General features: G+C 32.0%; 54 protein-coding genes (1 of these 54 running past the window's edge). 49 read left to right on the top strand and 5 right to left on the bottom strand.

The annotated features are described in order from the left end of the window. Positions 1-778 carry the 3' portion of a ribonuclease HII gene (locus tag N4T77_RS09515; RefSeq protein WP_261671549.1) on the top strand. It extends 86 nt beyond the left edge of the window, so the window shows 778 of its 864 coding nt (coding positions 87-864); its start codon lies off the left edge, out of view; the stop codon is at positions 776-778. Positions 779-857: 79 nt separating this feature from the next. On the opposite strand, the gene N4T77_RS09510 is transcribed toward N4T77_RS09515, so the two are convergent. Further along, positions 858-1,226 carry a YraN family protein gene (locus tag N4T77_RS09510; protein ID WP_261671548.1) on the bottom strand — a complete coding sequence of 123 codons (369 nt, stop codon included), beginning with the start codon at positions 1,224-1,226 and terminating at the stop codon, positions 858-860. Between the two features lie 270 nt (positions 1,227-1,496). Between N4T77_RS09510 and N4T77_RS09505 the strand changes: the two genes are divergently transcribed. Then, a complete protein-coding gene (locus tag N4T77_RS09505; RefSeq protein ID WP_261671547.1) occupies positions 1,497-3,014 on the top strand; it encodes a YifB family Mg chelatase-like AAA ATPase in 1,518 nt (505 codons plus the stop codon). Between the two features lie 67 nt (positions 3,015-3,081). Here the strand turns inward: N4T77_RS09505 and N4T77_RS09500 are convergent, their stop codons facing one another. Then, entirely contained in the window at positions 3,082-3,900 is an 819-nt protein-coding gene (locus N4T77_RS09500; RefSeq protein WP_261671546.1) for a TIM barrel protein, read from the bottom strand. A gap of 46 nt (positions 3,901-3,946) precedes the next feature. Then, complete coding sequence (locus tag N4T77_RS09495; protein WP_261671545.1) at positions 3,947-4,750, bottom strand: MBL fold metallo-hydrolase; 804 nt, start codon at positions 4,748-4,750, stop codon at positions 3,947-3,949. 159 nt (positions 4,751-4,909) lie between these two features. Between N4T77_RS09495 and dprA the strand changes: the two genes are divergently transcribed. The 40 genes from dprA to N4T77_RS09295 all read left to right on the top strand — a co-directional run bounded on the left by dprA (position 4,910) and on the right by N4T77_RS09295 (position 47,338). Further along, complete coding sequence (dprA, locus tag N4T77_RS09490) at positions 4,910-5,998, top strand: DNA-processing protein DprA (protein WP_261671544.1); 1,089 nt, start codon at positions 4,910-4,912, stop codon at positions 5,996-5,998. 147 nt (positions 5,999-6,145) lie between these two features. After that, positions 6,146-8,302 (top strand): type I DNA topoisomerase, encoded by a 2,157-nt coding sequence (gene topA / locus N4T77_RS09485; protein WP_261671543.1) that lies wholly within the window; start codon positions 6,146-6,148, stop codon positions 8,300-8,302. A gap of 263 nt (positions 8,303-8,565) precedes the next feature. Then, entirely contained in the window at positions 8,566-9,342 is a 777-nt protein-coding gene (codY, locus tag N4T77_RS09480; RefSeq protein WP_261671542.1) for a GTP-sensing pleiotropic transcriptional regulator CodY, read from the top strand. 362 nt (positions 9,343-9,704) lie between these two features. Beyond that, positions 9,705-10,406 carry a 30S ribosomal protein S2 gene (gene rpsB / locus N4T77_RS09475; protein WP_261671541.1) on the top strand — a complete coding sequence of 234 codons (702 nt, stop codon included), beginning with the start codon at positions 9,705-9,707 and terminating at the stop codon, positions 10,404-10,406. Between the two features lie 74 nt (positions 10,407-10,480). Further along, positions 10,481-11,401, top strand: coding sequence for a translation elongation factor Ts (tsf, locus tag N4T77_RS09470; RefSeq protein WP_261671539.1), 921 nt, complete (start codon positions 10,481-10,483; stop codon positions 11,399-11,401). Between the two features lie 89 nt (positions 11,402-11,490). Then, positions 11,491-12,204 (top strand): UMP kinase, encoded by a 714-nt coding sequence (pyrH, locus tag N4T77_RS09465; RefSeq protein ID WP_261671537.1) that lies wholly within the window; start codon positions 11,491-11,493, stop codon positions 12,202-12,204. A gap of 20 nt (positions 12,205-12,224) precedes the next feature. Further along, positions 12,225-12,782: a ribosome recycling factor gene (gene frr, locus N4T77_RS09460; protein WP_261671536.1), complete on the top strand. Its 558-nt coding sequence runs from the start codon at positions 12,225-12,227 to the stop codon at positions 12,780-12,782. A gap of 89 nt (positions 12,783-12,871) precedes the next feature. Continuing rightward, the gene (locus N4T77_RS09455) at positions 12,872-13,636 is read left to right on the top strand and encodes an isoprenyl transferase (protein ID WP_261671535.1); all 765 of its coding nucleotides are present in this window, start codon (positions 12,872-12,874) and stop codon (positions 13,634-13,636) included. Between the two features lie 130 nt (positions 13,637-13,766). Further along, positions 13,767-14,564: a phosphatidate cytidylyltransferase gene (locus N4T77_RS09450; RefSeq protein WP_261671534.1), complete on the top strand. Its 798-nt coding sequence runs from the start codon at positions 13,767-13,769 to the stop codon at positions 14,562-14,564. A 202-nt stretch (positions 14,565-14,766) separates the two neighbouring features. Beyond that, positions 14,767-15,762: an AI-2E family transporter gene (locus tag N4T77_RS09445; RefSeq protein ID WP_261671533.1), complete on the top strand. Its 996-nt coding sequence runs from the start codon at positions 14,767-14,769 to the stop codon at positions 15,760-15,762. A gap of 28 nt (positions 15,763-15,790) precedes the next feature. Further along, entirely contained in the window at positions 15,791-16,954 is a 1,164-nt protein-coding gene (dxr, locus tag N4T77_RS09440) for a 1-deoxy-D-xylulose-5-phosphate reductoisomerase (protein ID WP_261671532.1), read from the top strand. Positions 16,955-16,999: 45 nt separating this feature from the next. Further along, a complete protein-coding gene (rseP, locus tag N4T77_RS09435) occupies positions 17,000-18,010 on the top strand; it encodes an RIP metalloprotease RseP (protein ID WP_261671531.1) in 1,011 nt (336 codons plus the stop codon). Between the two features lie 157 nt (positions 18,011-18,167). Then, entirely contained in the window at positions 18,168-19,217 is a 1,050-nt protein-coding gene (ispG, locus tag N4T77_RS09430) for a flavodoxin-dependent (E)-4-hydroxy-3-methylbut-2-enyl-diphosphate synthase (protein WP_261671530.1), read from the top strand. Positions 19,218-19,632: 415 nt separating this feature from the next. Further along, on the top strand, positions 19,633-20,097 hold the full coding sequence (gene rimP, locus N4T77_RS09425; protein WP_261671529.1) for a ribosome maturation factor RimP: 465 nt from the start codon (positions 19,633-19,635) through the stop codon (positions 20,095-20,097). A gap of 18 nt (positions 20,098-20,115) precedes the next feature. Next, positions 20,116-21,264: a transcription termination factor NusA gene (gene nusA / locus N4T77_RS09420; protein ID WP_261671528.1), complete on the top strand. Its 1,149-nt coding sequence runs from the start codon at positions 20,116-20,118 to the stop codon at positions 21,262-21,264. A 23-nt stretch (positions 21,265-21,287) separates the two neighbouring features. Further along, on the top strand, positions 21,288-21,557 hold the full coding sequence (gene rnpM / locus N4T77_RS09415; protein ID WP_261671527.1) for an RNase P modulator RnpM: 270 nt from the start codon (positions 21,288-21,290) through the stop codon (positions 21,555-21,557). After that, positions 21,547-21,861, top strand: a complete 315-nt coding sequence (locus tag N4T77_RS09410) for a ribosomal L7Ae/L30e/S12e/Gadd45 family protein (protein WP_261671526.1) — start codon at positions 21,547-21,549, stop codon at positions 21,859-21,861. The genes rnpM and N4T77_RS09410 overlap by 11 nt, the downstream gene beginning before the upstream one ends. Positions 21,862-21,878: 17 nt before the next feature. Continuing rightward, entirely contained in the window at positions 21,879-23,966 is a 2,088-nt protein-coding gene (gene infB, locus N4T77_RS09405) for a translation initiation factor IF-2 (protein WP_261671525.1), read from the top strand. Between the two features lie 46 nt (positions 23,967-24,012). Further along, on the top strand, positions 24,013-24,378 hold the full coding sequence (rbfA, locus tag N4T77_RS09400) for a 30S ribosome-binding factor RbfA (protein WP_261671524.1): 366 nt from the start codon (positions 24,013-24,015) through the stop codon (positions 24,376-24,378). Then, complete coding sequence (locus N4T77_RS09395) at positions 24,365-25,327, top strand: bifunctional oligoribonuclease/PAP phosphatase NrnA (RefSeq protein WP_261671523.1); 963 nt, start codon at positions 24,365-24,367, stop codon at positions 25,325-25,327. Before rbfA ends, N4T77_RS09395 begins: the two co-directional genes overlap by 14 nt. Before the next feature lie 135 nt (positions 25,328-25,462). Beyond that, positions 25,463-26,338, top strand: coding sequence for a tRNA pseudouridine(55) synthase TruB (truB, locus tag N4T77_RS09390; RefSeq protein WP_261671694.1), 876 nt, complete (start codon positions 25,463-25,465; stop codon positions 26,336-26,338). A gap of 6 nt (positions 26,339-26,344) precedes the next feature. After that, positions 26,345-27,283, top strand: a complete 939-nt coding sequence (locus N4T77_RS09385; RefSeq protein WP_261671522.1) for a bifunctional riboflavin kinase/FAD synthetase — start codon at positions 26,345-26,347, stop codon at positions 27,281-27,283. Positions 27,284-27,399: 116 nt separating this feature from the next. Next, complete coding sequence (gene rpsO / locus N4T77_RS09380; protein ID WP_261671521.1) at positions 27,400-27,663, top strand: 30S ribosomal protein S15; 264 nt, start codon at positions 27,400-27,402, stop codon at positions 27,661-27,663. A 171-nt stretch (positions 27,664-27,834) separates the two neighbouring features. Continuing rightward, positions 27,835-29,946, top strand: coding sequence for a polyribonucleotide nucleotidyltransferase (locus tag N4T77_RS09375; RefSeq protein WP_261671520.1), 2,112 nt, complete (start codon positions 27,835-27,837; stop codon positions 29,944-29,946). A gap of 155 nt (positions 29,947-30,101) precedes the next feature. Beyond that, positions 30,102-31,400, top strand: a complete 1,299-nt coding sequence (locus N4T77_RS09370; protein WP_261671519.1) for a pitrilysin family protein — start codon at positions 30,102-30,104, stop codon at positions 31,398-31,400. 75 nt (positions 31,401-31,475) lie between these two features. After that, positions 31,476-31,748 carry a YlmC/YmxH family sporulation protein gene (locus tag N4T77_RS09365; protein ID WP_261671517.1) on the top strand — a complete coding sequence of 91 codons (273 nt, stop codon included), beginning with the start codon at positions 31,476-31,478 and terminating at the stop codon, positions 31,746-31,748. Positions 31,749-31,804: 56 nt separating this feature from the next. Then, complete coding sequence (gene dapG / locus N4T77_RS09360; protein ID WP_261671516.1) at positions 31,805-33,016, top strand: aspartate kinase; 1,212 nt, start codon at positions 31,805-31,807, stop codon at positions 33,014-33,016. Between the two features lie 123 nt (positions 33,017-33,139). Then, on the top strand, positions 33,140-33,841 hold the full coding sequence (locus tag N4T77_RS09355) for an ATP-dependent Clp protease proteolytic subunit (protein ID WP_315903164.1): 702 nt from the start codon (positions 33,140-33,142) through the stop codon (positions 33,839-33,841). 173 nt (positions 33,842-34,014) lie between these two features. Then, the gene (locus tag N4T77_RS09350) at positions 34,015-36,273 is read left to right on the top strand and encodes a DNA translocase FtsK (RefSeq protein ID WP_261671515.1); all 2,259 of its coding nucleotides are present in this window, start codon (positions 34,015-34,017) and stop codon (positions 36,271-36,273) included. A 92-nt stretch (positions 36,274-36,365) separates the two neighbouring features. Next, the gene (gene rimO / locus N4T77_RS09345) at positions 36,366-37,706 is read left to right on the top strand and encodes a 30S ribosomal protein S12 methylthiotransferase RimO (protein WP_261671514.1); all 1,341 of its coding nucleotides are present in this window, start codon (positions 36,366-36,368) and stop codon (positions 37,704-37,706) included. After that, entirely contained in the window at positions 37,690-38,277 is a 588-nt protein-coding gene (gene pgsA, locus N4T77_RS09340) for a CDP-diacylglycerol--glycerol-3-phosphate 3-phosphatidyltransferase (RefSeq protein ID WP_261671513.1), read from the top strand. Before rimO ends, pgsA begins: the two co-directional genes overlap by 17 nt. Before the next feature lie 397 nt (positions 38,278-38,674). Next, positions 38,675-39,736 carry a recombinase RecA gene (gene recA / locus N4T77_RS09335; protein WP_261671512.1) on the top strand — a complete coding sequence of 354 codons (1,062 nt, stop codon included), beginning with the start codon at positions 38,675-38,677 and terminating at the stop codon, positions 39,734-39,736. A 309-nt stretch (positions 39,737-40,045) separates the two neighbouring features. Beyond that, positions 40,046-41,587 (top strand): ribonuclease Y, encoded by a 1,542-nt coding sequence (gene rny, locus N4T77_RS09330; protein WP_261671511.1) that lies wholly within the window; start codon positions 40,046-40,048, stop codon positions 41,585-41,587. 153 nt (positions 41,588-41,740) lie between these two features. Then, positions 41,741-42,001 (top strand): stage V sporulation protein SpoVS, encoded by a 261-nt coding sequence (gene spoVS / locus N4T77_RS09325; RefSeq protein WP_261671510.1) that lies wholly within the window; start codon positions 41,741-41,743, stop codon positions 41,999-42,001. A 303-nt stretch (positions 42,002-42,304) separates the two neighbouring features. Beyond that, a complete protein-coding gene (locus N4T77_RS09320) occupies positions 42,305-43,171 on the top strand; it encodes a decaprenyl-phosphate phosphoribosyltransferase (RefSeq protein WP_261671508.1) in 867 nt (288 codons plus the stop codon). A gap of 22 nt (positions 43,172-43,193) precedes the next feature. Beyond that, positions 43,194-44,447 (top strand): hypothetical protein, encoded by a 1,254-nt coding sequence (locus N4T77_RS09315; RefSeq protein WP_261671506.1) that lies wholly within the window; start codon positions 43,194-43,196, stop codon positions 44,445-44,447. Further along, on the top strand, positions 44,444-44,800 hold the full coding sequence (locus tag N4T77_RS09310; RefSeq protein ID WP_261671504.1) for an SMR family transporter: 357 nt from the start codon (positions 44,444-44,446) through the stop codon (positions 44,798-44,800). The genes N4T77_RS09315 and N4T77_RS09310 overlap by 4 nt, the downstream gene beginning before the upstream one ends. 16 nt (positions 44,801-44,816) lie before the next feature. Beyond that, complete coding sequence (locus N4T77_RS09305; protein ID WP_261671503.1) at positions 44,817-45,671, top strand: PHP domain-containing protein; 855 nt, start codon at positions 44,817-44,819, stop codon at positions 45,669-45,671. 43 nt (positions 45,672-45,714) lie between these two features. Next, entirely contained in the window at positions 45,715-46,908 is a 1,194-nt protein-coding gene (locus N4T77_RS09300; protein ID WP_261671502.1) for a pyridoxal phosphate-dependent aminotransferase, read from the top strand. A gap of 169 nt (positions 46,909-47,077) precedes the next feature. Further along, entirely contained in the window at positions 47,078-47,338 is a 261-nt protein-coding gene (locus tag N4T77_RS09295; RefSeq protein WP_261671501.1) for an HPr family phosphocarrier protein, read from the top strand. A gap of 46 nt (positions 47,339-47,384) precedes the next feature. On the opposite strand, the gene N4T77_RS09290 is transcribed toward N4T77_RS09295, so the two are convergent. Then, positions 47,385-47,603 carry a DUF378 domain-containing protein gene (locus tag N4T77_RS09290; protein WP_261671500.1) on the bottom strand — a complete coding sequence of 73 codons (219 nt, stop codon included), beginning with the start codon at positions 47,601-47,603 and terminating at the stop codon, positions 47,385-47,387. Between the two features lie 277 nt (positions 47,604-47,880). Here N4T77_RS09290 and purB point away from each other — a divergent pair, with 277 nt between their 5' ends. From purB to N4T77_RS09265, 5 genes are all read left to right on the top strand, one after another. Next, the gene (gene purB, locus N4T77_RS09285) at positions 47,881-49,311 is read left to right on the top strand and encodes an adenylosuccinate lyase (RefSeq protein WP_261671499.1); all 1,431 of its coding nucleotides are present in this window, start codon (positions 47,881-47,883) and stop codon (positions 49,309-49,311) included. Positions 49,312-49,658: 347 nt separating this feature from the next. Then, entirely contained in the window at positions 49,659-51,731 is a 2,073-nt protein-coding gene (gene ptsG, locus N4T77_RS09280) for a glucose-specific PTS transporter subunit IIBC (RefSeq protein WP_261671498.1), read from the top strand. Positions 51,732-51,855: 124 nt separating this feature from the next. After that, a complete protein-coding gene (locus N4T77_RS09275; protein ID WP_261671497.1) occupies positions 51,856-52,110 on the top strand; it encodes a hypothetical protein in 255 nt (84 codons plus the stop codon). Positions 52,111-52,239: 129 nt separating this feature from the next. Beyond that, positions 52,240-53,682, top strand: coding sequence for an NAD(P)/FAD-dependent oxidoreductase (locus tag N4T77_RS09270; protein WP_261671496.1), 1,443 nt, complete (start codon positions 52,240-52,242; stop codon positions 53,680-53,682). Positions 53,683-53,996: 314 nt separating this feature from the next. Beyond that, the gene (locus tag N4T77_RS09265; protein ID WP_261671495.1) at positions 53,997-54,851 is read left to right on the top strand and encodes a 4Fe-4S binding protein; all 855 of its coding nucleotides are present in this window, start codon (positions 53,997-53,999) and stop codon (positions 54,849-54,851) included. A 67-nt stretch (positions 54,852-54,918) separates the two neighbouring features. Here N4T77_RS09265 and N4T77_RS09260 read toward each other — a convergent pair whose 3' ends face one another. Further along, on the bottom strand, positions 54,919-55,854 hold the full coding sequence (locus N4T77_RS09260) for a N(5)-(carboxyethyl)ornithine synthase (protein WP_261671494.1): 936 nt from the start codon (positions 55,852-55,854) through the stop codon (positions 54,919-54,921). A 255-nt stretch (positions 55,855-56,109) separates the two neighbouring features. Between N4T77_RS09260 and N4T77_RS09255 the strand changes: the two genes are divergently transcribed. Together N4T77_RS09255 and N4T77_RS09250 are read left to right on the top strand one after the other, a co-directional pair. Beyond that, positions 56,110-56,646, top strand: coding sequence for a 2'-5' RNA ligase family protein (locus tag N4T77_RS09255; protein ID WP_261671493.1), 537 nt, complete (start codon positions 56,110-56,112; stop codon positions 56,644-56,646). Positions 56,647-56,725: 79 nt separating this feature from the next. Further along, complete coding sequence (locus tag N4T77_RS09250; protein WP_261671492.1) at positions 56,726-57,670, top strand: hypothetical protein; 945 nt, start codon at positions 56,726-56,728, stop codon at positions 57,668-57,670. Position 57,671: the final 1 nt, after the last annotated feature.

The raw sequence follows: 57,671 nt of genomic DNA, 5'->3' as shown, positions 1-57,671 counted from the left end.
CAGCCTTAAAACTTATGTAGCGTATTTGCAACAAAACTACTTTATTACTGATAAAGAAAAATATCAGCAAGTTATGAACTGTTTAAGTATGGATAGTAGAAAAAATGTCCAGAGCTTAGCCTTAAGTCTTGAAAAATTCATATTTAAGAAAGAAAGTGAGATTGATAGGGTTAAGGAGATGTACAGCTTTGATAAGAGCTTTGGCAACTATATATATGTAGCAGGTGTTGATGAGGTTGGAAGAGGTCCTTTAGCTGGACCTATAGCTGCCGGAGCTGTAGTACTAAACTTAAGGCAGAAAGAGGATAGAGAATTAATTCTAGGCATAAAAGATTCTAAAAAACTTTCCGAAAAGAAAAGAGAAGAGTTGTCAAAAATCATAAAGGAAAAGGCAGTAAGTTATAGCATTGCACTTATAAATAATAATGAAATAGATGAAAGAGGAATAGCTTGGTGCAATAATGAAGTCTTAAGACGAGCTGTTAAAGGTTTGAAAGTTGCGCCAGATATTGTTTTATCAGATGGATATGCAGTTAAAAACCTAGATATTTATAATGAATTTATCATAAAAGGTGATATGAAAAGTGCTAGTATAGCATGTGCTTCTATAATTGCTAAGGTATATAGGGATAACCTAATGAAGGAATATAGCAAAGAATTTCCTCACTATGGTTTTGACGGTAACTCTGGATATGGAACTACTGAACATGTGCAGGCTATAAAAAAATATGGTATTTGTAAGATACATAGAAAAAGTTTTTTGAAAAATATAATATAAATTTAAAATGCAGCAAAAGTCGCAACGGAAGAATGACACTTTCTATTTTTAAGTGTCATTCTTTTTGTTTAAATAAAAGTTATACTTGAAAAGCATCTTTAATAAGACGTATAGACGGATTAGCATTACACTTATTAAGGATGATTTCAATAACATCAAACCTAAAATTAAATTTAAATAGTTTTTTTCGGAGTATATAAGTTTCTGCAGTTTTATAAATTTTTAGCCGCTTTGAATAAGTTACAGCTTCACAGGGACTACCATAGATTGAACCATATCTTGTTTTCACCTCTATAAAACAAATATAATCTCCATCCTTGCCTACTATATCAATCTCACCTAGTTTGCATCTAAAGTTTTTATCTAGTACTGTATAGCCTATCTGCCTCAAATAAGTCTCAGCAATATCTTCGCCCAGGGAACCAATATCCTTGTTAAAAGAATGCATAAATTCGCTCCTTTCATAGATTTTCAATTGTTATATAATTATTCTGATAAATAATAACCACTTCTACTGTATAAAATTTAGATACATTGGCATGTTTTAATTTTAGCAATATTACCTCCATTTGTAAATATAATAGATGGATTTCATACAATTTTTTCCATAGGGGTAATTAAGGGATATTTTATAAGGGATATAGACTATTTAGTATAAAGTTTTAAGAAATAGTATATAAAAGCATATATCTGTCAAGAATCTAGTGGAGGTGATATTATGGCTGTTACAATTAATACTGCTGCATTTTCAGGTATTGAAGGAGTTTTAGTTTCCGTAGAGGTAGATCTTGAGAGAGGGCTGCCTTGTTTTAGTATAGTAGGCCTTCCAGATACTTCTGTGAAAGAGTCTAAGGAAAGAGTCAGAGCTGCAATAGTAAACTCTGGTTTTGAGTTTCCTATCAAAAGAATAGTTATAAACTTAGCTCCGGCAGACATAAAGAAGGTAGGAGCTTTATTTGATTTACCTATAGCATTAGGAATTTTAATGGCCACGGAACAGATAACTTTTGAAGATGCTAAAAATTTTTTGATAATGGGAGAATTATCTCTATCAGGAAAGCTAAAAAGAGTTAGGGGAGTATTACCGATTGCTATTGAAAGTATAAATGAAGGAATAAATAATTTCATTTTACCTATGGAAAATGCAGAAGAATGTTCCGTAGTTAAAAATACTAGGGTTTATGCCTTTGAAAGTTTAAAGCAAGTAATAGAATATATTAAATATAGAGATTTGATGCCATATGAGTACATCAATAATCCTGAATCAAGTAGGAGTAGTTTAGATTTTGAAGATATATTAGGACAGGAGAGCTGTAAAAGGGCTATAGAAGTAGCTGCTGCCGGAAACCATAATGTAGCTATGTTTGGACCTCCGGGATCTGGAAAAACCATGATAGCTCAAAGAGTGTCAACTATATTACCAACCTTAAGTTATGAGGAAGGATTAGAAGTTACTAAAATTTATAGTGTATCAGGAAATTTAGAAAAGTATAAGGGATTTATAAATCAGCGGCCCTTTAGAAGTCCACACCATACCATTACAACCATAGGACTGGTAGGTGGAGGCAATAATTTAATGCCAGGAGAAGTTTCTCTTGCTCACAATGGTGTTTTATTTCTAGATGAAATACTAGAGTTCAAAAGGAATGCATTAGAAGTTTTAAGACAGCCCCTTGAAGATAGAAAGGTGACTATTTGCAGAGGAAGTGGAAAGGTAACTTACCCTTGCAATATTATGGCTGTAATTTCTACAAATCCTTGTCCTTGCGGGTATTATGGATCAGCAAAGCAGTGCTCTTGCGGAGAATTTGAAAGAAGGAGATATATGAAAAAGTTATCTGGACCTCTTCTTGACAGAATTGATTTATTCTGCTTTGTTAATCCTTTGTCTTATGATGAGATTAAAGCTAAAGCAAAGGGGGAATCATCTAAAGAAATTAGGGTTAGAGTTGAGAAAGCTAGAGAACTTCAAAAAAATAGATTTAAAGAGGAAAACATATATTGCAACGCACAAATGGATGGAAAACTCATAAGAAAATACTGTAAGTTAAATAGCAAAAGTAATAATATCTTAGAAAAAATCTATAATAGATATACCTTAAGTACTAGAGCCTACAGTAGAATATTAAAAGTAGCTCGTACTATAGCAGATTTATATGAAAGAGAAGATATAGTAGAAAGTGATATTATTGAAGCACTTCAGTATAGAAGGTTTTTAAATCAGGAGATAATTTAGTGTTATAAAATAAATCCGGCGGTAGTTAGATAAATGCCGTCAGATTTATTTTATTTAATCACATATATTATAGCTTGTGATAAGTTTCTTTTAAAAGAAGAGCATCTTTTTCAAGTAAAGGACTTTCGCAGATTATGCAGCCTCTTACATTAAAGTTTTTTAAAGCTCTTAGGCATTCTACATAATTAAAATCACTTTCCAAGAAGGGAAGATGATTTCTCTCGCCCTTTTCACTGTAGTTAATGCCAGATATATGCATGTGTAAATCCTCCAAGGCTTCTTTGCCTAATTCCCCTTTTATATACTGAAGGATTTCAGCAAAATCATTGTATGTTTTAAGTTTACCATTATATCTAGCATGAATATGAGAAAAGTCAATACACAACTTGCAAGTACTAATTTCTTTACATAAGGAAGTTAACTCTTTTAAATCTCCAAATTGACTTCCCTTACCTGTAGTTTCTAATCTATAATCTACCCCGATTTTAGGAAGTCTGAGAAGATTTTCTTTTATTGTATCATAAGTCTCTGACGGAGAATCCTTCAAATAAAATCCTGGATGGAAAATTAGACTCCTTCCCTGCACTTTAAGTAAGCCTTCAGCACCCTTTATTATTCGTTCTATAGACTGAAGCTGTTTTTCAATATCGTCTGCGTTTAGGTTTATATAATAAGATCCATGAGCAGATAAGTAGAAGTTATTCTCTATTTTAGCTTTTAGTATAGTATCTTTATTTTTATCTGTAACATTTACAGAGCGAACAAAAGGAAGTTCCATAGCATGAAGATCTAAGGTTTTTAGATACTTAATAGCAGAAGAATAGTTGAATTTTTGGGCGGCTTCTCCAATTGGAAGACCGGAAATTCCAAATAGCAAATTATCCATAAAAGCACCTCTCTATAAATTTGTTTAAATAAATAACTTAAGCACTTTAAAGCTCCATCACTTCTAAATCATTAGGTACTAATATGTTTCCCTTAAAATATTGGCTTCCTTCCTCAGTGTAGAGTCTTTTTTTATTTTCAAGGTTTTTGTCTTCAGAATGAATTAAAATTATATTTTTAACATAAAGTTTTTCAGCATTTTCACAGGCATCTTTTACAGTAGAGTGAAACTTTTCGTAAGGATGAAAGATATCTCTCTGTGAATATAAACAGAAGGCTTCATGTATAAGATAATCTACATTATTTGAGTATTTAGATAAGTTGCCATTATAAGGCTCGTCACCTAGGAATGTTAGAACCTTATTGTTATTAAGTTTAGTAGTAAATCCGTACTGAAGGTGTTTATTACTTTTTATATCAAAGAAAGTAAAATTCCAATGAAGTATATTAAAACAGCTTTCATCTTCTATGGAAATAAATAATATTCTATCGTCTATAAAATTTGTAAATTTCTTTTGTAAAAGTAAATTACAAATAGTTCTAATTATGTTCTCCACGTCTTTATGACAGTATATATATAAATTTTCTTCATAATTTTCATTTAATATTTGCTGAGCAACAGCTCGTATAATCCAAACTATACCAGTAATATGGTCATTATGACTATGAGATATAAAAACATTATGAATTTTATTGATTGAGATATCTGCTTTTTCTAAGTTGGTGAGAATAGTGTTTCCGCCACCAGTGTCTACAAGAAAATGCTCTTCACCCTTTGAGAGTGTAAAACAGCTATTATAGCATTTTGTAACCATTGCGGACCCTGTGCCTAGTATAGTTAGTTTTTCCAAGTCCAAAAACTCCTTCCGTAATTTTATTTTTTGAACAAGTATTAATATAACATATAACTTACTAAATAAGAAAGAGTTTTAGGTAAAAAAAGATAAAATTGAATAAAAAGAATCAGTTATGACAAGAATTCTTACATAAAATTAAATAAGGAGAAAAATATGAATATATACGATTTATGGTTTAGTTCAGTAAGTTTATCAAGTAAAATTAAGCTGGATTTAATAAAAAAATTCATCAGCACAGAGGAACTGTGGAATGATACTTTCTATAATGCAAATAAAACATTGTTAAATGATAGAGATAAAAAGATTAAATACAATTTAAAAAAGGCTTGGGACAAAGAATTGTTAGAAAGCTTGATAGTGAAGATTAAAAATAAAAACATAGAAGCTACAACATTTAATGAGGATATATATCCTAAAGCATTAAAAAACTATGATGATTCCCCTAGTATATTATTTTACAAAGGTGATATAAATAAGCTTAATATGGGGATTAATGCCGCCATTATTGGTTCTAGGAACTTTACGAGCTACGGAAAAGATGCTGCAAGGTTAATAAGTAAAGAAATTTCTATAAATAACATAAATGTTATAAGCGGAATGGCTAGAGGCATTGACACATTTGCACACGAAAGTTCCATAGAAAATGGAGGCTTTACTTGTGCAGTATTAGGTTCAGGTATTGATGTAGTGTACCCTGGGGAAAATAAAAAATTATACGATATTATATCAGAAAAGGGATGTATTGTTTCGGAGTTTTTACCAGGAACAAGACCTTTCTCTTATAATTTTCCAATAAGAAATAGAATTATAAGTGGTTTAAGTGATATTGTAATTGTTGTTGAAGCTAGTGAAAAGAGTGGTTCTCTTGTAACGGCAGGGATAGCCTTAGAACAGGGCAAGGAAATTGTAGCAGTACCTGGGTCCATGTTTTCTGAACAAAGTAAAGGTACCAATAAGTTAATTAGAGATGGTGCATATCCTTTTACAGATTTTGAAGATTTATTTAGAATTTTAAATATAGACTATATGATAAAGAATAATATTAAAGTTAACAAAATAGAAGGCGTAAAAAAGAAAATATGTGATATTTTAGGCGATAGGCCTACACATATAGACGATATATTTGGAAGAACCAATATTGACATAAAACAATTATATGAGTTATTATTTGAATTGCAGCTTGAAAATGTAGTAATATGTCTTTCAGGTAACTATTATGTAAAAGTGGAAAGTACAGTATAAGTATGCTATTCTGATAAAATAAGGTATATTTATTTGAATAGAGAATAGTATTTAGTAAATATAAAGAAAATAATTATATAATTAGATATATTTCTAAATAAGGGGGTGTAAACACTTTGGTGAGACTTGTGCTTACCAGAGTACGAGATGGGACAAAAATTGGTTATAGTTGAATCACCGGCAAAGGCAAAAACCATAGGAAAATATTTAGGAAAAAATTATGTAGTAGAAGCGTCCATGGGTCATGTTAGGGATCTTCCCAAAAGTCAATTGGGAGTTGATATAGATAATGAGTACAATCCTAAATATATAACAATAAGAGGAAAGGGAGAACTGCTTGATAAACTAAGAAAAGAAGCTAAAAAGAGTGAAAAAATATATTTAGCAACAGACCCTGATAGGGAAGGAGAGGCAATTTCCTGGCATTTAGCTCACATATTGAAGCTAGATGAAAAGGAAAAGTGTAGAATAGAGTTTAATGAAATTACTAAAAATGCCATTAAAAATGCAATAAAAACTCCTAGACAGATAAATTTAAATGTAGTAAATGCTCAACAAACTAGGAGGGTTTTAGACAGATTAGTTGGTTATAAAATAAGTCCAATATTATGGCGTAAGGTAAAGTGGGGTTTAAGTGCAGGAAGAGTTCAATCTGTAGCACTAAGAATGATATGCGATAGAGAAAAAGAGGTAACTAACTTTAAACCAAAGGAATACTGGACTATAGAGTGCTCAGTACATAAGGAAAAGGAAAAAAAATCCTTTATAATAAGGCTTACTACTCTAGATAAAAAGAAACTAGATATAAATAATAAAGAAGAAGTAGATAAGATAATAAAAGATTTGGAAAATGGAGAATTTCTTGTTAAAACTGTTAAAAAAACTGCTAAAAGTAAAAATCCATTGCCACCTTTTACAACAAGTACTCTGCAACAGGATGCTTATAAAAAATTGAATTTTGCAACTAAGAGAACCATGTCTATAGCTCAGCAATTGTATGAAGGAGTAGATATCAAGGGATATGGTGCAGTAGGTCTCATAACTTATATGAGAACAGACTCAGTGAGAATATCTAATGAGGCACAAGCTGCTAGCAGAAGCTTCATTTCAAGTAACTTTGGAGAAGAGTATATACCAGAGGAACCTAGAAAATTTAAAGGCAAGAAGAATGCACAGGATGCTCACGAAGCTATAAGACCTACAAATGTTGAAATAACTCCTGAAATTGCTAAGGAAAGCTTAAAGGATGATCAGTATAAATTATACTCACTTATATGGAAGAGATTTGTAGCTAGTCAAATGGCTACTTGTATAATGGATGTAACTTCTGTTAACATAGTAAACGGGCAATATGGATTAAAGGCAAGTGGGTCTATAGTAAAATTTGATGGATTCATGAAGGTGTATGAATATGCAACAGAAGAAGAAAAAGAGGATATTAATCTGCCAAAGCTAGAAGAAGGAGATATATTAATAAAGAAATCTGTTGATGGAAAACAGCATTTTACACAGCCACCATCTAGATTTTCGGAAGCTACCCTTGTAAAGACTCTTGAGGAAAATGGAATTGGAAGACCTAGTACCTATTCACCTATTATATCTACATTGCTTGAAAGAAAATATGTAGAAAGAGAAAAGAAAACACTAAAGCCAACTGAGTTAGGAGATATAGTTAATAATATACTTAGTGAATTTTTTAAACAAATTGTTGACTTAGAATTTACAGCTGAAATGGAACAAAAGTTGGATGATGTAGAAGAAGGAAAAGAGAATTGGAATAGGGTAGTAGATGAGTTTTTTACACCTTTAAAAGAAGCCATAGACATAGCAGAAAAAGAAGTAGCAAAGATAACTATTGAAGATAAGGTTACAGATATATTATGTGATAAATGTGGAAAGAACATGGTTATAAAGCAGGGACGATTTGGAGATTTTCTTGCATGCCCAGGATATCCAGACTGTAAGAATACAAAGCCTATTGTAGAAGAACTAGATGTCAAATGTCCAAAATGTGGAGGAAAAGTTCTAGTTAAAAAAAGCAAAAAGGGCAGGAAGTTTTTTGGATGTAGCAATTATCCAGACTGTGATTTTGTAAGTTGGTTTGAGCCTGTGGAAGAAAAATGCACTGTTTGTGGCAGTTTTATGGTTAAGAAATATAGTAAATCAAAAGGGGACTATATACAGTGTGCAAATAATGAATGTAAGCATGTAGAAGAGAAGATTTCAAAGGTTAACACTGATCAAGGCAACGAAAATACTATAGACACTAAAAATAAAGCTAAAAGTGATGAAGAAAAGGAATAAAAGAAGCTTAACTAGTAAGAAAAAAAAATTAAAATGTCGAATTTTACAAAAAGGATGTTGAAATATAATAATTAGTATGTTATTATAATTAAAGAATAAGAAATAATTCTAAATATTTTAAAAAGTCAAAATAATCAATTCGATAACTATATTCAGCTTAAACTGATAGAGATATGCAAGATAACTTTTATAATTTTGTTAAAACAAAATTATTAGTCAAGCAAGGTTATTGAAATAGATGGAAATAAGAAGGAGGAATACAAATGACATCATTGTTAACTAAAACAAGAATGTTAAACAAAATACTGCAAAAGTCCGGTACTGAGCCAGTAGTTTTTGATGATATATGTAATTTATTAAGTGAAGTATTATCATGCAATGTTTATATTATAAGCAGAAAAGGAAAAATATTAGGTTATAACTTCTCAGCAGGATTTGAGTGTGACACAGTAAAAGATAAAGTTATAAGCGAAATGAGATTTCCTGAGTCCTATAATAACAAACTATTAAATATCCATGAAACTCTTTCAAATCTAACTAATCATGGTGAGTGTGTTTTTGATGAAGAGAAAGCATGCGGTATAGAAAACAAATTAACTACAATAGTGCCTATAAACGGAAATAGAGAAAGACTTGGTACTTTATTAGTTGCTAGATTTGATGAAGAGTTCGGAGAAGATGACTTAGTTTTAGCAGAATATAGTGCTACTATTATAGGAATCGAAATATTAAGAGCTAAACATGATGAAATAGAAGAAGAGGCTAGAAAGAAGGCAGTTGTACAGCTTGCTATAGGTACTCTATCCTATTCAGAATTAGAAGCAGTAGAGCATATTTTCAATGAACTAGATGGAAGTGAAGGGTTACTAGTAGCATCTAAAATAGCTGACAAAGTTGGAATAACAAGATCAGTAATAGTAAACGCTTTAAGAAAATTTGAAAGTGCAGGAGTTATTGAGTCAAGATCCTTAGGTATGAAGGGAACTCATATAAGAATATTAAATGAAAAATTAATAGATGAGCTTAAGAAGATAAGATAAAAGACTAATTAAGTTATTTGCTAGGTTTTTAGTGCAAATTGAACTAAAAGCAAATCTTCAAATAAGAGTTTAGATTAAAACAATCTAAACTCTTATTTTTTCTAGCATCTAGTATAAAGAGTATAAAACTGTTAATAATAAAATAGTAATCATAGCATACTATTTAAAAACTAAATGCTATAGTATAAATAATTGTAAATATAGCCATATAAATTTAAAAATTTTGTTGAATACCTTAATACCTTGTGATATACTACATAAGGTAAGAAAATACACACATTACCCAATTCGGAAAAGGGTGCTCGAAAGGGTATTTTACGAATATGACGGTAGTGGAGGGAAAACCTAGGAGGGAAAATATTATGTCAGTTATTTCAATGAAACAATTACTAGAAGCAGGTGTTCATTTTGGACATCAAACAAGAAGATGGAACCCTAAGATGGCTCCATACATATTCACAGAAAGAAACGGAATCTACATAATTGATTTACAAAAAACAGTTAAAAAAGTTGAAGAAGCTTATGATTTCGTTAAGAGTGTTGCAACTGAAGGAAAAGATATCCTTTTTGTTGGAACTAAAAAGCAAGCTCAAGAAGCTATTCAAGAAGAATCAGTAAGATCAGGTATGCACTTCGTTAACAATAGATGGCTTGGTGGAATGATGACTAACTTTACAACAATTAAAACAAGAATAGGTAAGTTAGAAGAGTTAGATAGAATGGAAGAGGACGGAACTTTTGAAGTTCTTCCAAAGAAAGAAGTTATAAAGCTTAAGAATGAAAGAGAAAAGTTAGAAAAGAACTTAGGCGGAATTAGAAACATGGATGCTAGCAACATAGGAGCATTATTTGTTGTTGATCCAAGAAAAGAAAAAAATGCTATATCAGAAGCTAAAACACTTGGAATTCCAGTTGTAGCTATCGTAGATACTAACTGTGATCCAGATGAAGTTGATTACGTAATACCTGGAAATGATGATGCAATAAGAGCTGTAAAATTAATAACAGCTAAAATTGCAGATGCTATCATAGAGGGAAGACAAGGTGAACAATTAGCTGAATAATTTATTAGGGTAGATGAAGAATTGTAATTCTTCATTTACCTTTTAAATTAAGTTTAAAATAGGAGGAATTTACAATGATAACTGCACAGATGGTAAAAGAGTTAAGAGAAATGACTGGAGCAGGCATGATGGACTGCAAAAAAGCTTTAAGCGAATCTAACGGAGATATTGAAAAAGCTGTAGAGATATTAAGAGAAAAAGGATTAGCAGCTGCAGCTAAAAAAGCTGGAAGAATAGCAGCTGAAGGTATAGTTAAGACATATGTTTCAGAAGACGGAAAAGTTGCTTCAATAGTAGAAGTTAACTGTGAAACTGACTTCGTTGCAGTAAACGAAGATTTTGTTACATTTGCTGATAACGTTGCAAAACAAGCAGCTCAAACTAATGCTAATACTATAGAAGAGTTAGTTGCGGAAAAATACATAGCTGATGAAAGCAAGACAGTTACAGAAACAGTAACAGGATTAATTGCAAAAATCGGAGAAAATATGGCAGTTAGAAGATTCCAAAAGCTAACTGTTGAGCAAGGAGCTATATCAAGCTATATTCATGGTGGCGGAAGAATAGGTGTTCTTGTAAAGTTAGAGTGTGAAAAAGAAAGCGAACTTTTAAAAGAATTAGCTAAGGATGTAGCTATGCAAGTAGCAGCAACTAATCCTTTATTCTTAAATAGAGAAGCAGTAGATAACGAAGCATTAGAAAAAGAAAAAGAAATCTACAGAGTTCAGGCTTTAAATGAAGGAAAACCTGAGAAAATAGTAGAAAAAATGGTTGTAGGAAGAATTCAAAAATACTATAAAGAAAACTGTTTAGTTGAGCAGGTTTATGTAAAAGACCCTGATACAACTGTTGAAAAATACCTTCAAGCAAAATCAAAAGAAATTGGAGCTCCAATAAAGGTAGCTGCTTTTGTAAGATTTGAAAAAGGTGAAGGAATCGAGAAGAAGGAAGAGAACTTTGCTGAGGAAGTTGCAAAACAAATGCAGAGTAAATAGTAATTGAAAAGAGAACACTGCGTGTTCTCTTTTTTTAAAGTATAAACCTTAATACATATGTAATTTTTGACAATTTGGAGGTATAATATATGTATAATGCTAAATATAGGAGAGTAATGCTAAAACTTTCAGGAGAAGCTTTAGCAGGTAGTAAAGGATTTGGTATAGACTTTGATGTTACTACTCAAATAGCAAAAGAGATTAAAGCACTAGTAGATATGGGTGTAGAAGTAGGAGCTGTAGTAGGTGGAGGCAATATCTGGAGAGGAAGAAGCGGAGAAGGAATGGATAGAACTACTGCGGACTACATGGGTATGCTTGCAACATGTATAAACGCTTTGGCTCTTCAGGATTCCTTAGAAAACTTAGGGGTAAATACTAGAGTTCAAACTGCTATTGAAATGAGAGAGGTTGCAGAGCCTTTTATAAGAAGAAGAGCTATGAGACATTTGGAAAAAAACAGAGTAGTAATTTTTGCTGCAGGCACAGGAAATCCATATTTTTCAACAGATACTACTGCTGCATTAAGAGCTGCTGAAATAGAAGCGGATGTTATACTTCTTGCAAAAAAAGTTGACGGAGTATATGACAAAGATCCATACAAATACAGTGATGCCAAGAAATTTGATAAGTTAAACTATATCGAAGTACTTGAAAAGGGACTTCAAGTTATGGATTCTACAGCAACATCATTATGTATGGATAACAACATACCTATATTAGTATTTGGATTAGAACAACCAGAAAACATAAGAAAAGCAATACTAGGTGAAAAAATAGGAACCTTAGTGTCTAAAGAATAAAAATAAGGGAGGTATTTTCTATGATTAAAGACATTATAAAAGTTTCTGATGAAAAAATGAATAAAACAATTACTGTTTTAAAAAAAGAATTGGCTTCAATGAAAGCGGGAAGAGCAAACCCTGCAATGCTAGATAAAATAGAAGCAGAGTATTACGGAACAATGACACCACTAAATCAATTAGGCAACATATCTATTCCAGAGCCAAGAATACTTGCTATTCAGCCATGGGATAAAGGTGCCTTTAAATCTATTGAAAAAGCAATTTTAAAATCAGACCTTGGAATAAACCCATCCAGTGATGGTGAGATAATAAGACTTATTATACCAGAGCTAACAGAAGAAACAAGAAAAAACTTAGTGAAAAACGTTAAAAAAACTGGTGAAGAATCCAAGGTTGCTATTAGAGCAATAAGAAGAGACTGTAACGATAAAATTAAAGCTCTAAAGAAAGAAAATGAAGTATCTGAAGATGAAATGAAAAAGGCAGAAGAAGATATTCAAAAGAGAACTGATAGCTTCATTAAAGAAATAGATAAATTACTTGAAGCTAAAGAAAAAGAAATTATGTCAATATAACTTATCTAAACCTGCGGATTCGCAGGTTTTTGTTAATACATAAATCATTAAGATATAACCTAATCACAATTATGAATGGAGAATGGCGTATGTTAAAATTTTTTAGTTCAAAAAAAAGCAATGAAGATTTTGAGCATATACATATTGACATGGATAATATACCGAAACATATAGCTATTATCATGGATGGTAATGGGAGATGGGCTAAAGAAAGAAAGTTACCAAGAACTATGGGACATAAGGCAGGAGTAGAAACTATAAGAGATATTGTAAAGGAATGCAGTAAGTTAGGTGTAAAGTATTTAACCCTATATGCGTTTTCTACAGAAAATTGGCGGAGACCAAATGAAGAAGTTAATGCACTTATGAATCTTCTAGTTCAGTATTTAAGGAAAGAATTTAAAGAGCTAAACGACAATAATGTTGTTATTAATCATATTGGAGATATATCAAAATTACCTGTACTCTGTCAACAGGAACTGCTAGAGGCCTATAATAATACTAAAGATAACAGGGGTTTAGTTCTAAATCTAGCTTTAAATTACGGTGGGAGAGATGAACTAATAAGGGCTTTCAAAACAATTTGTAAAGATATAAAGGACGGCAAAATTAGTGAAGAAAATATTAATGAAAAAATGGTGTCGGATTATTTATATACAGTAAATATGCCAGATCCAGATTTAATAATAAGGCCTAGCGGAGAGCAAAGAATAAGTAATTTTTTATTATGGCAATGTGCTTATTCAGAATTTTGGTATTCAAATATAAAATGGCCAGATTTCAAGGTAGAACACCTTCATAAGGCTATTCACGATTACCAAAGCAGGGATAGAAGATTTGGGAATGTTAAGTAACAAGTAAAATTGGAGAATTAAAATTTGCCATTAATTTTTCTCCTAAAGTGGGTAAATATTTTGCTTATGTTAAGGTGAAAATTATAGAATATAAGCAAAGGAATAAAATGAAAGCTTAGGAGATGATAAGATGAACAGTAGGTATGTAGGGGCATTGATATTGGCGCCCTTTATTGTCTTCCTATTTATAGGAGGAGTATACTTAAAATATGCTATAATGCTTTTATCCTTAGTAGGTATGCATGAATTTTACAAAGTTTTAAAAGAAAAAAACATAAATGCAATAAGCTGGGCGGGATATATACTTTGTATAATATATTATTTAACGCTAAATAAAGAAGCTAATTTTGAAATGTTATTTTTCTTTTTGATTATTACGGTTTTTATAATCATGTGCGTTCCGGTATTGGACATAGAGTATAATTTTATTGACATAGGAACTACCTTACTTGGATTCTTTTATGTAGCTATATTTTTTAGTTTCATTGTTTTGGTTAATAATAAAGTCTATGGAAACTATTTAGTTTGGCTTATATTTATTTCCTCATGGTTCTGTGATACTGCTGCCTATTATGCTGGCAGAGCCTTTGGAAAGAGAAAATTATGTCCTAAAGTAAGTCCGAAGAAGACTGTGGAAGGTTCTATTGGCGGGATGTTAGGCAGCATGATAGCCTGTGGAGTATTAGGAGCTGTGGTTATATCAAAGGGGATATCCATTCCAATGTATCACTTTTTTATTATAGGAGCAGTTTGTGGAGTTTTCTGCCAGTTTGGAGATTTAGCTGCTTCTTCAATAAAGCGCTATGTGGGAGTGAAAGATTATAGTAAGTTAATTCCAGGTCATGGAGGAATTCTAGACAGATTTGATAGTATACTTTTCGCATCTGTAGTCGTATATTACTATTTGACATTTATTGTAGGGATGTAATGCTACAAATTAAAATGAGGATTTAGAGTAGTTTAAAATTACTTTAAATCCTCATTTTAATTTAAGCTCTAATGGGCAGCAATTTTTAATCTTTATCACTTAATTATGGTTATGATAAACTAATATTTATATATAGTATTTTATCCTATAATAATATATAATCATATCTATGAATATAATATTATTATAGAGCACTTGTTTTATGGGGATAGGGTACTTGAATGCAGTATATTTAAAATATAAGAAAATAGGATATTGTTTCACTGTTCTAATAGTATTTATAATCTTTACGCTTTTAATAAAATATTATTTTAAGCCTTTTTTTATTATAATAGTTACTATTTTTTTCTCCCTGCCAATACAAAACATATTAAGTAAGAATAATTTATTTAATAATAAGGTAAATGCTTTGATAAGTATAATAGTCGTCAATAGTTTGTTTTTTATGGCTGTACTGTTTATTGGCAACTTTATATATCAAGCTGTCAATTCCTTTCTTAGAGATTTCACAGACTTAGCTTTAAGCATACAAAACACTCTAGAAACAGTAAGTAAAGTAACTAATATAAACTTAAATGAGCTAAAAAACAGCTTGGTGAATGGATATGGAAATATTGTAAATAGTAATTTTATAAAAAAAGGGGCTGCATACACTACTGATAGCTTATTTGCATACTTTATAGGGAATATGACTGCTTACTTTATTTTAGTAGATAAATATGATATAGTTAATCGTATCAAAAAACTAATGCCTCAGGGCAAAGCTTATTTAGTTAAAAATAAGTTAGAAGATATAAATAAGGTATTTAGGGTAGAAGCAGCATTAGTTTTAGTTACAACTATAGAAACTATCCTTGGTTTCATGATACTTAATATCAAAAACTTCATACCTCTCGGTATCTTATGTGGTATTTTTGATATATTACCTTACGTAGGAACAATAATGATATTTCTGCCACTAATTTTTTATAAAATGCTTATTAAAGAATATGTAATAGCTTTTGGGTTAACTTGTCTATATGCATTACTTGTGGTTAATAGACAAATATTAGAGACTAAATTCATTAGTGACAGACTTGCAGTTCACCCGTTATTTATTATATTGTCTCTTTATATAGGTATTAAGGTTTTTGGTATTATAGGCATGTTCGTAGGACCACTATATGTAATTACTGTAAAGGAAATACTGACAAACTGAAGCTTGCAGAGAATTAGGAGATGTTAAGATGAAAAGAATTACTATACTTGGAGCTACAGGCTCAATAGGAACGCAGACTCTTGAGGTGATAAGAAAAGAAAGAGAAAAATTTCACCTAGTTGCTGTCTCCGCAAATAATAGTTGTAAAAAGATAATTGGTATAATAAATGAGTTTAATCCCAGCTATGCTGTACTAAGTAACGAGAAGGCTTATGAAGAAGTAAGAGATTATTGTGTAAACAATAACCTCAAAACAAAAATTTTACTTGGAATGGAAGGATTAAATACTATATCAACTCTTCCAGAGGTAGATGTTGTTGTGACTTCTGTAGTAGGAATGATAGGTTTAGTTCCTACGCTTAAGGCAATTGAAGCTGGAAAGGATATAGCTTTGGCAAATAAAGAGACTTTGGTAGTTGCTGGAAAGCTAGTTATATCTGAAGCAGAAAAATATAATGTGAAGATACTTCCTGTAGATTCAGAACATAGTGCAATTTTCCAGTGCCTACAGGGTAATAAAAGAGAAGATGTAAGAGAGCTATTACTAACTGCTTCTGGAGGTCCTTTTAGAGGAAAAAAAAGGGAAGAACTTTTACAGGTTACTGTTGAGGAAGCATTAAAGCATCCAAGATGGGACATGGGAAAAAAGATATCTATTGACTCAGCTACTCTTATGAATAAAGGACTTGAGGTTATAGAGGCACATTGGCTGTTTGATGTAGACTATGATAATATTAAGGTAGTAGTTCATCCGCAGAGTGTTATACATTCCATGGTTGAATATAAAGATGGAAGTGTTGTAGCTCAACTTGGAAGTACTGATATGAAGCTTCCTATTCAATACGCTCTTAATTATCCTGATAGAGAAGAAGCGGTTGTAGCTAAGTTGGACTTTTACGATATGGAGAATCTAACCTTTGAAAAACCAGACTTAGAGACCTTTAAGCCTCTTAAACTTGCTTATAAGGCTGGAAAAATTGGTGGTACCATGCCTGCCATATTAAATGCTGCCAATGAGGCTGCAGTAGAATTATTTCTATCTAAAAGAATTAAATTCTTAGATATAGGTAATATATTAGAGGAATGCATGAGTCGTTTTGAGGTTATTGATAATTATAGCTTAGAGGACATACTAAATATAGATAAAGAAGTTAAACAGTATGTTATAAACAAATTTGGTGCAGATAGATAAATTAATAGACAAAAAATAACTTAACATAGTTAGGAGGAATATTATTTGTATATTGTATGGGCGATTATAGCTTTTGGAGTTTTAGTTATAATTCATGAACTTGGTCATTTCACTTTGGCAAAATTAAATGGAATTAAGGTGGAAGAATTTGCTATAGGCATGGGTCCAAAGCTTTTTGGAATAAAAGGAAAGGAAACTACATACTCAATTAAGCTTCTTCCTATAGGTGGATATGTAAAAATGCTTGGAGATGAGGGAGAGAGTTCAGACCCTAGGGCCTTTAATAATAAAAAGCCTCTTCAAAAGTTAAGTGTAGTTATTGCAGGACCTATAATGAATTTTATTCTTGGAATAGTTCTTTTTGCAGTTATAGCTGGACTTAGAGGATATTTATCTCCGGTAGTTGACAAGGTAGTTCCTAATCAACCTGCTGCTGTTATGGGTATACAGGCGGGAGACAAGATAACTAAAGTTAACAACTCAAAGGTTTCAACCTGGGAAGACTTTGTTACAGGTGTATATGTTTCCTCCGGAAGTCCCTTAGATATAACCTATGTAAGGGATAACAAAGTCAATAATGTTAGAGTTGTACCGGTAAAAGATCCTAAGGAAAACAGATATATAGTTGGAATTTACCCTACAATGGTAGAAAAGCCAACTGTTTCTCAATCTATAGCCTACGGATTTAGAGAAACTAACTCTTTAGTTAAGCAAACTTTAGGTTTCTTTAAAACTCTCTTTAAAGGAAAAGCTTCTGCAAGTGATGTAGGAGGACCTTTAACTATAATAAAGGTTTCTGGTGCAGCAGCTAAAGCAGGTATTTTAAGTCTTGCTGCCTTTGCAGCTTATATTAGTATTCAACTAGCAATATTCAATATTATACCTTTTCCAGCCTTAGATGGAGGGTATATACTGTTATTTTTATTTGAAATTATTACTGGTAAAAAGGTTGATGATAACAAGGTAGGAGTTATAAACTATATAGGGTTTGCTATATTGATGACTCTTATGGTATTAGTCACTATTAAAGATATTTTATATCCTATTAAGATTTAGATGAAGTGAAGATAGGTATTAGTGAGAAATAATATAAACTTGGGAATTGGAGAGAGGAAATTTAAAATAAAGGATTATCTTTCTTTTGTGGAAAGAAAGTTTACTTATTTTAACTTTATATTTTCAATTCCCAATTTCTGCAAAGGGGTTGTAACAAGTGAGTAGAGTTAAAACTAAAAAAATTAAAGTGGGAAATACATACATAGGTGGCGATGCACCAGTTACTGTTCAGTCTATGACTAATACAGATACTAGAAATTCAGAAGCTACTGTTGCTCAAATTGTTCAGCTTCAAGAAGCTGGTTGTCATATAATTAGGTGCGCGGTGCCAGATATGAGTGCTTGTGAATCTATAAAGGAAATAGTGAAACACATAAACATTCCATTAGTAGCAGACATCCATTTTGATTATAGATTAGCACTAAAATCCATTGAAAATGGGGTATCTGCACTTAGGATAAACCCAGGAAACATTGGTAGTATAGAAAAAGTGAGAGAAGTAGCTAAGGCTGCAAAAGATAGGGGGATTCCTATAAGAATAGGAGTTAACTCTGGTTCTCTTAAGAAAAATATATTAGAAAAGTACGGCAGAGTGTGTCCGGAAGCGCTAGTAGAAAGTGCCTTAGAACACGTTAGAATTCTAGAAAATGTTAACTTTGATGATATTGTTCTATCAATAAAATCCTCTAATGTTCAGCAGATGATAGAAAGTTACAGAATGATTTCTAAAGAAGTAAACTATCCACTTCATTTAGGGGTCACTGAGGCTGGAACTATTTGGAGGGGAACTATTAAATCTAGTATAGGTATAGGAACCCTATTGGCGGAAGGTATAGGTGATACTATAAGAGTATCCTTAACTGGTAACCCAGTAGAAGAAGTTAGAGTAGGACGAGAAATTTTAAAAACCTTTTGCTATATAAATGAAGGGGTAGAATTTATTTCATGCCCTACCTGCGGAAGAACTGAAATAGATTTAATAAGCATAGCAGAAGAGGTGGAAAAAAGACTTGTAAACTATAATAAAAATATAAAGGTAGCTGTAATGGGATGTGTAGTAAATGGACCAGGAGAAGCTAGAGAAGCAGATATAGGAATAGCTGGTGGCAGAGGAGAAGGTCTTATTTTTAAGAAAGGTGAAATAGTTAAAAAGGTAAAAGAGGAAGAATTAGTAGATGAACTAATTGAACAAATAAAAAGTATGTAGTAAATAGAAAAATTAGGGGTTAAGAATTAAAAGTGGAGAGGATATAAGTAGAATGATGAATGAACTTCATTCAATGGGCAATAATATAACTAAGAAGGATAAAAAAGTTTAATCTAGATTACTTTATAGGCTTCTAAAGACTAATTAGTTACCTCTCTCTAATCCATGGCTTTGTTAATATGCTAACTTTTTCTTGAAATAACCATTCTAGTATGTTAAAATAGCTTTAGTGAATCTACAGAAGTTTATGAAACAGGGAGGAGTGGGTTTGAGCCCGCTCTTTCTATTTTTAAAAAACGCAGCGAAAGTTGCGTTTTTAAATTAGCCTGATATTTTATGCAATGTTCTTGTAATAAGTCATTTTTTTATTCAAAGTTGCAGAATATATACATATATAGATAAGGAGGTAATAGTGATGAGTAAAGATGCTTTAATTGATAAACTTATAGATTTAGTAGGACCTATAGTAACAGAATTAAATTATGAATTATATCATCTAGAGTTTGTAAGAGAAGGAAATGAAAACTATTTTAGAATATACATTGATAAAGAAAATGGCGGTATATCACTAGAGGATTGTGAGAAGGTAAGTAGGGCTGTAAGCGATATGCTTGACGTTGAAGATCCTATAAGTGAAGGTTATTATTTAGAAGTCTCTTCACCAGGAATAGAAAGAATACTTTACACAGATAAACATTTAGAAAGATATATTGGATCTAATATTTTAGTAAAGTTATCTGGCATTCTAAATGGTAAGAAAAAGTTTGAAGGACAATTGTTAGGCTTTAGCTCTGAAGAATTGAGAATTAAAAGTGAGGAAGAAGAAATTTCTATTCCAAGACATAAAGTCTCAAGGGTGAGTTTGAAAGGCGAACTTTAAGGGAGGGTATATTAGGAAATGAATCAGGAATTTATAGAAGCCTTAAAAGAAATAGTTAAGGAAAAAGGTATCAGCGAGGACCTACTATTTACTACTATAGAAGATGCTTTAGTTGCTGCCTATAAGAAAAACTATGCAAATCATGGTGGAAATAACCAAAATGTTAAGGTTACAATGAATAGAGAGAATGGTGAAATTCATGTTTACTCTCAAAAGAAGGTAGTAGAAGAAGTTTTTGATGAAGTAAATGAAATAAGCCTTGAAGAAGCAAAAGATATAGATCCGAATTATGACATAGAGGATATAGTAAGTATAGAGGTAACTCCTAAAAAGTTCGGTAGAGTTGCAGCACAGGCAGCAAAACAGGTAGTAATTCAAAGAATAAAAGAAGAAGAAAGAAGAATTATATACAGTGATTTTGCTGAAAAAGAAGATGATATAATTACAGGAACTATTATAAGAAAAGATAAAAACAATGTATTAGTAGACTTAGGAAAAACTGAAGCAGTACTTGGTCCTAATGAACAAATGCCAGGAGAGAGATATATTTTCAACGATAAAATAAAGTTATATATTGTAGAAGTTAAAAATGGTACCAAAGGTGCACAAATTGTAATTTCTAGAACTCATCCAGGGCTTATTAAGAGATTATTTGAGCTTGAGGTGCCAGAAATATTTGATGGTACAGTTGAAATTAAATCTGTGGCTAGAGAAGCAGGGTCTAGAACTAAAATAGCTGTAGCTTCTAATGATGAAAATGTAGATCCAATGGGAGCTTGTGTAGGTCCTAAAGGGGTAAGAGTACAGAATATTGTGAATGAACTTAAAAATGAAAAGATAGACATTATTAAGTGGAGCAAGTTACCAGAGGACTATATTGCTAACGCATTAAGCCCAGCAAAGGTGTTAGACGTAACTTTAGATGAAAACAATAAGTTTGCTCAGGTTATAGTAGACGATAACCAGCTTTCCCTAGCAATAGGTAAGGAAGGTCAAAACGTAAGATTAGCTGCAAAATTAACTGGTTGGAAAATTGATATTAAAAGTAAGTCACAGGCTGAAAAAGAAGGAAAAATATCAGAAGAACCTAAGTTAGAAAATGATGTTGATCTAATATTAGAAGATAATGATATTGATCTAATGTTAGAAGATGATGAAAACATCTAACTTTAGATGGGGTGGTGTTTAATATGAAAGTGAAAAAAGTACCACAGAGAATGTGCACAGGGTGCATGGAAATGAAACCTAAAAAAGAACTCATAAGAGTAGTAAGAACTAAAGAGGGAGAGCTTTCTGTAGACCTAACAGGAAAGAAAAATGGTAGAGGGGCCTATATATGTAGAAACCTTGAATGCTTAGAAAAAGCCTTTAAAGCAAAAAGACTTCAAAGAAACCTAGAAGTGAGCATAAGTGATGAAATTTATAATAGATTAAAGGAAGAAATTCAAGATGATAGATAAGTTTCTTCAGTTTCTAGGTTTAACTAAGCGTGCAGGAAAGCTCCAAGAAGGTTATAATAAATGTGAGGATGCCATAAAAAGGAATAACATTCATCTTATAGTTATGTCATCAGATGCTTCAGAAAATACAGTGGATAAATTTTTATTATACGGTGATAGATATAAAGTACCTATTTTACGCGGATACAGTAAAGAAGAACTAGGTGGTGCACTAGGATTGCCAGAAATAAAAATTTTAGGTGTTTCAGATAAGAAAATGAGTGAACGGCTACTCCATTTATGGAAGGAAAAAGAAGAACTTTAGTTTCGGGGGTGAATGATTTGTCAAAAATAAGAGTTTATGAACTAGCTAAGGAACTAGAAATATCAAGTAAGGACTTAATTGCTATTTTGCAAGAGGAGTTTAGCATTGAAGTGAAGAATCACATGAGCGTAATTGAAGAAGAAGATGCTGAATTGATAAAAGAACTTTTTTCAGAAAAAGCAAAGGATAGCAAGGAAGAGAAAGAAACATCAAGCGAAGACATAAAAGAAAAATATGAGCATTTAGTAGTAGATGCTTCTAAAAAGAGCCGTAAGAAAAATAAAGGCAAAAATAATAGGAATGATGATGGTGATGGTGTGAGAGAAACAAATGATAACAATGTTGAAGAAAAAATAATAGAAATGGACGAAACAATTACAGTAAAAGAATTATCTGAAAAGTTAGGAAAGTCCTCTACAGAGGTTATAAAACAGTTAATATTTATGGGCGTAATGGCTGCTATAAACCAAGAAATAGACTTTGAAACTGCTGAAAAGTTAGCAGAAAAGTTTGAGGCACTAGTAGTTAAAAAAGAAGCAGAAGTTGATACAGACGAAGAACTAGAAGACGATGAAATAGAAGACACTAATTTACAAAAGAGACCTCCAGTAATAACTGTTATGGGTCACGTTGACCACGGTAAAACTTCATTGCTAGACGCTATAAGAAAAGCAAAGGTTACTGAAACAGAAGCTGGTGGAATCACTCAGCATATTGGTGCTTATACTGTAAATATCAATGGAGAGACAATTACTTTCCTAGATACACCAGGACACGAAGCCTTTACTGCTATGAGAGCAAGAGGTGCTCAGATTACAGATATAGTTATTCTAGTTGTTGCTGCAGATGACGGAATAATGCCTCAAACTGCAGAAGCTATAAATCACTGTAAAGCAGCTAATGTTCCAATGATAGTTGCTATAAACAAAATTGATAGAGCAGGAGCAAATCCAGATAAAGTTAAGCAAGAATTAACTGAGTATGGATTAATAGCAGAAGATTGGGGTGGAGATACTATAACTGTACCAGTATCTGCACATACTAAAGAAGGAATAGATACTTTACTTGAAATGGTTCTTTTAACAGCAGAAATGCAAGAGTTACAAGCTAATCCTAACAGAAACTCAAGAGGAACAGTAGTAGAGTCTAAGTTAGATAAAGGAAGAGGACCTGTAGCTACACTACTTGTTCAAAATGGTACACTGCATGTAGGAGATTCTATAATAGTAGGAACAACTTATGGAAGAATCAGAGCAATGTTTGATGATAAAGGAAAGAAGATAAAATCAGCTGGACCTTCTATACCAGTTGAGATACTTGGACTTTCAGAAGTACCGGCAGCAGGTGATAGATTCCATGAAGTTAAGGATGAAAAGACTGCAAGAGAAATGGCAGAAAAGAGAAAAGATAAGGTAAGAGAAGAATACTTACAATCAACACATAAGGTTTCATTAGAAGACTTATATAGCCAAATAAAAGAAGGAAAAGTAAAAGAGTTAAACATAATTGTTAAAGCAGATGTTCAAGGTTCTATAGAGGCTTTAAAACAATCACTTCAAAAGTTATCTAACGATGAAGTTAAGGTTAGAGTTATACATGGAGCAGTTGGTGCTATAACAGAAACAGATGTTACTCTTGCTGCTGCATCAAATGCTGTAGTTATAGGCTTTAATGTTAGACCTGATGGTAATGCTGTTTCAGCAGCAGAAAAAGAAGCTGTAGATATAAAGACTTATAGAATTATATATAATGCAATTGATGATATTAAAGCTGCAATGGTGGGAATGCTAGAACCTGAATACAAGGAAGTAGTTCTTGGAAAAGCTGAGATAAGACAGACATATAAAATATCTAATGTAGGTACTATAGCAGGATGTTATGTATTAGATGGAAAGCTTACAAGAAACAGCAGTGTGAGAGTAATAAGAGATGGTATAGTAATATTCGAATCTCAGTTATCCTCTCTAAAGAGATTTAAGGATGATGCAAAGGAAGTTGCAGCAGGTTATGAGTGTGGACTTTCAATTGAGAAATTTAATGATATAAAAGAAGGCGACATAGTAGAGGCTTATACTATGGAAGAAATAAAGAAAAAAGAACTATAGGATAAATATATATAGCACAGCTTATGCGAACGTGGGGTGAGAATTTATGGCTAAATATAGAAATAATAGAATAAATGAAGAAATAAGAAAAGAAATAAGCAATATAATTCGTGATGATATAAAAGATCCTAGAATTAGTGCTATGATCAGTGTTACTAGAGTAGACGTAACAAAAGATCTTAGATATGCTAAAGTATATGTTAGTCTTTTTGGAAATGATGAATCTAAGAAAAACACTTTAGACGCACTAAGAAGTTCTTCTGGTTTCATAAGAAGAGAAATTGGTCACAGAGTGAATTTAAGATATACGCCGGAAATACTGGTTGAGCTGGACAATAGCATAGAGCAAGGTATGCACATAGATGCCCTTTTACATCAGATAAAGGAGAAAGAGCATCATGATAATGAATGATATTCTAAAAAAAATAAAGGAAAGTAATAGAATTGCTATTACTTTCCATACATCACCAGATGGAGATTCACTAGGAACTTCTTTAGCTTTGCTGCAGGGACTTCGCAAAAAAGGTAAAGAAGTTTATATACTTTCTAAGGAGGAAATCCCTGAAAGCTTCAGATTCTTACCTTGCTCTGAACTAATAGATGGCAAAAACACTAAAGTATCAGTAGACACCGAATGTGTCATAGTCTTGGATTGTGGAGATAGGAAAAGAATAAATGCAGAGTTAAACTTAGATGACAGAGAGTATACGCTGATAAATATTGATCATCATATGACCAATGAGTTATATGGAGATTTAAACTATGTTGATACTAATGCGTCTGCCATGGCTGAAATTGTCTATCAAATGCTTCGCATTATGGGAATCGAAATAGATAAAGATATGGCTAAGTGTCTCTATACATCCCTAATTACAGATACAGGGTCCTTTAAGTATTCAGGAACAACTTCAGTTACTCATACTATAGCTGGTGATTTAATTAATGTAGGAATTGACTTCAGTGAAATTCATAGAAGAGTATTTGATAACAAAAAAATTGAGAGAATCAAACTCTATGGTAAGGCAATCGAAAAGTTACAATTAGTAAATGATAAAATATGTATTCTTATAATTACAAAAGAAATGCTTTCTGAACTCGGAGTAGATGAAGATACTGACACTTCTGATATTATAAATATTGGAATGCAGATAGACTCGGTAGAAACCACTGCTCTTATAAAGGAAAAAGATAATGGTGTTAAGATAAGCTTGAGAGCAAAATCTATAGTAGATGTAAGAAAGATAGCGGAAAAATTCGACGGTGGTGGACACGTAAGAGCTTCTGGTCTAGCTATGGAAAATAAAACTGTAGAAGAAGCTAAAACCTTAATAATTAAGGAATTAGAAGAAGCATTACAGTAATAGAGTGGGCTTTTATCAATTTAGCCTATACCTAGCAAAATTATTTAATAGCCTCATATAGTTAATCTTTAATATAAAGGTTAACAATGTGAGGCTAGGCTACTATATAAAATTTTGGAAGAAGTGTTGATGAATATGGATGGAATATTGAATATTAATAAGCCTACGGGGATGTCATCCTTTGATGTTGTAAGGAAAGTAAAAAATATAGCTAAGACCAAAAAAGTAGGGCATACCGGTACCCTTGACCCAGAGGCATCTGGAGTTCTACCAATCTGTATAGGACGTGCAACTAAACTTGTAGACTATATAATGAATGATTATAAGATTTACAAGGTAGAGTTAAAGCTTGGTATTACTACTGATACCTATGACAGAGAAGGACAAATTCTTAAAACTAAAGAGGTTAATTTGCCTATTGAAGAAGTAGAAGACTGTATCAAAAGTTTTCAAGGAGAAATAGATCAGATTCCTCCCATGTATTCTGCTTTAAAGGTAAATGGTGAAAGACTATATTCCTTGGCAAGAAAAGGTATAGAGATAGAGAGAAAACCTAGAAAAATTAGTATATATGATATAGAAATACTTGAAATGAATTTACCCAATATAAACTTTTTAGTTAAATGTTCTAAAGGTACATATATAAGAAGTCTTTGTTATGATATTGGAGAAAAGTTAAATTGCGGGGGAACTATGTGGAACCTTCAAAGGGTTCAAACAGGGAATTTTAGTATTTCTGATTCTGTAGAACTTGAAGAATTGAGTAACGATAACATTCAGGGGTATTTAATTTCTATGGATAAAGCTTTAGAAAGTTATCCTAAGATTATTGTAGATGAGAGATATGAAAAACTAATATTTAATGGTGTTACCATAAAAGATCCTAATATGCTGGATAAAATAGAGAAGGATAAGTTATACAGAGTATATATAGAAGAAAATGAGTTTATTGGAATTGGAAAAAAGAGTGACTTTGGATTTAAAATGGAAAAATTATTAGTTCAGAGGTAGTTGAATATGGTCATAATTGAAGATAGCTTTAAACAACGTTTTGAAGAAGATACCTATATCGCTTTAGGAAGTTTCGACGGACTTCATATAGGACATATGAGTCTTATCAATAAGACTATCAAGTTGGCTAAAAAGAATAACGCAAAAAGTATGATTTTTACCTTTAAAAATCATCCGCTAATGACAATAAACACAGAATTAGCACCTAAACTTATTATGGATAATAATTCTAAGATAAATGTATTAAAAAGTCTAGGTGTGGATATAATTAACATGGTAGACTTTAATAAAGACTTCATGAAAATGACTCCAGAAGATTTTGTAATTAACTTGGTAAGCAGTTACAAAGCCAAAGGAATAATCGTTGGATTTAACTATAGATTTGGATATAAAAATCAAGGTGATGTGGAACTATTGAAGAAAATGAGTAAGAATCTTGGCTTTACTGTTCAAGTAATAGATCCTGTAAAGTCTAAGGGGAATATAGTAAGTAGCTCATTTATAAGAAACATCATTTCTGATGAAGGAGATATCAAAAAAGCTAATAAACTTCTTACAAGGCCTTTTATGATAGAAGGCGCAGTTGTAAAGGGAAAACAGCTTGGTAGAACTTTAGGATTTCCTACTGTAAATCTTGACTATGATAAGAAATTTCTTCTTCCAAGAGGAGGAGTTTATTATACTGTAGTTGAATATAAAAAAAGAATGTTTAAAGGAATAACAGATGTAGGATACAATCCAACAACAGAAGATAATAAACTTAGTATTGAAACTCATATATTAGACTTCAATGAAAATATCTATGGTGAAAAAATTAAGGTGTATTTTTTAGAAAGAATGAGAGAAGAGAAAAAGTTTAATTCGCTAAATGAATTAGTGGAACAGCTAAAAAAGGATAAGCTTTATGCAGCTAAACAAAAGTTAGAAATTAGTTTTAAAAATTAATTTACAATTTAATTTTTATTTGTTATAATTACATTCGTGATCCTTATGCTAAGAATTCCGACATGCCGACGGATTTCTTGGGATATAGGGGATTTAACAATTGGAGGTGTCTATTAATGGAAAAGGCAGTTAAAAACGAAATAATGCAAAAATATGCAAGACATGAGGGAGATACTGGATCTCCAGAAGTGCAAATAGCACTACTTACTCAAAGAATCAATCACTTAAATGATCACTTAAAGGTTCATAAAAAAGACCACCACTCAAGAAGAGGTCTTTTAATGATGGTTGGTAAAAGAAGAGGTCTTTTAAACTATCTTATGGCTCAAGATATTGAAAGATATCGTGCGATTATTCAACAATTAAACTTAAGAAAATAATTTTAGAGCGGCTAAAAACCGCTCTATTATTTTAAAAAAAATAAATGGAATAAAAATACAATTTTTATAATGTATAATACATAAAAATATTAAAAATTATCTATTTAAGTTGTATAATAATATTGATAAATATTGATAATAATATTGTAACCTGTGAAAGGAGGTTAATTTATGAGTCAAGTTATGGAAACTACTGTTGCCGGAAGGACTTTGAAGGTTGAGCATGGTAAGGTTGGTATGCTTTCAAATTCTGCTGTACTTGTAAGTTACGGTGATACAGTGATTCTTGTTAATGCAAATGCTTCAGATAAGCCAAGGGAAGGGGTAGATTTTTTCCCTTTAAGCATAGAGTATGAGGAAAGATTATATGCTGTAGGTAAGATACCAGGTGGATTTATAAAAAGGGAGGGAAAACCTTCAGAAAAAGCTATCTTACATGCAAGAGCAATTGACAGACCGATAAGACCATTATTCCCTAAAGGATATAGAAATGACGTTCAAGTAGTTTGTACTGTAGTGTCAGTAGAACAAGATAATGCACCAGATATATTAGCTATAAATGGAGCATCAATAGCTTTATGCCTTTCTAGTATACCTTTTAATAATCCAGTAGCAGCTGTATCAGTTGGATTAATAGACGAAGAATTTATTATAAATCCAACCTTAGAGCAGAGAGAAAAGAGTACTTTAAATCTAACTGTATGTGCAACTAAAGAAAGAGTTATGATGGTAGAAGCTGGTGGAGATGAAATACCTGAAGATGTAATGTATGAAGGTATTATGTTTGGTTTTGAGGAATGTAAAAAAATTGTAGCATTTCAAGAAGAAGTTATGACAAAGTTAGGAAAAGAAAAGTCAATAGTAGAACTATATAAAGTAGATGAAGCTATAGAAAAAGATGTTAGAGACTTTGCATTTAATATGATAAAAGAAGCTATGTACATAACAGATAAAGACCAAAGAAATGAAGCTATGGATTCCGTAAAGGAAAAAGTTAGTGGAGAATTTAGTGAGAAATACCCAGAAAATGGTGCTGACATAGCGGATATCATATATTCAATCCAAAAAGAAATAGTTAGGAATATGCTTTTAAATGAACATAGAAGACCAGATGGCAGAGGCTTTGAGGAAGTAAGACCTATTAGTTGTGATGTTGCTCTTCTTCCAAGAACACATGGTACTGGTTTATTCACAAGAGGTTTAACTCAGGTAATGACTGTGGCAACTTTGGGAGCTCTAGGAGATGTTCAAATTTTAGATGGTTTAGGCTCAGAAGAATTTAAAAGATATATGCATCACTATAACTTCCCATCTTATAGTGTAGGAGAAGTAAGACCTTTAAGAGGACCAGGAAGAAGAGAAATTGGTCATGGTGCCTTAGCTGAAAAAGCTTTAGAGCCATTGATACCAAATGAGGAAGAATTCCCATATACTATAAGACTTGTATCAGAAGTATTAAGTTCAAATGGTTCAACTTCACAGGCAAGTGTATGTGCTAGTACGTTAGCTCTTCTAGATGCGGGAGTTCCAATTAAAAGACCAGCAGCAGGAATCGCTATGGGACTTATTACAAGTGAAGATTTATCTAAAGAAGAAGTAATAACAGATATACAAGGCATAGAAGACTTCTTTGGCGATATGGACTTTAAAGTTGCTGGAACAGAGGTTGGAATTACAGCTATTCAATTTGACACAAAAATAAAAGGATTATCTAATGACTGTATTAAAAAGTCACTAGAAGGTGCAAAAAAAGCTAGATTACACATATTACAGAAAATGAATGAATGTATTTCTCAGCCAAGAGAGGAATTATCAAAATATGCACCAAAAACTTACACGATGAGTATTGATCCAGATAAGATTAGAGATGTAATCGGACCAGGTGGAAAGGTGATTAATAAGATAATAGCCGAAACTGGAGTTAAAATCGATATAAAAGAAGATGGAAAGATATTTGTAATGTCTGATGACAGTGTATGTGCTAAGAGAGCTTTAAAAATTATTGATGATTTAACTAGAGAAGTTAAAGTGGGAGAAATATACTTAGGAAAAGTTACAAAGATAACTACCTTTGGAGCTTTTGTTGAGATACTTCCAGGTAAAGAAGGTCTAGTGCATATATCAAAACTTGATTTTGCAAGAGTAAATAAAGTTGAAGATATCGTTTCCGTTGGAGATGAAATACTAGTTAAGGTAACAGAAATAGATAACCAAGGTAGAGTTAATCTTTCTAGAAAAGATGCTATAAAAGACTCAGAAGAAAAAGAGACAACAGAACAGTAAAAATAGAAGGGCATTATAGTGCCTTTTTATTTTTGTATATTATAGCTTACAATAGTGTATACTTATAGAAAACATAGAAAATACCATGCTTTTGAGAACTTAATAAACAGTAGAAAGTATATACAGATAAAAAATAAATTTCTGAGGAGGCTCTAATGTATAACTTATTTAAATTAAATAATGGGTTAAGAGTGGTTGTTGAGAATATAGAATATGTGAATTCGGTAAGTGTAGGATTATGGGTGAAAAATGGATCAAGAAATGAGGATAAAAATAACAACGGAATATCTCATTTCATAGAACATATGTTTTTTAAGGGTACAAAAAATAGATCAGCTCTTCAGATAGCTGAATGCATTGAAGATGTAGGTGGACAGATAAATGCCTTTACAGGTAAAGAGGCAACTTGTTTCTATATTAGGGCTTTAGATTCTCACTTGGATCTTGCCCTAGATGTAATTTCAGATATGCTTTTTAATAGCAAGTTTTTAGAGGAAGATATAGAAAAAGAAAAAAGTGTAATTACTGAAGAGATAAATATGAGTGAAGATTCACCGGAGGATGTACTTTCTGACCTTCATAGTACTGCTATATGGGGAGAAGCCTCAATATCTCTGCCTATATTAGGAACAGAAAAAACGGTGAAATCTTTTACTAGAGAGCAGATTTTAGATTATATAAATTCTTACTATATACCTGAGAATTCTGTTATATCCATATCAGGAAAATTTGATATGGGAAGTATCGAAAAACTGGTAGAAAAGTATTTTGGAAACTGGAACAGTACTGATAAAAGAGTGACAGAATATTCAAAACCTAAACTTCTAAGTAACAACTTATTCAAGAAAAAGAGTATAGAACAGCTTCATATAAGCTTGGCAATGCCAGGAATAGAAACAGGAAATGAAGACATATATACATTGTTGCTTTTAAGCAACGTACTTGGAGGAGGAGCATCTTCTATACTTTTTCAAAAAATAAGGGAAGAAAAAGGTTTGTGCTACTCCATTTACTCCTATATTTCAGCCTTCGTAAATACAGGAGTAGTAAGCGTTTATACAAGTCTTAATCCTAAATATGCAGTGGATGCTATAAGTATGATAAAAGATGAAATTAATAAATTTGTGAAAAATAGCATAAGTGATGAAAAGTTGATTAAATCAAAAGAGCAATTAAAGGGAAGCTATTTTCTGGGGTTAGAGAGTACTAGCAGTAGAATGTTTAGCAATGGAAAATCTGTATTGTTCCTAAACAGAATAAATACACCAGAAGATTTGATGGAAAAAATAAATAAAATAGATAGAAATAAATTAGATGATGTTATGCAGAAAACCTTTTGTCATGGTATAATAAATTCAGCCTTTGTTGGAGAAAGTGTGGATATGGCTATTGTAGATAATATACTTGAAAAGGAAAAAGTGGCTTTTGAAAACATAAAAAATAAATCTATATAGGATGCAGTAATAACTCCTTAATATTATTCATAATATGTAAGTGAACGGATAGATAATATTAAGGAGGTATAATTAATGAATGAAAATATCAAATTATATAGTGAAATGGAAAAGTATGAAATAATAAATGTAAATGACGGAGATAAATTCAACTGCTTAGGTAATAACGATATAGTAATTGATGAAGATGGGAATTTAAAACTCTTAATTTTAAACGATAGTAAATCAAAGTTTGGATTCTTTGCAAAAAATGAATTTATCGAAGTGCCTTGGGAATACGTGAAAAAGATTGGATCCAAGACTATAATATTTGATGCAGAGGAAAAAATGTTAAAGAGATCTCGTTAACACATTAGGGTTCTTTTTAATATACTGATACTAAAGAATTTGATGGAGGGTAAATGATGAAAATCTTAATACAAAAGTTTGGAGGAACTTCTGTATCCACCCATGAAAGAAGGGCACTAGTAGTTAATAAAATACTAAAGGGAATAGAAGAAGGATTTTGTCCTGTAGTAGTGGTATCTGCTATGGGAAGAAAAGGGCAACCTTATGCAACAGATACACTTCTCTCCTTAATAAGTGATGAGTTTAAAAAGAAGAATTCTTTAGGTGTAGACTTGCTTATGGGATGCGGTGAAATTATAAGCACAGTGGTAGTGAGCGACGAATTAGCTAAGAACAATCTTCAGGCAGTGCCTTTAACAGGAGGACAAGCAGGTATAATAACAGATGATAGCTATAATAATGCAGCTATATTAAGAGTTGAATCAGAGAAATTGCTAAATATACTTAAAGAAGGAAAAATACCTGTTGTAGCAGGATTTCAAGGAGTAAGTGAGAAAGGTTTTATTACTACTATCGGAAGAGGTGGCAGTGATACTACCGCTGCTCTTCTAGGCGTGGCATTACAGGCAGAAGAAGTTCAGATTTATACAGATGTAGATGGCATTATGACTGCAGATCCAAGGATAGTATCTGATGCATCTTTAATTGAAGAAATAAGTTATAATGAAGTTTTTCAATTTGCAGATCAGGGAGCGAAAGTAATCCATCCACGAGCAGTAGAAATAGCAATGAAAGGGAATATTCCCTTAGCTATTAAAAACACTATGAGTGACTGTAAAGGAACTATAATAAGCAATAAAGCTATTCAAAGTTCAAATAACGTTATAGATGGAATAACTTCTATGGATAAGAGAGTACAAGTTACCGTTGAATGCAGTAAAAACACTGACAACGATAACTATTGGGTACTATTTGATGAATTAGCTAATAAATCAATAAGCTTAGATTTAATAAACGTATTTACTAAGCAAAAGATATTTACTATAGATGAAAAAGATTTAGATAATCTAAAGATTATAATGAAAAATTTGGGACTACAATATTCTTATGTAGAAGAGTGCACAAAAATTTCATTGATTGGAGCTGGAATGAGAGGAATTCCAGGTGTAATGGCTAAAATATTGAAAATACTAGCAAGAGAGAGAATTGATGTTCTTCAAACTGCAGACTCTCATACTACTATTTGGTGTCTTGTAGAAAGTAAAAATGCAGAGAGGGCAATAAATTCTCTTCATAGAGACTTTAAGTTAGGTGGATGCGAAGGTTAATATAGATTATTCTACCATATCATAGATAGTACATCTAGCCAAAAAGTGTATTCAGCGTTATAACTTATGTATATAATCCCCTTTAATGCACAAAATAAAACTATGCAAGGAGGGGATTACTATATGTCTGAAGAAAAAGAAAATAAAGAAGGCAAAGAAAGTGTGGACTTAAAAGGCAATAAAGAACTCCAGAATATAAAGGAGTTAGGTATACCTAACCTTCCAAAGGGTAGAGATAGAATTCAAATACTACCTATAATTGGTCAGATCGAAGGCCATGGAGTTTTACCACCTCAAACAAAGACTACCAAATATGAACATATTATACCTCACTTAATAGCTATAGAAAACGACCCAAATGTTGAAGGAGTCCTTTCAGTACTAAACACTGTAGGAGGGGATGTAGAAGCAGGACTCGCTATATCTGAAATGATAAGAAGTTTAAGTAAACCTACAGTATCTTTAGTTATTGGAGGAGGTCATTCTATTGGAGTGCCTTTAGCTACTTCAGCAGATTATTCCTTTATATCACCTACAGCAACTATGATTGTTCATCCTATAAGAATGACTGGTCTTGTTATAGGAGTTCCTCAAACCTTTGAATACTTCAATAAAATGCAGGAAAGAATAAATGAGTTTGTAGTCAGGACTTCAAAAATAGAAAAGGATAGGTTAAGACAGCTAATGCTCCAGACTGATGAGCTTTTAAATGACATGGGCACTATCTTAATTGGAAAACAAGCGGTAGATGAAGGATTAATTGATGAGGTTGGAGGAATAAGTGATGCTCTTAAAAAATTAGATGAGCTCATAAAAAACAGATAAAAAGCAAAAGGACCATAGGATCTTTCCTATGGTAATTTGTATTTATAAATAAACTTAAAAGGAAATAGGCCCGCTATGTAGAAATAAATTATAGTATCATTGCAAATTTTAGACCTAGTACGGATCAAATTTACAACTATTAATTTAGTTTATTTTCGGAGGTGAGATTATAGATGGCTAGAAAGTCTGAAACCTATGAACTAAATAGTGATATTAAAGGAATCTTATTGATTACCACAGGAATACTAATGATTATCAGTGTTTTCTCATCAAGTCCTTCGGGAATTATAGGGAAGATAATAAAAAAAATCTTAGTAGCTGTTATGGGACTAGGAGCTTTTGTATTTCCTGCATTAATAATTTTTCTAGGGTTTTGCCTTATAGTAAAAAAGAATAAAATAAACTTTAGCAAAAAGTTCTATGGTATTATTCTATTTTTAGTAAATACTCTTTTATTTATTCAAATGGTAATAATGCCTAACTATTATATAAATGAGGATGTTACTTTAGGTGTAAAGAAGTTATATGAAGCAGATACTATGCTGCATGGAGGAATTATAAGTTTTTTAATCGATGTACCAATATTTAAACTTTTTGGAACAGTAGGGTCTTATGTGATTTTTATATCTTTCTACATAATTTCCTTTATACTAATGAGCAAAGTCACTATATATGATATTTTACATGGAATTAAACAGTCATTAATGGAAAGGACAATTGAAGAAGAAGATACTATAATTAACGATAAAAATGATATTAAGGACAGGCCTAAAAAGGGTAACTGTGAAAAAGAAAGCTTTATCAAAAATATTAATAATAGAATTAAGATATTAGATTTCATGAAATCAGCAGATAAAAAAGAGGAAGAAAATCAACCAAGTGCAAATACAGATGATGGCCTTGATAAAGTTGTACGTCAGCAAAAGATAGAAGTGGAATGCGCATCTGATAAAATAGAGGACAATTCCATAAATGAAGTGCTGACGAAACAAATGACAGACAACAAAACTTTATTAAACACCCAATATAACTATCCACCAGTAGATTTGTTAAAACCTAATATTCAATCTAAGTTAAATAGAGAAGATAAAAAGGAATTAATTAATAATGCTAATAAGCTAGAAGAAACCCTAAGCAGTTTTGGGGTAGAAGCCAAGGTTATACAGGTAAGTAAGGGGCCTTCTGTTACTAGATTCGAACTGCAGCCAAGCCCTGGGGTAAAAGTAAGTAAAATTGTAAACCTAGCTGACGATATAGCTCTAGGTCTTGCTGCTTCAGGTGTTAGAATAGAAGCTCCAATACCAGGAAAGTCTGCCATAGGAATAGAGGTGCCAAATAGAGATTTAACTGCCGTGTATTTAAGGGAAGTTATAGAATCAGAGGAATTTACAAGTTCAAGCAAAAATCTTGCCTACTGCCTTGGAAAGGATATAGGTGGAAATTGTGTAGTATCTGATCTTTCTAAAATGCCCCATATGCTTATCGCAGGTGCTACAGGTTCAGGAAAAAGTGTATGTATTAACACCCTTATAGTAAGTTTACTTTATAAGTATTCGCCGGATAATGTTAAACTTCTAATGATAGACCCAAAGGTAGTTGAACTAAGTGTTTATAATGGAATACCCCATCTATTGATACCAGTAGTTACTGAACCTAAAAAGGCTGCAGGAGCTTTAAATTGGGCTGTACAGGAAATGACCAGAAGGTATAAGCTTTTTGCAGATAACGGAGTGCGAAATATTGAAGGTTATAATGATCTCATAGGAAAGGGTAAAGTAGAAAGTAAGCTTCCTTTTGTAGTAATAATAATTGATGAGCTTGCAGACTTAATGATGGTATGTCCTAATGATGTTGAAGACTATATAGGACGCTTAGCCCAGATGGCTAGGGCTGCGGGAATGCATTTAGTTATTGCTACTCAGAGACCTTCTGTAGATGTTATAACGGGAGTTATAAAAGCAAATATTCCATCGAGAATATCCTTTGCAGTTTCAAGTCAAATTGATTCAAGAACCATACTTGATACTGTTGGAGCGGAGAAGCTCCTGGGTAAAGGAGACATGCTTTTTTATCCAGTAGGCGAGGCAAAGCCTATAAGAATTCAAGGTGCTTTTATTACAGAAGGTGAAGTTGAGAATGTAGTGAATTTTATCAAGGATAAACAGGGAGAACCAAGCTACGAGGATCATATAATAGAGCAGATAGATACAAGTTCAAACGAAGAGGAATCTGACCATGACGATCTATTAGAGGAAGCCACCAGAATAGTTGTAGATGCAGGACAGGCATCCACATCCTTACTACAAAGAAGGCTTAGAATTGGATATAATAGAGCAGCTAGAATAATAGAACAAATGGAAGAAAGAGGAATAATATCTGGTAAAGATGGAAGTAAGCCGAGACAGGTACTAATTAAAAGAGAAGAGCTTTGATTTAAATTTTTTCTTGTAAAATATAAAAAGTAGATTTAAAATAAAATATGAGTTTACTTAAATCACACTACATATATACAGGAGGAACGAAAGTGGAAAAATTAAAAATTGGACTTATTAGTTTAGGCTGCGATAAAAACAGAATAGATTCAGAAATTATTTTAAGTAAGATAAATGCAGAGAATGTTATAGTAAATGATCCTAGGGAAGCTGATGTTATAATAGTGAATACCTGTGGGTTTATCGAATCCTCAAAGCAAGAGTCAATAGATACTATACTTGAGATGGCAGAATATAAAAAGAAGTATAATTGCAAGCTTCTTGTGGTAACAGGCTGTCTAACTCAAAGATATGGTAAAGAACTTACAGAACTATTGCCTGAAGCAGATATAATGCTTGGAGTTAACGACTATAGTAAGTTAAATGAAAGTATTGAGAGATGTGTGCAGGGTAAAGGAGAAAAAGTTTATAGTTTTAACTATAGTGACCTTAGTATAAATGAAGGGAAGAGAATATTGACAACTCAGTCTGCAACAGCTTATCTAAGAATTGCTGAAGGCTGTGACAATTTTTGTACTTACTGTATAATTCCTAAAATAAGAGGAAGATATAGAAGCAGGCAGATGGATAGTATAATGGAAGAGGCAAGAAGTTTAGCGGACCAAGGGGTAAGGGAAATTATACTAGTTGCTCAGGATACTACTAGATATGGTACTGATATTTACGGTAAGAAGATGCTACCGGAATTAATAAGAGAAGTTTCTAAAATTGAGAATATAGAATGGATAAGAATACTATATTGTTATCCAGAGGAAATAACTGATGAGCTTATAGATGAAATTGCTAGCAATCCTAAGGTATGTCATTACTTAGATATTCCTATTCAACACATAAGTAACGATATTTTAAAACTTATGGGTAGAAGAGGAAGAAAAGAAGAAATAATTAATAATTTAAATAAATTAAGACAAAAAGTAAAAGATATAGTTATAAGAACATCAATTATTGTAGGCTTCCCGGGAGAAACGGAAGAAAACTTCAATGAGTTAAAGGAATTTGTTCAAGAAATAAAGCTTGATAAACTAGGTGTGTTCACATACTCTCAAGAAGAAGGTACACCGGCAGCTGTAATGGAAAATCAAGTTGAAGAAAACATTAAAAAAGAAAGAGAAAAAGAATTAATGATTCTTCAACAGCAGATATCTAAAGAAATAAATGAAAATAAGGTTGGTAGAATTTACAAGGTACTTGTTGAGGGGAAACGAGAGGACTTGTGGTATGGCAGAAATTTTGAAATGGCACCTGAAATAGATGGTCTTGTTTATTTCCAAGGCAATGATACTGTTGAGAAAGGAGCTATTTTAAACATAAAAATAACTAAAAGCTTTGAATATGATTTAATGGGAGTTGTATGTGATGAATCTTGCGAATAAGCTCACAATACTAAGAATTATATTAGTTCCAGTATTTTTAATTTTTATTACTGTAAAAGACATACCCTATGGAAATCTTATTGCTATTGCTATATTTATAATAGCATCTGTAACAGATACATTAGATGGGTATATAGCAAGAAGTAGAAACCAGGTAACTAGATTTGGAAAATTTATGGATCCATTAGCAGATAAGCTTCTAGTAACAGCAGCTTTAATATCTTTAGTGGAGTTTCATATAATACCAAGCTGGGCCGCAATGATAATTATTGCTAGGGAGTTTGCGGTAACAGGATTGAGATCAGTGGCTGCCGCAGAAGGTATAGTTATAGCAGCAAGTCCTTGGGGAAAGGCTAAAACAGTAACACAGATAATAGCTATTATATTAGGACTAATTAATTTGAGTTACAATAATGTATCCTTTGGCATTATTAAACAATTTATTAACTATCCTCATAGATTTTTAAATTTAGTTACGGCTATAGCAATGTCTGCAGCAGTAATCATTACTATAGTTTCAGGTTTAGATTATTTCTTAAAAAATCGAGAGGTTATGAGGTCAGACAGATAAAAAGATTTATAGCCTTCAAGTGAGGGCTAGAAGTCTTATCTAGGGACGTAAACGCTATTTACTCCTATCTTAAGGGTGATAAGAGTATTATAGCCTGTAGTCATAGAGTAAAACAGTTAGCATTGAGGATTAGGAATGTTTTTCATGTTCTTAATTCTCATAAAATACTTTTGCGATTAATTCAATAAGGATGATTAGTTTCTATAAACTTGTCTATAATTATAATAACAGCTTAGTAGTTCCTGAATTTCAGGAACTTTGTTTTTTAATTTTTATATTGCTACAAAAGATTATATAATTTCAAATAAGGAAATTTTTTATACAGTTGACCTTGAAAAGATTATAGTATATAATTGTATTAGAACAAGCGTTCGAAAAAGGAAAGGAAGTGATCCCTGTGGGGAATATTAATGCGGATAAATTAAAGGCCTTAGAAGCTGCTATGGGAAACATAGAGAAGCAGTTTGGTAAAGGCTCTGTTATGAAACTTGGAGAACAAAGTGGACTTAATGTAGATGCAATATCTACAGGTTGTCTTGATCTAGATATAGCTTTAGGGATTGGTGGAGTTCCTAGAGGAAGAATAATAGAAATATTTGGACCAGAATCTTCTGGTAAAACTACCGTTGCACTTCACATAGTTGCTGAAGCTCAAAAAGCAGGAGGGGTGGCAGCTTACATTGATGCAGAACACGCACTTGATCCTGTTTATGCAAAAGCTCTTGGGGTAGACATAGATAACTTAATTGTGTCTCAGCCGGATACAGGAGAGCAGGCTTTGGAAATAGCAGAAGCACTAGTTAGATCTGGAGCTATAGACGTAATAACTGTAGACTCAGTAGCAGCGCTAGTACCTAGAGCAGAAATAGAAGGGGAAATGGGAGATGCACATGTAGGATTACAGGCAAGACTTATGTCACAGGCCTTAAGAAAGCTTACTGGATCTATAAATAAATCTAAATGTGTAGCTATATTTATAAATCAGTTAAGAGAAAAGGTTGGAATTATGTTTGGTAATCCGGAAACAACTCCAGGAGGAAGAGCTTTAAAATTCTATGCATCAGTAAGAATGGATATTAGAAGAATAGATTCAATTAAGCAGGGCGATGAAATAATTGGTAATAGAACAAAGGTTAAGGTTACAAAAAATAAGGTTGCACCACCTTTTAAACAGGCAGAATTTGATATAATGTATAATCAGGGAATATCAAGAGAAGGAAACGTATTAGATGTAGGTGTGAAAGAGGAACTTGTACAAAAAAGTGGCGCATGGTTCTCTTACAATGACATTAGACTTGGACAGGGAAGAGAAAATGCTAAGCAATATTTAAGAGAAAATCCTAATGTTCTTTACGAAATAGAGAGTAAAATAAGAGAAAAACATGAATTACCAGTATTAAAACCTACAGCAGTTAACGTTCAAGAGGTAAAGGAAGAAGCAAGTGCAGATGCAGAGTAATCCAAAGTATCAAAATCGCAGGTTGTAAGAGCTTGCGATTTTTTATTTAGATTTAGCATATGTTGTACCAATTTAAAGTATAATTTGTATAATATGAAATAATTACAAAAATAATGAAAAATATAATTATAAAATAGGGAATAAAGTTCATATAACCTTGACAATAATTAAAATATAATATAAAATGAAGACAAATTCTGGTTTATCGCGAATTTTAAATTACCAATTGAATAAATATGACACCTTTTCTATGCTTGCATATTTAATTAAAAAGATAGATACACAAATAAAAGCAAAGGAGGTGTTCATGTGATACCTATTATATACGAGGTTATTATTGGTATAATAATAGCAGTTGCTTTATTTGCTATGTTTAGAGCAACAACAAATAAAGCAAATGTTATAAAGTCACAGGCTCTTGAGGAGTCTAATAGATTGAAAGAAGAGGCTGAGAGAGAGGCTGAATCTAAGAAGAAAGAGGCAATTATCGAGGCTAAAGAAGAAGTTCACAAACTAAGAACTGATTTGGAAAAAGAATCTAGAGATAGAAGAAATGAACTTCAAAGATTAGAGAGAAGATTAATACAAAGAGAAGAATTGCTGGATAAAAAGAGTGATGCACTTGAAAAGAAAGAAGACAGCATGAATAGGAGACAGCAAACAATCGATGAATTGCAAGCAAGTGTAGAGGAATTGTATGGAAAGCAAAGAGAAGAACTTCAGAGGTTGTCAGGCTTAACGGCTGAAGAAGCTAAGCAAATTTTATTGGAAGAAGTCAATAAGGAAATAAAACACGACACTGCAATAATGATAAAAGAGGTAGAGGCTAAAGCTAAGGAAGAGGCAGATAAAAGAGCAAGAGAAGTTATAACCTATGCCATCCAAAGATGTGCAGCTGATCATGTAGCTGAAACTACAGTACATGTTGTTTCTTTACCTAATGATGAAATGAAAGGGAGAATAATCGGTAGGGAAGGTAGAAATATAAGAACCCTTGAAACCCTAACTGGTGTAGATCTAATAATAGATGATACACCGGAAGCAGTAATTCTTTCTGGATTTGACCCAATAAGAAGAGAAGTAGCTAGAATAGCATTGGAAAAGCTAATAATCGATGGAAGAATCCATCCAGCTAGAATTGAAGAAATGGTAGAAAAGGCTAAAAAAGAAGTTGAAAATGATATCAAGGAAGAAGGAGAGCAGGCAACTTTTGAAACTGGCGTACATGGTCTTCATCCAGAATTAATTAAGTTATTAGGAAGACTAAAATACAGAACTAGTTATGGTCAGAATGTACTTAAACATTCTATAGAAGTTGCTTATTTAGCTGGTCTCATGGCTTCAGAACTTGGCATTGATCCAACTATTGCAAAGAGAGCAGGATTACTTCATGACATAGGTAAAGCTGTAGATCATGAAATGGAAGGACCTCATGCTATCATTGGTTCAGAAGTTGCAAAAAAATATCGTGAATCATCCATAGTAGTAAATGCCATTGGTGCTCACCATGGCGATATGGAATTTCAATCTTTAGAAGCTGTACTTGTTCAGGCAGCAGATGCAATTTCAGCTGCAAGACCTGGAGCGAGAAGAGAGACTCTAGAAGCTTATATTAAGCGATTAGAGAAACTTGAGGAGATTGCAAATACATGTGAGGGCGTAGAAAAGTCATATGCCATTCAAGCGGGAAGAGAACTTAGAATTATGATCAAACCAGAAGAAGTTGATGATGCAGGGGCAGTAGAAATGGCAAGGAACATATCTAAGAGAATTGAAAGCGAATTAGAGTATCCTGGTCAGATAAAGGTAAATGTAATTAGGGAAACCCGTGCAATAGAATATGCAAAATAATAAATAATTATTTTGAAGTTAAAGGTATTCCTTTTAAGTTTTGTAAAATGCAGAAGCTTTACAAAATTTAAAAGGAATTTTTAATTTTTTGTAGAATAATATACAGTAGTAATAATAACTAATTAAGTCAATATAATATATAGGAGGTTTATTATGGAAGTATTAAAGGTTTCAGCAAAATCAAGTCCAAATTCAGTGGCAGGAGCTTTAGCAGGAGTTTTAAGAGAAAGGGGAGCGGCAGAGATACAAGCTATAGGTGCTGGTGCTTTAAACCAGGCTATTAAGGCTGTAGCTATTGCAAGAGGCTTTGTTGCACCAAGTGGAATCGATTTAGTTTGCATTCCAGCTTTCACTGATATACAAATTGATGGGGAAGAGAGAACTGCAATAAAGTTAATAGTTCAGCCAAGATAAAAACTTTCTTATTAGGGGTTTTTGTTAAAATAAATTTGATTTAGCTTTTTATTTTTAATTCTTAGAGAATTAAAATTTTATACTGTTAATATAGTTAGGGTTATATTTGAAAATGATTTCTAAAGGGACTTGAATTTAAATCAAGTCCCTTTAATTATGAATCGGTATCCTATTTTACCCTTTATGTTATAATTGATATTGACTATATTTCGTGCTGTGTTAAAATGTAAAAAGGTATGAGTTAATATATAATTAAATAAATTAAGCAGTTAATTTGTAACATAAACATTTGGGAGGAAGTCAATGGACATTAAGGCAATAATTGAACTAATGAGACCAAAACAGTGGATTAAGAACTTTTTTGTTTTCGCTGCTGCAGTTTTTTCAGGTAACTTTTTTAACATAAATATATTAAGTGCAAATATTTTGACTTTTATTTTATTTTGTTTTGCATCTTCTTCAATATACGTATTAAATGATATTGTTGATATAGAAAAGGATAGATGTCATCCTGATAAGAAAAGACGACCACTTCCAAGTGGACGTGTATCTAAAAGTACGGCTATAGTATTAGGTATACTTTTAGTATCAGGTGTAGTGTTTTTTTCTTCTTCTATGCTGAATATGAAAGTTGGTATGATATTAATATCTTACATAGTCATAAATATATTTTACTCCTTTAAGTTAAAGGAAATAGTAATAATAGATGTGATGATAATAACTTTAGGTTTTGTATTGAGGGTAGAGAGTGGAAGTTTTGCTACAGGAGTTTCCGTATCACCTTGGTTATTGCTCTGTACTATACTTCTTTCATTATTTCTAGCTTTAAATAAAAGAAAAAGTGAGATTATAACTCTAAAGGATAAGAGTGCTTCTCATAGAAAAATATTAGAAGAATATTCTGTGCATATGATCGATAAAATGCTTACAATAGTAACGCCCTCTATACTTATGGCGTACTGTCTATATACTTTTAGTTCTGTTCAGAGCAAGACAATGATATTTACAATACCTTTTGTTCTATATGGAATTTTTAGATATGAATATTTAGTGGACAAAGACAATGTAGGGGGAAAACCAGAAGCAGTATTTGGAAAGGACTTTCCTTTTTTAATTAATATACTGCTGTGGATAATATCAGTTTTAGTTATAATCTACTTAAAGCTGTAAATGTAGAAAGGATTATATATTTATGAGAATAGAAAGCTTGAGGCAGGATAGATACTATAGAATAACTTTTTTATTAGGGATGGTAGCTTCTATACTATGGGTGATTTTTGTAAATGCAAAACCCTTTTCAGATTTTCAATATTATTATACTCTTGCAAAGAATATATCAGAGGGCTTGCCTTGGGGAGATACCTATACATCAGTAGGATATTCTATAATTCTAGGTAGCATATTTAAGATATTTGGAGCAAGTGTATTAAAAGCAAAAACTTTTAATTTAATACTAACTGCTGTAAATTACCTTTGCTTTTTATCTATACTAGAAAAGATGGATATAAAAGAAATAGAAAGAAAAATTTTGTTTGCTTTATTTGTATTCATGCCAAGCAATATATTCTACAATAGTATACTAGCTACTGAAATAATATTTACAACTATACTACTGCTTATAACTAACCTTTATTTTAGTAAAATTAAACACAAGTATATATTAATTGGTGTTCTAACAGGTTTAAATACAATGGTGAAACCATTTTTTATTGCATTTGCTTTCGCAGTATTCCTAGTTGACTTTATCGTAGAGAAGAGATTTACAAAGGCAATTAAGAATTCAATGGTTATTTTAATAAGTTGCACAATTGTAATCTCACCATGGATTTATAGAAATACAAAACTGGTAGGACAGTTTACTTATGTATCAAACAATGGGGGAATAGTTTTATATATAAATAACAACTCTCAAAATAAATCTGGTCGATGGATGGCTGCTGGAGATGTTGAAAACTCTGTTGTAAACACAGAGGAATATAAAAATGCAAATGCAACTGAAAAAAATAAAATGTTAGGTACTGAGGCAAAAAAATGGATTAAGAATCATCCGAAGGAATTTGTAGAGCTTGGATTTAAGAGATTAACTAATACTTATTTTTGGGGAGATGATTTCCTATATAGTACCTATGGAAGTGGAATTAGTGAATACAAGAAAGATATGTTATTTTCTATAACTAATAATATAAGGAATTTAATTTTTATTCCAGGGATTATATACATATTAATTTATAGTATAATAATTTTAAAAGAATTAGTTACAAATAGAAGAGATTATATAAATAGGTATGATTTGTATAATACAGTATTGTTTTATATGTTTACCGGTATATATTTTATAACTGAGGGTCAAGGCAGGTATGCTTTTCCAGAAATATTTATAATGATATATTGCTTCTATCGTTTTTTAGCAACTGCAGTAAAGAAATATAAGGAGATAAGAACATGATTGTATTAATTTTAGTTTCAGTTTTTTTAGGTGCTATAGGACAAGTTCTTGTGAAATACGGAGCGTCAAGTCTTCAATTAAATTTTGCAGCCTCTTATTTTATTGAAAGTTTAATAGGAATACTAAAAAATGCTCCTGTAATGTGTGGGATTATATCCTATGGAGTAAGCTTTCTATTATGGATAAAAGTTTTAAGTAAGGTAGAGCTAAGTTATGCATATCCTATGGTTAGCATAGGTTATATACTTGTTATGTTTTTCTCATATTTTTTATTTAAGGAAAACATCTCATTAATGAGACTTATGGGAGTAGCTTTAATTATAGTTGGAGTAATATTAGTGGCAAGAAGCTAAAGAATAAATTAAGAAGATGGGTGATAAAATGCTTTACGCAGACTTGCACATTCACTCTAACTACTCTGATGGTAGGTTATCACCAGAAGAGATAGTTAATTTATCAATACAAAAGGATATAAAATGTATTTCTATAACGGATCATGACACTATAGATTCCCAATATATTGTGAAGAAGTTTTCAAGTGACAAAAAAATAACATTAGTTTCAGGGTTAGAGTTAAGTTCTCAGTATAAAGATATTGAAATTCATATTTTGGCCTACTTTATTGACATAAATAATAGAAATCTAAAAATTAATTTAGATGAAATTAAAAATAGTCGGCAGGAAAGAGCTAAACAAATAATAGAAAACTTAAAAAAGATAGATGTTAATATTTCTTTTGATGAAATTAGCAGTGAGAGTTTCGGTGATTCAATAGGAAGAGTTCATATAGCTAAGCTTCTTGTTAAAAAAGGTTATGCAGCTCATACAAAGGAGGCTTTTCAAAGATACCTTATAAAAGGCAGGCCTGCCTTTGTAGAAAGGTGTAAGATTGACTATAAAGAAGCACTTAAACTTATAAATGATGCTAATGGAGTAGCTGTCTTAGCTCATCCAGGAGAGATATATAAAAATATAATGATTGAGAAAATAATAAAAGATTTAAAAATATATGGATTAAAAGGTATAGAGGTTTTTCACCCAGCCCATTCATCTATGGAATCAAGCAAATATTATAGTATGGCTAAAAAGTATTCACTTGTTATTACAGGAGGCAGCGATTCCCATGGAACAATAGTAAATGGTGACTACACTTTAGGCACTATCGGTATGGATAAAACACTGACTTGCAAATTCTTAGACTATGATACAAGTAATAATTCATAGTCAATTATTAATATTTAAATTTATTGCATATGGAGGAAGTAAAATGATTTTTTCAAGAAAAGCAGAACAAATAGCACCATCTATTACTTTGGCTATAACAGCTAAAGCTAAAAAAATGAGATCAGAAGGAATTGATGTAATAGGTTTTGGAGCAGGGGAACCGGACTTTAATACTCCGGAACATATTCAAGAAGCTGCAATAAAGGCGATAAAAAATGGATTTACTAAATATACTCCCACATCTGGGATAATGGAGTTAAAAGAGGCTATTATAGAAAAGTTTAAAAAAGATAATGGATTAAGCTATAATGCTTCTCAAATTATAGTATCTACAGGAGCTAAACAATGTTTGGCAAATGCTTTTGAAGCAACTTTAAACCCAGGAGATGAAGTAATTGTTCCTGTCCCATATTGGGTTAGTTATCCGGAGCTTATAAAGCTAGCAGATGGAGTTCCTGTATTTGTACAGACTAAGGAAGAAAAGGATTTCAAATATACTATAGAAGAATTAAATAAAGTGGTAACAGATAAAACAAAGATGATAATTATAAATAGCCCTAACAATCCTACAGGAACTGTTTATACAAAGGAAGAGCTTGAATCTTTAGCAAACTTTGCTAAAGAAAAAGATATATTAATTTTAGCTGATGAAATATATGAAAAATTAATATATGGGAATACTAAACACGAAAGCATTGCTAGTTTGAGTGAAGATGCTTATAAAAGAACTATAGTTATAAATGGAGTTTCAAAGGCTTATTCTATGACAGGGTGGAGAATAGGTTATGCTGCTGCAAGTGAGGAAATAGTTAAGTTAATGTCGAATATCCAAAGTCATACTACATCAAATCCTAGTTCTATAGCACAATATGCATCAGTAGAGGCGTTAAATGGAAATAGTTCTGATATGGATGAAATGATTACTGAATTTAAAAAGAGAAGAGATTATATGGTAGATAAGATAAATAGCATTGATGGGCTATCTTGTATAAAACCGGAGGGTGCATTTTATGTAATGGTAAATATATCTAGGTTGTTCGGAAAAAAAGTTGATGGCATAGAGATAAAAGATTCAATGGGCTTTTCAGATTTATTATTAGAAAAGCAAAAGGTAGCAGTTGTACCTGGCATCGGATTTGGATTGGATAATTACGTAAGATTATCTTATGCTACATCTATGGAAAATATAAAAAACGGTTTAGATAGAATAGAAAACTTTACAGGAATGTTAAAATAATATGGTTTTATTCTAGATTGTTGGTTAATAGGAAATGTATTCTAAAAAATAAAAATTATTATTGTGTAATCATTTTCATAAGAAAACAGATGTTGAAAGATGTAGAAAAAATGTTATAATAATAAGGTAAGTTTGTTAAATATTATAATGAATAATAGAGGTGAGTAATATGGTATCTAAAGAGGTTACTGTAAAAAGTGCAACTGGGTTACATGCAAGACCAGCAACTTTATTAGTTAAAAAAGCTTCTTCTTTCAAGTCTGACATAAGCATAGAATTTGATGGAAAGAAAGCTAATGTAAAGAGTTTAATAGGTGTTTTATCACTAGGAGTTACTAAAAATGCAACTGTAAAGGTTATTGCATCTGGTGATGATGAAGCATTAGCAGCAGAGGAAGTTGCTAAATTAATAGAATCAATAGAAGAATAATTTATGACAAGATAAATAAAAGGCTCAAAATATATGAGCCTTTTATTTATTGTTTAAAACTCTGTTTTGTTTTAATTAAAAGCATTAAAAGATTAGCTCCTGATACGCCAATTAGGATGTAGACCAACCTTCCAATTAAATTTGCAGGTTCACCAAAAAGAACCCCTACTAAATTTAGATTAAACAAGCCTATTAGCCCCCAGTTTATTGCTCCGATAATTGCTAAAACTAAAGAAATTTTGTCTATAAGTTTAAGTTTATACATAAGATACCCCCAAAACCCTATAAATTTTTCACTAGTAAATTATATTATTAGCAAAATAAATTAGAACAGTTTGTACACAATTTGTTTAACATAGATAAGAAAGCTAGTTTAAAATTTAAGTATAACTTTGAATTGATAGGGTAAATTTAAAATTATAAAATTATACTAATTAGAAGAAAAAATACGAATGTACATATATAAAACAGAATTAATATATGTTATAATATGAATGAAAAACATAAAAAATAAAATTATATACGTGCGGAGGTGCCTTGGCATGAGAGATACATATAGTACACCTTTAAATACAAGATATGCTTCTAAAGAAATGAGTTATTTATTTTCAGAGGAAAAAAAGTTTAAGACATGGAGAAGGCTTTGGGTAGCACTAGCTGAGTGTGAAAGAAAATTAGGATTAAATATAACTGATGAGCAAATTAAGGAACTTAAAGAGAATGTAGATAACATAAATTATGAAGAGGCAGAAAAACGGGAGAGAGAAGTGCGTCACGATGTTATGAGTCATGTCTATGCCTACGGACTTCAATGCCCAACTGCTAAAGGAATAATACACTTAGGAGCAACTAGTTGTTATGTAGGAGATAACACTGACTTAATAGTAATGAAGGAAGCACTTATTATAATTAAGAAGAAAATAATAAATATAATCAGCTCTTTATCTAAGTTTGCTATAGAGTACAAAGATTTAGCTACACTTGGCTTTACACATTTACAACCAGCACAGCTTACTACAGTTGGTAAAAGGGCAACTCTTTGGATTCAGGATTTGTATCTTGATTTAGAGAATCTAGAGTTTGTAATTGATCATATGAGATTCAGAGGAGTAAAAGGAACTACTGGAACTCAAGCAAGCTTTATGGAGTTATTTAATGGCGATGAGGATAAGGTAAAACAGTTAGATAAGATGGTAAGTAAAGAAATGGGTTTTGAAAATGAGTTTATGGTTACAGGACAGACTTATCCAAGAAAACTAGATTCTACAATATTAAATACACTTTCAGAAATTGCTCAAAGTGCCTATAAATTCAGTAACGATTTGAGACTTCTTCAAAGTATGAAGGAGATGGAAGAGCCATTTGAAAAAAATCAAATTGGTTCATCAGCTATGGCTTACAAGAGAAATCCTATGAGATCTGAAAGAATGGGTGCATTAGCTAGGTACATTATAGTAAATTCATTAAATCCAGCGATAACTGCTTCAACTCAATGGTTTGAAAGAACATTAGATGATTCTGCTAATAAAAGAATATCGGTATCGGAAGCATTTTTAGCATTAGATGGGGTTTTAAACCTATACATGAATGTAGCTAGCAATATGGTAGTATATCCAAAAGTTATAGAATCCCATATAAAAAGTGAACTTCCATTTATGGCTACAGAAAATATTATCATGGCAGCAGTTAAAAATGGAGGCGACAGGCAGGAACTACACGAGAGAATAAGACAGCACTCTATGGAGGCAGCTAAGATGGTAAAAGTAGAAGGGAAAGACAATGATCTACTTCAAAGGATTATAGAGGATAAGTTCTTTAACATGACAGAGGACGAAATTCAAGCATTAGTAGATCCTAATAAATTTGTAGGAAGGGCGCCAGGGCAGGTAATAGATTTTATAGAGGAAATAATAAAGCCTGTTTTGGATAAAAACAAAGATATGTTAGGGGAAAGAGCAGAAATAAATGTGTAATTGAGAAAAAATATAAAAAAATTAAAAAACTATTGAAAAGTGAAAAATAATTTGTTATAATTCACATATAAAGTTGCTAGGCGAAGTCATATAACATTTAGTCTAGCATAGAAATTAATAACTTAATTTGCGTGTTACTGATTCGATCAGGCATGAGCAAAAGTAATCACATAGTTAGATTGATATCTATTTTTACTAGTGGAATAGATATAGTCTATCTTGATTACCTTGCTCATGCCTTTTGTGTTTTGGTATGGAAAATTAAGTTGATGGATTAATTCAAAATTTTTTACACACAATAATTTAAAATAATAATTAAGAATCAACTATTGAAAGGAGTTAATTATATGTCTAAAAAAGGCAGTGCTTTCGGTGTACTACAACAGGTTGGTAAAGCTTTAATGCTTCCAGTTGCGATATTGCCAGCAGCGGGTATGTTACTTGCTTTTGGTAACTTGTTTCAAAATCCTAACTTTTTAAAATATGCTACATTTTTAAGTGGTCATGGCTTCCAAACATTTGCTAGAGTTATGGAACAATCAGGAGATATTATATTTGGTAATCTTTCACTATTATTTGCAGTAGGTGTTGCAGTTGGACTTGCAGGTGGAGAGGGTGTTGCAGGACTAGCAGCAATTGTTGGTTTCTTAATAATGAATAAAACCTTAGGAATTGTAGCGGGAGTTACTCCAGAGGTACTAGCAGGCAACAATCCAGCTTTCGCATCAATTTTAGGTATTCCATCACTACAAACCGGTGTATTTGGTGGTATACTAATGGGTATTGTGGCAGCACAGCTTTATAAGAGATTTTACAATATAGAATTACCTTCATACTTAGGATTCTTTGCTGGAAAGAGATTTGTTCCTATTGTAACAGCAGTTTCAGCTATATTTTTAGGAATTATACTTGTGTTTATATGGCCGCCAATTCAACATGGATTAAATGCATTCTCAACTAACATGATTGATACTAACAGAACTTTAGCAGCATTTATATTTGGTGTTATAGAAAGATCCTTAATACCATTTGGATTACACCATATATTCTACAACCCATTCTGGTATCAATTTGGAGAATATGTAAGTAAAGCAACAGGTCAAATTGTAAATGGAGACCAAAAAATATTCTTTGCTCAGATGACAGACTTTGCAAGATATGGAGTTCTTAGCAACGGTGCTACTCAGTTTACAGCAGGTACATTTACAACTGGTAAGTTTCCATTCATGATGTTTGGTTTACCAGCAGCAGCTTTAGCTATGTATCATGAAGCGAAACCAGAAAAGAAATTACTAGCTGGAGGTATACTTGCATCAGCAGCATTAACTTCATTCTTAACTGGTATAACAGAGCCAATAGAGTTCTCATTCTTATTCGTTGCACCAGTATTATTCGGAATTCACGCTATATTTGCAGGACTATCCTTTATGGTAATGCAGATATTAAATGTCAAAATAGGAATGACCTTCTCTGGTGGATTAATAGATTATATTCTATTCGGAGTAATACCAAACAGAACGGCATGGTGGTTAGTAATTCCAGTAGGGTTAGCTTTTGCCGTAATTTACTACTTTGGATTTAGATTTGCTATAAGAAAGTGGGATCTTAAGACTCCAGGTCGTGAAAGCGATACTGAGGAGACAAGTGCATCTTCAGGAAGTATAGCTGGGGGAGAATTAGCAGCAGGTATACTAAAGGCATTAGGTGGAAAAGAAAATATAACTAACCTTGATGCATGTATAACTCGTTTAAGAGTGAGTGTAAATGATGTTAAGAACGTAGATAAAGCTGAGCTTAAGAAACTAGGTGCAGCAGGTGTTATGGAAGTCGGAAATAATATCCAAGCTATATTTGGAGGAAAGTCAGACCAATTGAAAACTCAAATTAAAGATATAATGTCTGGAAAAACTCCAACGGTTATAGAAGAAAAAACAGTAACAAAAGGAGTATCTGCTACCAACGCAGGAAACAGCACTTTTGTGGCTCCAATTGAAGGTAAAATATTACCTATATCAGAGGTTCCAGATGAAGTTTTCTCACAAAAAATGATGGGAGATGGATTCGCAATAGAACCAGCAAAGGGAGAGGTTGTATCACCAGTAAATGGAACGATAACAACTATATTCCCTACTAAACACGCTATAGGAATAACTGCAGATAATGGAAGAGAAATTTTAATTCACTTCGGTATAGATACAGTAAATTTAAAGGGCGAAGGCTTAGAGGCTCTAGTTGAACAAGGAGCTACGGTAAAAGTTGGACAGCCAATTTTAAAGGTTAATCTAGCGGAAGTAAAAGGAAAGGTTCCATCAGTTATTACACCAATTATATTTACTAATTTAGCTGAAGGAGAGACAGTATCAGTTAAAGCAGGCCAGCAGGTTAAAGCTGGAGAAAAAAATATTGTAACTATAAAATAATAAAGAAACCAGTGTGTACTAAAATAAGTACATACTGGTTTTTTACTTTATTGTGTCATAATCCAAAGTATTTCATAATATTTTAATAACAACAGCGTGATATTATGATTATGAGGTGAGCATAGTGTGTACACAAATATATCAAAGTGCTGATTTTAAAATTTATAAAGCGGGAGATGGATATATAGTCCATAACACACACAAGAACTTTAAGGACGGTCATACACATGTGAAAAAGTACGATACATGCATGGTTATGATTAAACTAGTTAAGAGAAAGCTCATACCTAAAAGTAAAAGTAAACATTTTATCGAGAGTCTTCTAAGAATAAGTGATGATGGAAGGTATAATAATATAATAAAGGAGTGTATTCAATAGTCCTGGGTTATCCCAGGACTTTTATAAGTATATAGAAGAAAGCAGTAATAATTGAAAAATGATTAAAAATATTATATAATATTTAAAACAAAGTGATAATAATTATTTGCGTTGAGGGGAGGAATTATTATGTATGATATAGTTATTATTGGAGCAGGAGTGGTAGGTGCAGCTATAGCTAGAGAGCTATCCAGGTATAAATTGAACGTATGTATAATAGACAGAAGTGAAGATGTAAGCAGCGGAGCTTCAAAGGCTAATAGTGGAATAGTTCACGGTGGTTACTCTGATAAACCAGGAACATTAAAAGCTGAGCTATGCGTTAAGGGTAATAGAATGTTTGAAAAGCTTAACAGGGAGCTAAACTTTGGATATAGAGAGACCGGTTCCTTAGTGCTTGCTTTTTCTGAGGAAGAGAAAGATTACTTGGAAAAGCTTTATGATGATGGAATAAAAAATGGTGTCAAAGGTATGGAAATAATAGATGGTAATAAGGCTAGAGAACTAGAGCCTTATATAAGTAAAGATGTTAAATGGGCACTTTACTGTAAAGATGCTGGTGTATGCTCACCTTATGAGTTTACCATAGCACTTATTGAGAATGCCATTGAAAACGGTGTGAAATTAAAGCTAGGCACTGAGGTTTTAGGTATAGAAAAAAAAGTTGATCATTTTGTAGTTCATACAAAAAAAGGAGACTTTCAATCAAAATATATAATTAATGCGGCAGGAGTATTTAGTGATAAAATAGCAGCAATGGTTGGAGCAGATGACTTCTATATCATTCCTAGAAAAGGGGAGTATGTACTGTTAAATAAGGATCAATCCTATCTAGCTGGTAAAGTTATATTCCAGGTTCCTTCAGATAAAGGAAAGGGAATATTAGTAACCACAACCTATCATGGAAACCTTATGATAGGGCCTAATGCTCAGGAGGTAGATGATAAAGAAGATGTATCTACAGATGAGAATTCACTAAAATACATTATAGATACAGCAAGAAAATCAATAGAGGGATTTGATATAAAAAAGGCCATAACAAGTTTTTCAGGAATAAGGGCAACTAGTAATAGAAAAGATTTTATAATTGAAGAAACAAAAATTAAAGGTTTTATAAATGTTGCGGGAATTGATTCTCCAGGGTTAACATCATCTCCTGCAATTGCGGCAAAAGTAGTAGAAATACTTAAAAAGAACTTTTGTTATTTAGAAGAAGACAAAGACTTCAGTCCTTATAGGAAAGGCATTATTGTAAAAAAAGATAAAAATTTTCAGGGTGACATTAATTGTCAGGAACCAGAAAAACACATAATATGCAGATGTGAGCAGGTTACTGAAGCGGAGATTGTTGATGCTATTCATAGAAGTATACCAGTGAAATCTATTGATGCTATCAAGAGGCGTACGAGAGCAGGTATGGGAATGTGTCAAGGAGCTTTTTGTGGCAAAAGAGTGAAAGAAATAATTGCTAGAGAGCTTAACATTCCTATAGGTGAAGTTCTCCAAAGAGAGGATAAATCTTCAGATTTAATAAAAAGAGTAAAAAGAAGTGATATTATAAATATAGAGTAATATGTAATAAAAGCCTTGGGATGCCCAGGGCTTTTATTACATAGTTTTAAATATAAGTTTTCTCACTTTACAGCAACTGTTTTGTTTTTGTAATATATCTGTTATAATAGTAATTGCGATTTTAGCACAGTAAATATAAGCATGTATTGAGATATTAACTTGGTGTACTATTATTTTTAACAGTGTGTTAAGTTTTTGTCTGGCAATTTAAAATTTTAAAACGCCAAATTGTAAACAATGAAGGACAAGTATTATAGGGCAGGTTAATAAAGATTACGTAATTGTACATATTTGCTAATGGAGGTTTTTTAAAGATGAATAAGAAAGAGATTGCAGAATTAAAACTTCAAGGATATTTGCAGCAACAAGATCAGGAATACTTTTCGGTAAGGGTTATATCTAATGCTGGAACTATGACAGCAGTTCAAATGATAAGAATAGCAGAAATCTCACAAAAATACGGAAGAGGGAATATGGGCTTTACTTCTCGCATGTGTGTAGAGATTCCCTGGATTAAATATGAAGATATTGAGGCTGTGAAAAAGGAAATGGAAGATGCAGGGCTTTGTACAGGTGGTACAGGCTTAAAGGTTGAGCCTATAGTGGCATGTAAAGGAACGGTATGTTCCTATGGATTAATAGATACTCAAGATTTATGTAGAAAACTTCATGAAAAGCATTTTGAAAAGGATCTACCAGCAAAATTCAAAATAGGAGTGGTAGGTTGTCCTAATAACTGTGTAAAAGCACCAATAAATGATCTTGGTTTTATGGGACAAAGAATTCCGATGGTATTGGAGGATAAATGTAAAGGCTGTCAACTTTGTCTTAGAGACTGTCCGGTTAAGGCAATAGAAAAGGTTGGTAACATAGTGCAAGTTGATTATGACAAATGCATACATTGCGGTAGATGTATAAGAGTATGTCCCTTCAAGGCTATGGATGCTGAAAAGGAAGGCGTAGCAGTATTTATAGGTGGGAAGTTTGGAAGAAAACACCGAATAGGTGATAGAATTGATAATATATTTTCACTAGAAGACGCAGAAAGAATTGCAGATAAGGTTATAGCTTACTACAATGAAAAGGGTAATCCAGGAGAAAGACTTGGAAACACCATTGATAGAATAGGTTTAGAAAATGTAAGAAGAGCTGTATTCGGAGAAGAATAGCATTTTTAAGGTTATAGGTTATAAAAATAGTCTTTAAGGAAATAGATCTTTAAAGACTATTTTAGATTTAATTTATAATAAAATCTTTAAATATTTTAACATCTTTCTTATATACATTTGCGCTAAAAGATTCACTGATTTTTTCGCTAACAGTTCTGTACAATAGAGAAGGTGTATTATTTACAACATAGTAATAAAGACCATCTTTTTTATAAATAGGATTGTTTATTTTAGTGTTTACTGTTCCCTCGATTGCCTTTCCTGCATTTGCAGATGCATCAATTATTAAACAGTTTTTTTTCATTCTTTTCTGATTTTCTAGAGTAAGTATGTGAAGACCTTCTCTATCTACTTCTATACCGTTTATAACCATGTCGAAAGTATGAACAGAGTCTATAAATTCATTCAACGTTTTTCTATAAAATAACCTCACATTATTGCTGAACTTGGAGATAGCTGCAAAAGCTCCTTGAGATACATTTCCAGAACCTAAAATTGCAATATTCCAATTAGGGTTTGGAATTGAACCATAATTGATTAAGGCATGTAGGACAGCGGAATAACCGGCAGTAAAGCTATTATCTTTTATAAAATTAGGCTTAATCCAATCTATTTTCTTCTGTGCATCTTGATAGTAAACTGTTGGGTGTATGTTGTCTAAGTCGACAATGATGAGATCTTTAATTTTGGCTTGATCTTCCATGAACTTTCCCCCAGAGCCATGTGGATGAATCCAGCCGATAATCATTTGATTATTTCTTATATATTTATAGTCTTCCTCACCAATAAGTTTTAATGAAAATACTGCATCACACTCTGAGTATATTTCTTTTCTAGACGCTATATTGCAGCCTACTTCTTCATATTTTTTATCAGTTAAATCCAAGTTCATACCAAAGTTATGCTCTACTATAATTTCATTTTCGAAGTTACGTACATGTTCTGGCAATAGAGCTACTCTTTTCTCACCTGGAAAGCTTGGTATAATAAAACCTAATTTCATAATTATTTAACCCCCTATATAATTGAAGTGTCTAGTAACTTTTCTGTTCTCCTTGAACCTTTTGAATGAGATTTTGTTTATATTTGAAAAGTAGTAGAATTGAATTATAGAAAATAAAGTGACAACTTAAATATATCATTAAGTTGTTGGATTGTAAAGGAAATTAAGTTTTGTTAATATAAATTTGAAAAAGTGCAAAACATATAAAAAGGCTAAGCTACTTAATTAATATTAATTTAAAGGAGTTGAATATAAGTGGAAAGATATGTTTTGGTATGCAATATAAATGGGGAAGCTTCTAGATTCCATAATAAGATAACAAATGAGGTTTGTCATAAGTTTAATAAAAGACCTCAGAAATTACCTGCTCACATTACATTGAAAGCGCCTTTTGAAACAGACAAAATAGAGGACATGATAGAAGTTTTGGAAAGATTTGTTTCTGTCAGAAAGAAGTCTCCTATAAAGATTGAAGGCTTTGGAAAATTTAGGCGAGATGTTGTATTTATGGACGTCCAAGTATCTCTGGAAGCTAAAAAGGTGCATGACCAGTTGATAGAGGAACTTGGAAAGATTCCATGGATAGAATTTAAACGTAATGAAGGCAAAGATAAAGTATTTCATTGTACTATACTTTCTAGAAGAATACAGGATAAATTTGATCAAATATGGGACTATGTAAATAAATATGATTGTAACTTTGATAGTTATTTTGATAATTTATCATTATATCAATGGAAGGATAACACATGGATACTTGACAGACAGTTTAAGTTTAAGGAATCTGATTAAAAATTTGTTGATACTAATTCAGTAACTGCTACTATGGGTAAAACATAATATATATTAATAAGTTTTTGGAGGCAGTGAATTGAAGAAACGTAGCGACTTTGATAAGTTAATAGATATGTTTTTATATGTCTTGCCTAAGTACCTGAAAAACATTGACAACGATAGGTATGAGGAAGAGGGTATAGAGGGTATAGGAGAAGAGGCGTTAATTCGTATATTAGATAAAATAGATTTTAAAGAATTGACTAAAGAATTGATTAAAGAAGATAGGGAAGCAAATAGTAATAAGACATCAAGGAATGTGAATAAGCAAGAAGATGAGCAGAGTGTAAAGAAAAGTTATCATGATGATAGAACTGAAAAAGAACATTCTAACAAAAATCAAGTTAGTGAGGACAAAAAGGATTCAAAAGAAAATATAGACAAAGCTACTAGGAAAATAGATCAAGGTAAGGAAAGTAGAGCTGATGAAAAGAAGAAGGAAGTAGAAAAGAAAGGTAGTGATAATCAAGAATCTGATAAACAAGTTTTAGATAATAAAAAATATGAAGTTAAAGTACTTAAAGAAGGTTGCAGTACTTGTTTTAATGGACTTAAAGATGCATTAAAGAAATTAATAGGGGAAAGAATTACATTGTCCCTTGAAGGTTGTCTTGGAGGAATAATAGATGATGCAGTTTTGCTAGCTGTTGAAAATAGTATTGTAAAGTTAAAAACAAGGGAAAAAACTATCGTGCTGATACCAATTAATGAAATTGTATCAGTAAAATCAGAAGAAATATCTTCAATGAAGTTTAATGTTGATTCTAAGACACTCGAAGGCATTTGCAATAAAAGCATGGATTTAAGCAGGTATTTTAATTTAAATGTTGGTAAAACTATTTCGTTGAGAACTAAAGGAGAAGGAGAATTTAAATATATTAGTAGAAAAAAAATAACTGCATCATGGACAGGAGTTGTAGTATTAGAGGGTAACATGCTAATATCTATTTGCAAAGTTCTTTTAATCGAGGAAACAGATTAAA

Source organism: Clostridium sp. CX1 (assembly GCF_025398335.1).
In the GTDB taxonomy this organism is placed as follows: Bacteria; Bacillota; Clostridia; order Clostridiales; family Clostridiaceae; genus Clostridium_AM; species Clostridium_AM tanneri.
Note: the sequence above shows the minus strand (reverse complement) of the source record. Positions and strands in the feature narration are given on the sequence as shown.

What these genes read in the sequence shown, in the direction of transcription:
- N4T77_RS09510 (WP_261671548.1), bottom strand. Translation starts at nt 1,226, where the DNA reads ATGCATTCTTTTAACAAGGATATTGGTTCCCTGGGCGAAGATATTGCT.
- N4T77_RS09505 (WP_261671547.1), top strand. Translation starts at nt 1,497, where the DNA reads ATGGCTGTTACAATTAATACTGCTGCATTTTCAGGTATTGAAGGAGTT.
- N4T77_RS09500 (WP_261671546.1), bottom strand. Translation starts at nt 3,900, where the DNA reads ATGGATAATTTGCTATTTGGAATTTCCGGTCTTCCAATTGGAGAAGCC.
- dprA (WP_261671544.1), top strand. Translation starts at nt 4,910, where the DNA reads ATGAATATATACGATTTATGGTTTAGTTCAGTAAGTTTATCAAGTAAA.
- topA (WP_261671543.1), top strand. Translation starts at nt 6,146, where the DNA reads ATGGGACAAAAATTGGTTATAGTTGAATCACCGGCAAAGGCAAAAACC.
- codY (WP_261671542.1), top strand. Translation starts at nt 8,566, where the DNA reads ATGACATCATTGTTAACTAAAACAAGAATGTTAAACAAAATACTGCAA.
- rpsB (WP_261671541.1), top strand. Translation starts at nt 9,705, where the DNA reads ATGTCAGTTATTTCAATGAAACAATTACTAGAAGCAGGTGTTCATTTT.
- tsf (WP_261671539.1), top strand. Translation starts at nt 10,481, where the DNA reads ATGATAACTGCACAGATGGTAAAAGAGTTAAGAGAAATGACTGGAGCA.
- pyrH (WP_261671537.1), top strand. Translation starts at nt 11,491, where the DNA reads ATGTATAATGCTAAATATAGGAGAGTAATGCTAAAACTTTCAGGAGAA.
- frr (WP_261671536.1), top strand. Translation starts at nt 12,225, where the DNA reads ATGATTAAAGACATTATAAAAGTTTCTGATGAAAAAATGAATAAAACA.
- N4T77_RS09455 (WP_261671535.1), top strand. Translation starts at nt 12,872, where the DNA reads ATGTTAAAATTTTTTAGTTCAAAAAAAAGCAATGAAGATTTTGAGCAT.
- N4T77_RS09450 (WP_261671534.1), top strand. Translation starts at nt 13,767, where the DNA reads ATGAACAGTAGGTATGTAGGGGCATTGATATTGGCGCCCTTTATTGTC.
- N4T77_RS09445 (WP_261671533.1), top strand. Translation starts at nt 14,767, where the DNA reads ATGGGGATAGGGTACTTGAATGCAGTATATTTAAAATATAAGAAAATA.
- dxr (WP_261671532.1), top strand. Translation starts at nt 15,791, where the DNA reads ATGAAAAGAATTACTATACTTGGAGCTACAGGCTCAATAGGAACGCAG.
- rimP (WP_261671529.1), top strand. Translation starts at nt 19,633, where the DNA reads ATGAGTAAAGATGCTTTAATTGATAAACTTATAGATTTAGTAGGACCT.
- nusA (WP_261671528.1), top strand. Translation starts at nt 20,116, where the DNA reads ATGAATCAGGAATTTATAGAAGCCTTAAAAGAAATAGTTAAGGAAAAA.
- rnpM (WP_261671527.1), top strand. Translation starts at nt 21,288, where the DNA reads ATGAAAGTGAAAAAAGTACCACAGAGAATGTGCACAGGGTGCATGGAA.
- N4T77_RS09410 (WP_261671526.1), top strand. Translation starts at nt 21,547, where the DNA reads ATGATAGATAAGTTTCTTCAGTTTCTAGGTTTAACTAAGCGTGCAGGA.
- rbfA (WP_261671524.1), top strand. Translation starts at nt 24,013, where the DNA reads ATGGCTAAATATAGAAATAATAGAATAAATGAAGAAATAAGAAAAGAA.
- N4T77_RS09395 (WP_261671523.1), top strand. Translation starts at nt 24,365, where the DNA reads ATGATAATGAATGATATTCTAAAAAAAATAAAGGAAAGTAATAGAATT.
- truB (WP_261671694.1), top strand. Translation starts at nt 25,463, where the DNA reads ATGGATGGAATATTGAATATTAATAAGCCTACGGGGATGTCATCCTTT.
- N4T77_RS09385 (WP_261671522.1), top strand. Translation starts at nt 26,345, where the DNA reads ATGGTCATAATTGAAGATAGCTTTAAACAACGTTTTGAAGAAGATACC.
- rpsO (WP_261671521.1), top strand. Translation starts at nt 27,400, where the DNA reads ATGGAAAAGGCAGTTAAAAACGAAATAATGCAAAAATATGCAAGACAT.
- N4T77_RS09375 (WP_261671520.1), top strand. Translation starts at nt 27,835, where the DNA reads ATGAGTCAAGTTATGGAAACTACTGTTGCCGGAAGGACTTTGAAGGTT.
- N4T77_RS09370 (WP_261671519.1), top strand. Translation starts at nt 30,102, where the DNA reads ATGTATAACTTATTTAAATTAAATAATGGGTTAAGAGTGGTTGTTGAG.
- N4T77_RS09365 (WP_261671517.1), top strand. Translation starts at nt 31,476, where the DNA reads ATGAATGAAAATATCAAATTATATAGTGAAATGGAAAAGTATGAAATA.
- dapG (WP_261671516.1), top strand. Translation starts at nt 31,805, where the DNA reads ATGAAAATCTTAATACAAAAGTTTGGAGGAACTTCTGTATCCACCCAT.
- N4T77_RS09355 (WP_315903164.1), top strand. Translation starts at nt 33,140, where the DNA reads ATGTCTGAAGAAAAAGAAAATAAAGAAGGCAAAGAAAGTGTGGACTTA.
- N4T77_RS09350 (WP_261671515.1), top strand. Translation starts at nt 34,015, where the DNA reads ATGGCTAGAAAGTCTGAAACCTATGAACTAAATAGTGATATTAAAGGA.
- pgsA (WP_261671513.1), top strand. Translation starts at nt 37,690, where the DNA reads ATGAATCTTGCGAATAAGCTCACAATACTAAGAATTATATTAGTTCCA.
- spoVS (WP_261671510.1), top strand. Translation starts at nt 41,741, where the DNA reads ATGGAAGTATTAAAGGTTTCAGCAAAATCAAGTCCAAATTCAGTGGCA.
- N4T77_RS09320 (WP_261671508.1), top strand. Translation starts at nt 42,305, where the DNA reads ATGGACATTAAGGCAATAATTGAACTAATGAGACCAAAACAGTGGATT.
- N4T77_RS09315 (WP_261671506.1), top strand. Translation starts at nt 43,194, where the DNA reads ATGAGAATAGAAAGCTTGAGGCAGGATAGATACTATAGAATAACTTTT.
- N4T77_RS09310 (WP_261671504.1), top strand. Translation starts at nt 44,444, where the DNA reads ATGATTGTATTAATTTTAGTTTCAGTTTTTTTAGGTGCTATAGGACAA.
- N4T77_RS09305 (WP_261671503.1), top strand. Translation starts at nt 44,817, where the DNA reads ATGGGTGATAAAATGCTTTACGCAGACTTGCACATTCACTCTAACTAC.
- N4T77_RS09300 (WP_261671502.1), top strand. Translation starts at nt 45,715, where the DNA reads ATGATTTTTTCAAGAAAAGCAGAACAAATAGCACCATCTATTACTTTG.
- N4T77_RS09295 (WP_261671501.1), top strand. Translation starts at nt 47,078, where the DNA reads ATGGTATCTAAAGAGGTTACTGTAAAAAGTGCAACTGGGTTACATGCA.
- N4T77_RS09290 (WP_261671500.1), bottom strand. Translation starts at nt 47,603, where the DNA reads ATGTATAAACTTAAACTTATAGACAAAATTTCTTTAGTTTTAGCAATT.
- purB (WP_261671499.1), top strand. Translation starts at nt 47,881, where the DNA reads ATGAGAGATACATATAGTACACCTTTAAATACAAGATATGCTTCTAAA.
- ptsG (WP_261671498.1), top strand. Translation starts at nt 49,659, where the DNA reads ATGTCTAAAAAAGGCAGTGCTTTCGGTGTACTACAACAGGTTGGTAAA.
- N4T77_RS09270 (WP_261671496.1), top strand. Translation starts at nt 52,240, where the DNA reads ATGTATGATATAGTTATTATTGGAGCAGGAGTGGTAGGTGCAGCTATA.
- N4T77_RS09265 (WP_261671495.1), top strand. Translation starts at nt 53,997, where the DNA reads ATGAATAAGAAAGAGATTGCAGAATTAAAACTTCAAGGATATTTGCAG.
- N4T77_RS09260 (WP_261671494.1), bottom strand. Translation starts at nt 55,854, where the DNA reads ATGAAATTAGGTTTTATTATACCAAGCTTTCCAGGTGAGAAAAGAGTA.